The organism is Neisseria sp. HMSC058F07, from assembly GCF_001810035.1.
Classification (GTDB): Bacteria; Pseudomonadota; Gammaproteobacteria; order Burkholderiales; family Neisseriaceae; genus Neisseria; species Neisseria perflava.
Genome location: NZ_KV799663.1, coordinates 286,129 through 343,204, shown reverse-complemented (window position 1 = coordinate 343,204; position 57,076 = coordinate 286,129). Strand labels below are relative to the sequence as shown.

The 57,076-nt window shown below is 51.9% G+C and carries 51 protein-coding genes, 3 tRNA genes and 1 pseudogene (1 of these 55 cut by a window edge); 22 read left to right on the top strand and 33 right to left on the bottom strand.

The window, feature by feature from the left end:
- Together HMPREF2696_RS01900 and HMPREF2696_RS01895 are read right to left on the bottom strand one after the other, a co-directional pair.
- A protein-coding gene (locus tag HMPREF2696_RS01900) for an extracellular solute-binding protein (protein ID WP_070587600.1) crosses the window boundary here: on the bottom strand, positions 1-1,760 show its 5' portion. The gene continues 22 nt to the left of window position 1, outside the view; 1,760 of the gene's 1,782 nt are visible here — the first part of the coding sequence; its start codon is at positions 1,758-1,760; the stop codon falls past the left edge of the window.
- A 99-nt stretch (positions 1,761-1,859) separates the two neighbouring features.
- Positions 1,860-3,062, bottom strand: a complete 1,203-nt coding sequence (locus HMPREF2696_RS01895; RefSeq protein WP_070587597.1) for a YihY family inner membrane protein — start codon at positions 3,060-3,062, stop codon at positions 1,860-1,862.
- Between the two features lie 99 nt (positions 3,063-3,161).
- Between HMPREF2696_RS01895 and wrbA the strand changes: the two genes are divergently transcribed.
- Together wrbA and HMPREF2696_RS01885 are read left to right on the top strand one after the other, a co-directional pair.
- Positions 3,162-3,767, top strand: coding sequence for an NAD(P)H:quinone oxidoreductase (wrbA, locus tag HMPREF2696_RS01890; RefSeq protein ID WP_070587595.1), 606 nt, complete (start codon positions 3,162-3,164; stop codon positions 3,765-3,767).
- A gap of 210 nt (positions 3,768-3,977) precedes the next feature.
- On the top strand, positions 3,978-6,155 hold the full coding sequence (locus HMPREF2696_RS01885) for a TonB-dependent siderophore receptor (protein ID WP_070587591.1): 2,178 nt from the start codon (positions 3,978-3,980) through the stop codon (positions 6,153-6,155).
- 191 nt (positions 6,156-6,346) lie between these two features.
- On the opposite strand, the gene aroG is transcribed toward HMPREF2696_RS01885, so the two are convergent.
- The 12 genes and pseudogenes from aroG to folD all read right to left on the bottom strand — a co-directional run bounded on the left by aroG (position 6,347) and on the right by folD (position 18,603).
- Positions 6,347-7,390, bottom strand: coding sequence for a 3-deoxy-7-phosphoheptulonate synthase AroG (gene aroG, locus HMPREF2696_RS01880; protein WP_070587588.1), 1,044 nt, complete (start codon positions 7,388-7,390; stop codon positions 6,347-6,349).
- A gap of 277 nt (positions 7,391-7,667) precedes the next feature.
- Positions 7,668-8,345, bottom strand: coding sequence for a TIGR02117 family protein (locus HMPREF2696_RS01875; RefSeq protein ID WP_004520941.1), 678 nt, complete (start codon positions 8,343-8,345; stop codon positions 7,668-7,670).
- Positions 8,346-8,560: 215 nt separating this feature from the next.
- On the bottom strand, positions 8,561-10,057 hold the full coding sequence (locus HMPREF2696_RS01870) for a subtype B tannase (protein ID WP_192830390.1): 1,497 nt from the start codon (positions 10,055-10,057) through the stop codon (positions 8,561-8,563).
- A 289-nt stretch (positions 10,058-10,346) separates the two neighbouring features.
- Positions 10,347-11,821: pseudogene (locus HMPREF2696_RS01865) on the bottom strand (surface lipoprotein assembly modifier).
- Positions 11,822-11,977: 156 nt separating this feature from the next.
- Complete coding sequence (locus HMPREF2696_RS01860; RefSeq protein ID WP_004520945.1) at positions 11,978-12,349, bottom strand: hypothetical protein; 372 nt, start codon at positions 12,347-12,349, stop codon at positions 11,978-11,980.
- 172 nt (positions 12,350-12,521) lie between these two features.
- Positions 12,522-13,244 (bottom strand): M48 family metallopeptidase, encoded by a 723-nt coding sequence (locus HMPREF2696_RS01855; protein ID WP_004520946.1) that lies wholly within the window; start codon positions 13,242-13,244, stop codon positions 12,522-12,524.
- Between the two features lie 38 nt (positions 13,245-13,282).
- Positions 13,283-14,014 carry a lysophospholipid acyltransferase family protein gene (locus HMPREF2696_RS01850; protein ID WP_004520947.1) on the bottom strand — a complete coding sequence of 244 codons (732 nt, stop codon included), beginning with the start codon at positions 14,012-14,014 and terminating at the stop codon, positions 13,283-13,285.
- A 71-nt stretch (positions 14,015-14,085) separates the two neighbouring features.
- Positions 14,086-14,664 carry a D-glycero-beta-D-manno-heptose 1,7-bisphosphate 7-phosphatase gene (gmhB, locus tag HMPREF2696_RS01845; RefSeq protein ID WP_039862535.1) on the bottom strand — a complete coding sequence of 193 codons (579 nt, stop codon included), beginning with the start codon at positions 14,662-14,664 and terminating at the stop codon, positions 14,086-14,088.
- An 11-nt stretch (positions 14,665-14,675) separates the two neighbouring features.
- Positions 14,676-15,128 (bottom strand): DUF7832 domain-containing protein, encoded by a 453-nt coding sequence (locus tag HMPREF2696_RS01840; RefSeq protein ID WP_049336905.1) that lies wholly within the window; start codon positions 15,126-15,128, stop codon positions 14,676-14,678.
- A 94-nt stretch (positions 15,129-15,222) separates the two neighbouring features.
- Positions 15,223-16,464, bottom strand: coding sequence for an aromatic amino acid transporter (locus tag HMPREF2696_RS01835; RefSeq protein ID WP_004520950.1), 1,242 nt, complete (start codon positions 16,462-16,464; stop codon positions 15,223-15,225).
- 129 nt (positions 16,465-16,593) lie between these two features.
- A complete protein-coding gene (locus HMPREF2696_RS01830; RefSeq protein WP_039862536.1) occupies positions 16,594-17,667 on the bottom strand; it encodes an AI-2E family transporter in 1,074 nt (357 codons plus the stop codon).
- Positions 17,668-17,751: 84 nt separating this feature from the next.
- Positions 17,752-18,603 carry a bifunctional methylenetetrahydrofolate dehydrogenase/methenyltetrahydrofolate cyclohydrolase FolD gene (folD, locus tag HMPREF2696_RS01825; RefSeq protein WP_049336906.1) on the bottom strand — a complete coding sequence of 284 codons (852 nt, stop codon included), beginning with the start codon at positions 18,601-18,603 and terminating at the stop codon, positions 17,752-17,754.
- A 201-nt stretch (positions 18,604-18,804) separates the two neighbouring features.
- Here folD and HMPREF2696_RS01820 point away from each other — a divergent pair.
- The 9 genes from HMPREF2696_RS01820 (at position 18,805) to prmC (ending at position 25,771) form a co-directional block, all read left to right on the top strand.
- Positions 18,805-18,882, top strand: a tRNA-Pro gene (locus HMPREF2696_RS01820).
- A 27-nt stretch (positions 18,883-18,909) separates the two neighbouring features.
- A tRNA-Arg gene (locus tag HMPREF2696_RS01815) sits at positions 18,910-18,986 on the top strand.
- Positions 18,987-18,995: 9 nt separating this feature from the next.
- Positions 18,996-19,071 (top strand) — tRNA-His (locus HMPREF2696_RS01810).
- Positions 19,072-19,333: 262 nt separating this feature from the next.
- Positions 19,334-19,837 carry an adenylyltransferase/cytidyltransferase family protein gene (locus tag HMPREF2696_RS01805; protein ID WP_004520955.1) on the top strand — a complete coding sequence of 168 codons (504 nt, stop codon included), beginning with the start codon at positions 19,334-19,336 and terminating at the stop codon, positions 19,835-19,837.
- Positions 19,834-21,594 (top strand): bifunctional biotin--[acetyl-CoA-carboxylase] ligase/type III pantothenate kinase, encoded by a 1,761-nt coding sequence (locus HMPREF2696_RS01800; RefSeq protein WP_004520956.1) that lies wholly within the window; start codon positions 19,834-19,836, stop codon positions 21,592-21,594. Before HMPREF2696_RS01805 ends, HMPREF2696_RS01800 begins: the two co-directional genes overlap by 4 nt.
- Positions 21,595-21,609: 15 nt before the next feature.
- Positions 21,610-22,452, top strand: coding sequence for a hypothetical protein (locus HMPREF2696_RS01795; protein WP_004520957.1), 843 nt, complete (start codon positions 21,610-21,612; stop codon positions 22,450-22,452).
- Between the two features lie 559 nt (positions 22,453-23,011).
- The gene (gene tldD / locus HMPREF2696_RS01790) at positions 23,012-24,454 is read left to right on the top strand and encodes a metalloprotease TldD (protein WP_070587584.1); all 1,443 of its coding nucleotides are present in this window, start codon (positions 23,012-23,014) and stop codon (positions 24,452-24,454) included.
- A 53-nt stretch (positions 24,455-24,507) separates the two neighbouring features.
- On the top strand, positions 24,508-24,969 hold the full coding sequence (locus HMPREF2696_RS01785) for a hypothetical protein (protein ID WP_070587583.1): 462 nt from the start codon (positions 24,508-24,510) through the stop codon (positions 24,967-24,969).
- Positions 24,959-25,771 (top strand): peptide chain release factor N(5)-glutamine methyltransferase, encoded by an 813-nt coding sequence (prmC, locus tag HMPREF2696_RS01780; protein WP_070587580.1) that lies wholly within the window; start codon positions 24,959-24,961, stop codon positions 25,769-25,771. The genes HMPREF2696_RS01785 and prmC overlap by 11 nt, the downstream gene beginning before the upstream one ends.
- Before the next feature lie 89 nt (positions 25,772-25,860).
- Here the strand turns inward: prmC and HMPREF2696_RS01775 are convergent, their stop codons facing one another.
- The 4 genes from HMPREF2696_RS01775 to HMPREF2696_RS01760 form a co-directional block, all read right to left on the bottom strand.
- On the bottom strand, positions 25,861-26,655 hold the full coding sequence (locus HMPREF2696_RS01775; RefSeq protein ID WP_070587578.1) for a 3'-5' exonuclease: 795 nt from the start codon (positions 26,653-26,655) through the stop codon (positions 25,861-25,863).
- A 770-nt stretch (positions 26,656-27,425) separates the two neighbouring features.
- Positions 27,426-28,310, bottom strand: a complete 885-nt coding sequence (locus tag HMPREF2696_RS01770; protein ID WP_256388729.1) for a lipid A biosynthesis lauroyl acyltransferase — start codon at positions 28,308-28,310, stop codon at positions 27,426-27,428.
- Positions 28,311-28,391: 81 nt separating this feature from the next.
- Positions 28,392-28,934: a crossover junction endodeoxyribonuclease RuvC gene (ruvC, locus tag HMPREF2696_RS01765; RefSeq protein ID WP_070587573.1), complete on the bottom strand. Its 543-nt coding sequence runs from the start codon at positions 28,932-28,934 to the stop codon at positions 28,392-28,394.
- A 7-nt stretch (positions 28,935-28,941) separates the two neighbouring features.
- The gene (locus HMPREF2696_RS01760) at positions 28,942-29,772 is read right to left on the bottom strand and encodes a carbon-nitrogen hydrolase family protein (protein ID WP_070587570.1); all 831 of its coding nucleotides are present in this window, start codon (positions 29,770-29,772) and stop codon (positions 28,942-28,944) included.
- Between the two features lie 94 nt (positions 29,773-29,866).
- Between HMPREF2696_RS01760 and HMPREF2696_RS01755 the strand changes: the two genes are divergently transcribed.
- From HMPREF2696_RS01755 to HMPREF2696_RS01740, 4 genes are all read left to right on the top strand, one after another.
- Positions 29,867-30,166, top strand: a complete 300-nt coding sequence (locus HMPREF2696_RS01755; RefSeq protein WP_004520970.1) for a porin — start codon at positions 29,867-29,869, stop codon at positions 30,164-30,166.
- Between the two features lie 301 nt (positions 30,167-30,467).
- Positions 30,468-30,662, top strand: a complete 195-nt coding sequence (locus HMPREF2696_RS01750) for a CsbD family protein (RefSeq protein ID WP_004520971.1) — start codon at positions 30,468-30,470, stop codon at positions 30,660-30,662.
- A 71-nt stretch (positions 30,663-30,733) separates the two neighbouring features.
- On the top strand, positions 30,734-30,892 hold the full coding sequence (locus HMPREF2696_RS01745; RefSeq protein ID WP_039862543.1) for a DUF1328 domain-containing protein: 159 nt from the start codon (positions 30,734-30,736) through the stop codon (positions 30,890-30,892).
- A 143-nt stretch (positions 30,893-31,035) separates the two neighbouring features.
- Positions 31,036-32,328 carry a valine--pyruvate transaminase gene (locus tag HMPREF2696_RS01740; RefSeq protein WP_004520973.1) on the top strand — a complete coding sequence of 431 codons (1,293 nt, stop codon included), beginning with the start codon at positions 31,036-31,038 and terminating at the stop codon, positions 32,326-32,328.
- Positions 32,329-32,396: 68 nt separating this feature from the next.
- Here HMPREF2696_RS01740 and HMPREF2696_RS01735 read toward each other — a convergent pair whose 3' ends face one another.
- The 7 genes from HMPREF2696_RS01735 to HMPREF2696_RS01705 form a co-directional block, all read right to left on the bottom strand.
- Entirely contained in the window at positions 32,397-33,155 is a 759-nt protein-coding gene (locus HMPREF2696_RS01735; protein WP_039862545.1) for an iron ABC transporter ATP-binding protein, read from the bottom strand.
- An 81-nt stretch (positions 33,156-33,236) separates the two neighbouring features.
- A complete protein-coding gene (locus HMPREF2696_RS01730) occupies positions 33,237-33,863 on the bottom strand; it encodes an FmdE family protein (RefSeq protein ID WP_004520976.1) in 627 nt (208 codons plus the stop codon).
- A 140-nt stretch (positions 33,864-34,003) separates the two neighbouring features.
- Positions 34,004-35,869: an acyltransferase family protein gene (locus HMPREF2696_RS01725; RefSeq protein WP_049336907.1), complete on the bottom strand. Its 1,866-nt coding sequence runs from the start codon at positions 35,867-35,869 to the stop codon at positions 34,004-34,006.
- A 142-nt stretch (positions 35,870-36,011) separates the two neighbouring features.
- Entirely contained in the window at positions 36,012-36,983 is a 972-nt protein-coding gene (locus HMPREF2696_RS01720) for an iron chelate uptake ABC transporter family permease subunit (RefSeq protein WP_004520978.1), read from the bottom strand.
- Positions 36,973-37,941 (bottom strand): ABC transporter permease, encoded by a 969-nt coding sequence (locus HMPREF2696_RS01715; protein ID WP_004520979.1) that lies wholly within the window; start codon positions 37,939-37,941, stop codon positions 36,973-36,975. Before HMPREF2696_RS01715 ends, HMPREF2696_RS01720 begins: the two co-directional genes overlap by 11 nt.
- 181 nt (positions 37,942-38,122) lie before the next feature.
- Positions 38,123-39,085 carry a siderophore ABC transporter substrate-binding protein gene (locus HMPREF2696_RS01710; RefSeq protein ID WP_049336908.1) on the bottom strand — a complete coding sequence of 321 codons (963 nt, stop codon included), beginning with the start codon at positions 39,083-39,085 and terminating at the stop codon, positions 38,123-38,125.
- A 115-nt stretch (positions 39,086-39,200) separates the two neighbouring features.
- Positions 39,201-41,216, bottom strand: coding sequence for a TonB-dependent receptor domain-containing protein (locus HMPREF2696_RS01705; protein ID WP_049336909.1), 2,016 nt, complete (start codon positions 41,214-41,216; stop codon positions 39,201-39,203).
- Between the two features lie 418 nt (positions 41,217-41,634).
- On the opposite strand from HMPREF2696_RS01705, the gene groES reads away from it, so the two are divergent.
- From groES to groL, 3 genes are read left to right on the top strand one after another with little or no spacing between them, the layout of a single operon-like run.
- Entirely contained in the window at positions 41,635-41,922 is a 288-nt protein-coding gene (gene groES, locus HMPREF2696_RS01700) for a co-chaperone GroES (protein ID WP_003744509.1), read from the top strand.
- Between the two features lie 18 nt (positions 41,923-41,940).
- Positions 41,941-42,159 (top strand): hypothetical protein, encoded by a 219-nt coding sequence (locus tag HMPREF2696_RS01695; protein WP_049336910.1) that lies wholly within the window; start codon positions 41,941-41,943, stop codon positions 42,157-42,159.
- A 29-nt stretch (positions 42,160-42,188) separates the two neighbouring features.
- On the top strand, positions 42,189-43,823 hold the full coding sequence (groL, locus tag HMPREF2696_RS01690) for a chaperonin GroEL (RefSeq protein WP_049322649.1): 1,635 nt from the start codon (positions 42,189-42,191) through the stop codon (positions 43,821-43,823).
- Between the two features lie 303 nt (positions 43,824-44,126).
- Here groL and katA read toward each other — a convergent pair whose 3' ends face one another.
- The 4 genes from katA to accB form a co-directional block, all read right to left on the bottom strand.
- Complete coding sequence (katA, locus tag HMPREF2696_RS01685; protein WP_049344324.1) at positions 44,127-45,641, bottom strand: catalase KatA; 1,515 nt, start codon at positions 45,639-45,641, stop codon at positions 44,127-44,129.
- Between the two features lie 304 nt (positions 45,642-45,945).
- The gene (gene accC, locus HMPREF2696_RS01680) at positions 45,946-47,307 is read right to left on the bottom strand and encodes an acetyl-CoA carboxylase biotin carboxylase subunit (RefSeq protein WP_049344322.1); all 1,362 of its coding nucleotides are present in this window, start codon (positions 47,305-47,307) and stop codon (positions 45,946-45,948) included.
- A 29-nt stretch (positions 47,308-47,336) separates the two neighbouring features.
- Positions 47,337-47,528: a YqaE/Pmp3 family membrane protein gene (locus tag HMPREF2696_RS01675; RefSeq protein WP_003684175.1), complete on the bottom strand. Its 192-nt coding sequence runs from the start codon at positions 47,526-47,528 to the stop codon at positions 47,337-47,339.
- A 70-nt stretch (positions 47,529-47,598) separates the two neighbouring features.
- Positions 47,599-48,057: an acetyl-CoA carboxylase biotin carboxyl carrier protein gene (gene accB / locus HMPREF2696_RS01670; protein WP_070504010.1), complete on the bottom strand. Its 459-nt coding sequence runs from the start codon at positions 48,055-48,057 to the stop codon at positions 47,599-47,601.
- Positions 48,058-48,414: 357 nt separating this feature from the next.
- Between accB and queA the strand changes: the two genes are divergently transcribed.
- Positions 48,415-49,443: a tRNA preQ1(34) S-adenosylmethionine ribosyltransferase-isomerase QueA gene (gene queA, locus HMPREF2696_RS01665; RefSeq protein ID WP_004520993.1), complete on the top strand. Its 1,029-nt coding sequence runs from the start codon at positions 48,415-48,417 to the stop codon at positions 49,441-49,443.
- A gap of 205 nt (positions 49,444-49,648) precedes the next feature.
- Here queA and gyrB read toward each other — a convergent pair whose 3' ends face one another.
- From gyrB to HMPREF2696_RS01640, 4 genes are all read right to left on the bottom strand, one after another.
- A complete protein-coding gene (gene gyrB / locus HMPREF2696_RS01660; RefSeq protein ID WP_070587567.1) occupies positions 49,649-52,039 on the bottom strand; it encodes a DNA topoisomerase (ATP-hydrolyzing) subunit B in 2,391 nt (796 codons plus the stop codon).
- A 194-nt stretch (positions 52,040-52,233) separates the two neighbouring features.
- Positions 52,234-53,121: a 50S ribosomal protein L11 methyltransferase gene (gene prmA, locus HMPREF2696_RS01650; protein ID WP_004520996.1), complete on the bottom strand. Its 888-nt coding sequence runs from the start codon at positions 53,119-53,121 to the stop codon at positions 52,234-52,236.
- Between the two features lie 89 nt (positions 53,122-53,210).
- Entirely contained in the window at positions 53,211-54,020 is an 810-nt protein-coding gene (gene dapB, locus HMPREF2696_RS01645; protein ID WP_070587563.1) for a 4-hydroxy-tetrahydrodipicolinate reductase, read from the bottom strand.
- 9 nt (positions 54,021-54,029) lie between these two features.
- Positions 54,030-54,425 carry an outer membrane protein assembly factor BamE gene (locus HMPREF2696_RS01640; RefSeq protein ID WP_070587613.1) on the bottom strand — a complete coding sequence of 132 codons (396 nt, stop codon included), beginning with the start codon at positions 54,423-54,425 and terminating at the stop codon, positions 54,030-54,032.
- A 151-nt stretch (positions 54,426-54,576) separates the two neighbouring features.
- Between HMPREF2696_RS01640 and fur the strand changes: the two genes are divergently transcribed.
- The 3 genes from fur to dapD all read left to right on the top strand — a co-directional run bounded on the left by fur (position 54,577) and on the right by dapD (position 56,982).
- Positions 54,577-55,074 carry a ferric iron uptake transcriptional regulator gene (fur, locus tag HMPREF2696_RS01635; RefSeq protein ID WP_003682812.1) on the top strand — a complete coding sequence of 166 codons (498 nt, stop codon included), beginning with the start codon at positions 54,577-54,579 and terminating at the stop codon, positions 55,072-55,074.
- A 77-nt stretch (positions 55,075-55,151) separates the two neighbouring features.
- Complete coding sequence (gene aat, locus HMPREF2696_RS01630; protein ID WP_070587610.1) at positions 55,152-55,898, top strand: leucyl/phenylalanyl-tRNA--protein transferase; 747 nt, start codon at positions 55,152-55,154, stop codon at positions 55,896-55,898.
- 262 nt (positions 55,899-56,160) lie between these two features.
- Positions 56,161-56,982, top strand: a complete 822-nt coding sequence (gene dapD, locus HMPREF2696_RS01625; RefSeq protein WP_004520923.1) for a 2,3,4,5-tetrahydropyridine-2,6-dicarboxylate N-succinyltransferase — start codon at positions 56,161-56,163, stop codon at positions 56,980-56,982.
- Positions 56,983-57,076: the final 94 nt, after the last annotated feature.

The following is a 57,076-nucleotide window of genomic DNA, read 5'->3' as shown; positions in this document are numbered from 1 at the left end:
GTCATGGCGAAGGTGATGGGATCGTAGTATTTCGGCAGCTTGGACGGAATGCCTACATCGTTACGGTACACGACGCGGTAGCGGTCGGCGAACCAGTTTGGAACGATAGTGTATTGGTGGCGGATCAGTCGGTCGAGCGCGCGCGAGGTGGTTTGCAGCTCTTGGCGGTTGGTAAAGCTGTTGAAATGGGTCAGCAGTTTTTCGACCGCAGGATGACAGACGCCGGACAGGTTGCGGCTGCCTTCGGTTTTGGCGGCGGCGCAGCTGAAGTAGTCGTATTGCTCGTTGCCGGGGCTTTCACTGTTGCCGTAGTAGCCGGTGGTCACGTCAAAATCGAAGTCGTTCATGCGTTTTTGGTACACAGCGGAATCGGCGGTGCGCACGTTCATGGTAATGCCGATTTTGGCGAGGTCGCGCTGCCATTTGGCGGTAATGCGCTCGTAGTTTTTGCTTGGTGCGAGGAATTCAAAGGTCAGCGGTTTGCCTTGTTTGTCGACTGCTTTGCCGTTTTTGTATTGATAGCCGCCTTTTTCAAGCAGGGCGCGTGCTTTGAGCAGGTTCGGGCGCACGCCCAGCTTAGGGTCGGTAACCGGCGGCATAGGGACGTCTTGATCCAATACGCCGTCGGGCAGCTTGGTGCCCAATGATTTGAGCAATGCGGTTTCCGCGCTGTCAGGCTTGCCGGTTGCGGCCATGGTGCTGTTGGTGAAGAAGCTGTCGGTGCGGCGGTATGCGCCGTAGAAGATGCGGCTGTTGACGCTTTCGTAGTCGAAGCTTTCAATCAAGGCGCGGCGGACGTAAATATTGTCCAAGGGCTTGTGGCGCATATTGATGACGAAGCCTTGCATACCGGCGGTGCTGTTTTGCAGCCATTCGTGTTTGGACAGGTTGCGTTTTTTGAGGACTTCGTCTGAGTAGGCGCGCGCCCAGTTGCGGGCGACGTTTTCTTGTACGAAGTCATATTGGCCGCCTTTTAACCCTTCGATGCGGACAACTTCGTCTTTGACGTATTTGATGCGGATGTGGTCGTAGTTGTAGCGGCCTTTGCGTACGGGCAGGTTTTGCGCCCAGTAGTTTTTGTCGCGGACAAACTCGCTGATGCGGCCGTTTTCAGCTTTGGCAAAACGGTAGGGGCCGGAGCCGATGGGCAGGCTGTTGGGCGCGGCGGCCAGGCCTTTGGGATAGCTTTTATGCGAGAAGACGGGCAGGCTGCCGAGAATCATGTGCAATTCTGAGTTGCGCTGCTTGAAGCGGAACACGACGGTGCGGTCGTTGGGCGTTTCTACTTTGGCCACGTCGCTCCAGTAGAAGTGGTACATGGGGGCGGCGGCTTTGTCTTTGGTCAGGATGTTAAATGAAGCGGCAACGTCTTTGGCCAAAACGGGGTCGCCGTTGTGGAATTTGGCTTTGGGGTTGATTTTGAAGGTAACGGAAAGGCCGTCCGGCGCCAGGGCGATGTCTTCGGCAATCAGGCCGTAAACGGCATAAGGTTCGTCCATGCTTTGCTCGGTCAGGGTATCGAGCGTCAGCATACTGATGCCGTATTCGTGGTTGCCTTTGAGGGTAAAGGGGTTGAGCGTGTCAAAAGCACCGAGGAAAGGCGTGGTAAATGAGCCGCCTTTGGGAGCGTTGGGATTGACGTATTCGAAAGCGGTGAAGTTGGCCGGATATTTGGGTGGTTGGCCAAGGCCTACGCCGTGGGCGGCGAAGGCGGCAGATGGAATCAAACCGAGCAGAGAGAGTAGGGCTGGTGTTTTCATCTATTTTTCCTTGTAGGTCGAATGTAGTATTCAGTAGTGTGCCGATTATAGCAAAGGCCGTCTGAAACTTGATATTTTTGGTTTCAGACGGCGTCAGGTTTAAGAGGATTGTTTTTTTGTATGGGCGCCGAACTCGGCAAGCGTCATGTTCAAGGTTTCCAAGCAGGGCTGCATGATGTGGTCAACCGTTTGATTGACCTTGTCTTTATTAAGCGTTTGCGGACGGTAGACAAAGAGTTTGAACAGCTCCGCCAAGTCGATGGACTCCGCTCCCATTTTCAAGACCCAGCCTTGACGGCCGGAATAGACATAGCCGTGTCGCGCCAGTTTTTCCAAAAGCTCACCCAATTCGTCAAAGCCCATATTGATATGCCGTCTGAACTCCTGCACCGGCAATGCCTTGCCGTTTTGTTGGGCAGAATCCAGCAACAACAGGATTTTCAATACATCATCAAAGCGGCCGCGCGCATCCAGACTGCGGCGGAACGCTTCACCGCGCCAGTAGGATAGGGACGAAGTCAAAACCGCGCCGCCCAATACCAGCGTCCATAATAGGTTGAGCCACAACAGGAAAAACGGTACAGCGGCAAATGCGCCGTAAATTGATTTGTAGCCGTCAAAGTTGCCCATGTACCAAGCGAACAAAAAGCGTGCCGTTTCCAAGCAAAACGCCGTTACAGCCGCGCCGACCAAAGCATGGCTGGCAGGCACGAAACGATTGGGCACAAAGCGGTATAAACCCCACAGCAGCAGCGTAATAAATGAAACCGTAGTGATAGCCCTCAGCCATTCCGAGCCGCCCACTACTTGCACCTGACCGATTACGACCGACAAGCCCACGCCCAAAGACAAAGGCCCAAACGTCAGCAACGCCCAATACACCAAAAACTGCATCATCCAAGGCCGTTGCGAATTGACGCGCCAAATCCGGTTGAACGCATTGTCTATCGTCCGAATCAGCATCAGCGAGGTTACGACCAACATCACACTGCCGATCGCCGTCAGCTTGGTGGCCTTATCACGGAACGCATTGATGTAGTCAAACACCATATCCGCGCCCTGCGGCACAATGGTGCGGTTGATAAAAGAGACAAATTCCCCCGACCATTGGTCGAAAACGGGGAAGGCCGAAGCGATGACGACCATCACCGTCAACACGGGTACTAAAGCCAAAAGAGTCGTAAACGTCATGCTTGCCGCCACCTGCGGCACACGCTCCTCATCAAAACGGCGCACGACAAACCAAGCGAACGCCACGCCTTTACTCTTTAAAAAACCTTGCCACCATTGCGAAAACGGCATAACCTTTTCCCACTTTTAAATTGAAATTTCTTCTTTTCAGACGGCCCGAGTATTCAAAAGGCAGTCTGAAACCTGACAGCATTGTAACGGAAACCCCAAATGAACCCAAATCCTCTGAAAATCCTCGTTCTCTTTTATTCCCAAAACGGCAGCACGCGCAACCTTGCCCGTCAAATCGCGCGCGGTATCGAAAGCGTGGACGGTTGCGAAGCCGTATTGCGTACCGTTCCCAAAGTTTCCACCGTTTGCGAAGCCGTTGAAAAAGCCATTCCCGACGAAGGTGCGCCATATGCGACTGCCGACGACCTCAAAAACTGCGCCGGCCTCGCGCTCGGCAGCCCGACACGTTTCGGCAATATGGCCGCCGCGATGAAATACTTTATCGACGGAACCATTCCCCTTTGGCTCGGTGCAGAACTCGTCGGCAAGCCTGCCACCGTATTCACCAGCACATCTTCGCTGCACGGCGGCCAAGAAAGCACCTTGCTGACCATGATGCTGCCCCTGTTGCACCACGGCATGGTCATCAGCGGCATTCCATATACCGAATCCGCGCTCAGCAATACCCAAAGCGGCGGCACGCCTTACGGCGCAAGCCATGTTTCCGGCCACGACGGCAAGCCGGCATTGACTGCCGAAGAAAACGACATTGCCTTTGCACAAGGTAAACGTTTGGCAGAATTGGCACGAAAATTGGCAGACTGATTTTTTGCGATAAGAAGATTAAGGCCGTCTGAAAACCTGATGATGCGGGTTTTCAGACGGCCTTTTTAGTTAATTAGGACTAGATTAAAAATAAATATTTTGAATTAAACGAACTACTTAGAAAATAGGGGCTAGAGTATAGTTTCATCGGACTACATCTTTTTGATAGAATCTGCCACCAAATTAAAACATCAGCTAACTGGAGAAGCTATGTCACTACCCGTATTTCCCTATGGCAAATTAAGCTTTGCCGTCAGTCTGGCGCTGTGTTCGGCGTATTCTTTCGCAACCGAAGTAGAAAATACCCAGCCGCAAGAGCGTGTCGATTTACCGACAGTTACCGTCCAAGGCGTCGGAAAACAGACTACTTCCAACTACACCATTCCCGCTTCCTCTGCCGCGACAGGCATCCGCCTGACCCAGCGCGAAACGCCGCAGTCCTTGTCTGTCGTTACCGAAAAACAAATGGACGACCAAGGTTTGGATACCTTGCAGGACGTGTTGAAGCAAACACCGGGCGTGTTCCACAGCAAAATGGGCAACAACGTATCCGGCCACAGCCAATTTATTTCGCGCAGTCAGGCGATTGACAGCATTTCCGTAGACGGCGCGCCCAAATTCCTTTACGACGGTAAAGCCATCCGCCGCGGCACCAACAATCTGGACAGCACATTGTACGAACAAGTCGTCGTCGTGCGCGGCGCAAGCGGTTTGTCCAACGGCGGTATGGGCGAGCCGGGCGGTACGGTTGCTTTGGAACGCAAAAAACCGACTGCCAAGCCAGCCATCAGTGTGGAAGCCGGTGTCGGTTCGTGGAAACACTACCGCTTCGTCCTTGATGCCAATCAGCCTTTGAATGCAGACAATACCTTGCGCGGCCGCGCTATTTTGGTCAGCGACCATGGCGGCGATTACCTGCCGAGTACATCGCGCCATAATCACACTTTCTACGGTACTTTGTCTTACGATATCACGCCGCAAACCCAATGGCGCCTCGGTACGGAAATACACCGTTTCCGCAATACCGGCAGCTCGCGTTTCAGCTACCTGACCGCAGCAGGCAATCGTAAAGACGGATTCAAACCGTTTGAGTCTTCGCCACGCAGCAATTCGTCCGCACGCTGGGCATACGGCAAAGACACCAGTGCCGAAGTGTTCACTTCCCTCAGTCATGAGTTTGACAACGGCTGGAAACTGACAGGCGATTACAGCCATGTTTCGGGTAAAAACGACATCGTTTCAGGCATTGCCGGTACATTTGAAATCAATCCTGATTACTCTGCACTTTTCACTTCAGACCGCGACCGCAGCAAATACCGCGATCAGAATTTTGCGCTGGCCTTGGACGGCCATTATCCAGCGTTGGGCCGCTCGCACGAGTTTAATGTCGGTATCAGCTATCAGGACAACAAAGAAAACCTTTCTTTCTATGAAGAAGGCGAATCGACGATTCCTGATTTACGTAAATTTGACGGCAACATCGCCAAACCCGATATGCCGTATCTGCGCGATGGTTTTTCACGCATGAAAAACCTGTCGGTTTACGGCTCGACCCGTTTCAAACTGACCGACAAGCTCGCCTTTATCGGCGGTAGCCGTTTTGTGGATTGGCGTTACCGTTACAGCACCAGCCGTAACAAATTCGCACATAGCAGCCATAAACAAAACGTTTTCATTCCTTATTTGGGCGTAACCTACGACATCGGCGACAATCTGACTGCCTATGCGTCTTACACCACCATTTTCCGTCCGCAAGTGCGTTACCTGACCAAAGACGGCGCGGCGCTCAAACCGCAGCGCGGCAAAACTTACGAGACCGGTTTGAAAGCGTCATGGTTTGAAGGCCGTCTGAATGCTTCCGCTTCCGTCTTTATGAACAAACGCGACTATTTGGGCGTTGTCGCAGGCAAATTCGCGAATGGCGAGGAATACTACCGTGCAGCCGACAACACCACAACAAAAGGCGTGGAACTCTCTGTCGGCGGCCGCCTGAGTGATAAATGGCTGCTGAATGCGTCTTATGCACGTTCCAAAATCAAAGACAGCGAAGGGGTTCAACTGCATCCGTCTTATCCGGTTCATTTGTTCAAACTCTTTACCGCGTATGACGTAACCGACCGTTTGAACCTGGGTGCCAACGTCAACTGGCAAAGCCGCAGCCATACGCTGGATGAATACCCTGCAGACATCAATCCGGCTGCTGCCGCCGCATTGACCCAACGTCCGTACGCCACGCTGGATTTGACCGGTCATTACAAAATCGGCAAATCCACCCGCATCAGTTTGGACTTTAAAAACGTCTTTAACAAACGCTATCGCACCATGCCGGATATTCACGTTTACGGCACGCCGCGTAGCGTGACTGCAACGGTTAAACATACGTTTTAATTGAAAAGAAAAGTAGAGTAGGCCGTCTGAAAACCTGAGTGATCGGGTTTTTCAGACGGCCTGAATATTCTCTAACATACTGTTTTTATGTTGAACCTGACTAAAAATTGCTCGGGATCTTGAGCAAAGAAATCAAAATGACAGACGCAAAAAAGACCGGAACATATCCGGTCTTTTAAATGGTTTCACACTTACGCTTTGTAACCTTTCGCTTCGGCAAGCAGGGCCAGCAATTCTTCAGTCGTATCCCAACCGATGCAGGCATCCGTAATACTTTGACCGTAAACTTCAGGCTTGTCTTGGCGGCCTTCAACCAAGTGGCTTTCCACCATCACGCCCATGATGTTTTCTTCACCGGCTTTCAGCTGCTCCGCAACATCGCGCGCTACATCCATTTGTTTGCGGAAGTCTTTACGGCTGTTGGCATGGCTGCAGTCCACCATCAGTTTGCTGCTCACGCCGGCTTTTTGAAGCTGCGCAACCGCGTCTTTAACGTGTTCCGCGCTGTAATTAGGCTCTTTACCGCCACGCAAAATCGCATGGCAGTCAGGATTGCCGCTGGTGTGGACAATCGCGGAATGACCAGCTTTGGTTACAGACAGGAAGTGGTGCGGATGATTGGCGGCACCGATGGCGTCGATGGCGATTTTCAGATTGCCGTCCGTACCGTTTTTAAAACCGACAGGGCAGGAGAGGCCGCTGGCCAATTCGCGGTGTACCTGGCTTTCAGTCGTGCGTGCACCAATCGCGCCCCAAGAAATCAGGTCGGCATAGTATTGCGGCGTAATCATGTCCAAGAATTCAGTCGAAGCAGGCATGCCCATTTCGTTCAAAGTCAGCAACAACTGACGCGCTTGGCGCAGGCCGTAATTGATGTCAAACGTACCGTCCAAGTGCGGATCGTTAATCAGGCCTTTCCAGCCAACGGTTGTACGCGGTTTCTCAAAATACACGCGCATCACAATCAGCAACTCTTTCTCATATTTTTTGCGCAAGGGCAGCAATTTTTGCGCATATTCAACCGCCGCCTTAGTATCGTGAATCGAGCATGGGCCGATGATAACCAGCAAACGGTTGTCGCGGCCGTGAACCAAATCTGAAATCTCATGACGTGTTTTATAAACCAAATTGGCAACCTGAGGCGTAACAGGCAGCTCATACAAATGTGCAATTGGAGGGAGTAACTCTTTGACTTCTTTGATTTTAATATCGTCGGTAGGGTGATGTTGGGACATGATGGGCTCTCTTGTTTATTTCTGATACAGGTTACAGGTTTTAGCAGAATTAAACAAGGCTTAGTTTTTTGTTTTAGCAATTTTATTCTAAAATTTCTTTATTTTAATTATTTTATGGAATTTAAAATTAGTTTATTTATATAAATTAGAATTTAATTCTATTAAAAATTTCATTTATATAATAAAGGGCTTTGAGCTTTTATCAAAATACAGGCCGTCTGAAAAAGTTCAGACGGCCTGAAGTTTTACATAGACCAAAAATTGAGAAGCGTGGAGACTATCGGTATTGTTCCAGCAAGGGCGAAGAAAAAGGAGTCCAATACACGCCTTTCAGGCCGCTTTCAACCAATTTGTCATTCAACCAAGTGTTACAAGTATTGAATAAATGATAGCGTCCTTTGGCTTCGTAAAAAGCATCGTTAGACTGATGATGGATTCCTTTTAGCAAGATGGGTTGCCCATTTTCTTGTTGAAAACCGGCCAAGAGCGATTTTGTTAAATTCCTGTATTGCTCAGCCGTGACCAAAAATTTGACGACGTGGCTATTTTCTCGTGGTTCAAAAGGATAATAAGTAACATGAATCAGCGTACGGTTCAGCCCGCTTAATGCACCTAAAGCATTGGAGAAAGTCAAATCTTTCCACTCAGGCGTGTATAAATAAAAATTGCGCTCCCCCCAGCCTAAACCGATATGCGTTATCTGAGGATCAGCAGTGAGCGTGTCTTTTGGATTGACGACATCCGACCAATCAAAAATATCATTCTTCAGCGGCATGACTACATCAGTATGCACACCGTTACTGACTAAAAATAAAGTAATTTCCCCTTTAGGCTGCTCTTCATTAAGCGGCAACGAAGCCATCATCCAAGCAGATAAAAAATACAATAGGGCAAAAATAGGGATAATCAGCGCTATTTTGCCGATTTTCTTGAGGATGTGGAGAAAGGAGCGCATTCGTTTTTTTAAAGGCAATTAAGTTTGAAGGTGTGTATTTTCCATTAAATTTGTACTTTTTTCATTAGAAATGAGTGGGTGGTAGGTATCTTGCGATTAATGATAAAAATGGTTGTTTAATTTAAATAAAAGAAAGGCCGTCTGAAAAAGTTTAGACGGCCTTTCTTTAATTAAAACGGGATACTAAATCTCATCTCAATCTATGTTGCGAACGATTATTTTGTAGAGCTGCTGACTTGCTTCATCCAGGTAAACAGGTCGTCTAAGTCATAATCACCGCCGTGGCCGACATCCCAAGGCAGGGCGTAATCGACGGTTTGGCCGTTGTTTTGCAGTTTGGCGGCTAAGACGGCGGAGACTGCCAGTGAGGTGTCGCGGTCGTTGGTGCCGACGCGGATGCGCCAGTTTTGCGGCAGGTTCACGCCCGGTTTGCCGATGTAGTTGAGCGGGTTCATGATTTTGATGGTTTCTTCATCTGCGATTTCGGCGTTGGAGGCGGTGTTGTGTTGCATGGAGAACGCGGTGAAGTGGCGTTTATCGACGGTATTGGTGCCGAAGAGTTGGTTTTCGCCTGTGCTTAAATCTACGCCGTCAAAGGCCGGCGGTGTTTTTTGGCGGCCGGCGGCTTTGGCGTAAGCATCGAAATCGACGGAGATAACTTTGCCTTTGCGGATGGTCAGCCAAGTGCGGTCGCTCAGGTCTTTGCCTGCATCAAGTTGGGCTTGTGCGGATTTGGCAAGTAAACCGGCAATATGGTTTTTAAAGCTGCCGTTGCCTTGGGCGTCCAGTGTCAGGGGTTTGCCTTCGGGGGATTTCAGGTTCAGGCTGTTGAGGTATGCGGGGTATAGGGGTTTGAGGAGGTCGGACAGTTTTTTCTCGTCATCGGTCAGCGTGCCTGCGACCAGCTCGCGTTTGACGCGGTAGTCGAGCATGGAAATGTTCATTTTTCTGTAGTCATTGATACCGTTGAACTGCCATTCGTAAGCCATATCGGCATGGTCCAAATCGGTAATCGGGCAGTATGCGGATACGGCGAAAACTTTGTCGCTGCCGTCTGCCGCGCCTAAGGCTTTGAGGTGGTTTTCGTAATCTTTTTGGTCGGCTGTTGCGCCTAAGAGGGCGGACATCGCTCCGCCTGCGCTTGTGCCGTTGGAAATGATTTTTTCGGCATCGCCGGGCATGACTTTGTTGTTGGCTTTCAGGTAACGGACGGCGGCTTTCAAATCGACAATGGCGGCAGGTGCTTTGCCGGTGGGTTCTGTTCGGCCGCGTGCGCCAGGGGATGCGACGACGTAGCCTTTGGAGAGGGCAACCAGGGCGGCGTTGGGCAATTTTTGGCCGTCTTCAGGCTCGCCGCGTTTGCCTTCTAAAGCGGGTTTGCCCGGTTCGGCAGGCATATAGCCGCCGATTTGGTTGGGCAGGAAAATCGGTGCGGTTTCGGCATTGAAACCGTCTATCTCGCCGCCGTTGTAATAGGCTTCGGGTACATAAATATTGATGATTTCGTAACGGGTATCGACAGGATTGCGGACGTAAACCACGCCTTCGTAAGCGCGGAATTTGACCGCCTGACCGTTCACTTCGATGCTTTGTTCGGTGTATTTTTGTTTGGAGAAGTCTAGGTCGTAGGTGTCTGCGGTTTTGACGGAAGCGCAGGCGCTCAATCCCAGCGCGACAGAAACGGATAAGAGGGTTTTGTTTAGGGTGTTCATTATCATACTTTCTGAAGAGGTAAGCGGATATGATAACGAATACCAAGGCCGTCTGAAACGCCAAGTCGGGTTTTAGACGGCCTGATTTTTTTGTAGCGTTATGTAGTGTTGTACGTTACGTTGTAAAGTAATATGGGCTTAAATCTCATCTATTTGATAAATATGAATTTAATAAGACATTATGCCTTAAAAGATCTATTTATCCGGTATCTGTAAAAGTTTGAATCTGTCTTGTAAATCAGTATGCAGGACAGGCATTTTTGCTTTATCCACAGATTGGTTCTACTTGTCAGAACGTTTTGCTCAATTCGACAAACATTTTGGTTTTGCCGTATTCGTAGAACTTGTCGTTGCTCCATGTTTTGTTATGGGCAATGGTCAGGCGCGGGGTGATGCCTTTGAAATGGAGGGCGCGGTGCCATACGCTCAGGGAGGCAGAGGCTTCTTTGTCGCGGCGGTTTTGTTCGTTGCTGAAGAAGCCGGGGGCTTGGTAACGGCGTTGGGCGGTGCTGAGGCGTAGGACGGTGGAGAGGCCTTTGGGCCATTCTTGTCCCCATGTGGTGCGCAGGGCGTAGCGGTTGAAGCTGTCGCTTTTGTCGTCGCGGTTGCGTTCGCGGTAGAGGTCGATACCGGCTACCCAGTATTGGCGCGCGTTGCGGTAGTAAACGATGGAATTGCTGAGCAGTTGGCTGGTGTTGTCGGAATGCTCGCGGCGGCTGTTTTTCAGACGGCCTGCTTCAAATGCGCTGAGGGTTTGCAGCTTGGGTTGCCACCAATGGTTGTAGTGGAGGCGGGCGCCGTTGGTGTAGGTGTAGGGGTCGTTGCCGTAGAAGCGGCGTTCGTGGAACAGGGTAATGCCGATATCGCTGCGCTGGTCGGCATAGCCGATGCCTGCCGAGAAGCGTGTGGTGAGGTCGTTGTAGTTGGTGTGTTTGGGATAGATTTTGCCGTAATGGTCTGCGCCTGCCGTGGCATAGAAGCCACGTGGCAACGACCATTTTTTTTCTGCACCGATTTGGTAGTGGACGGCGGTGGCATCGATGGGCTCGGGGAAGGTCCAGCCTCGGAAGCAGTCGTCGTCGGGATAGACAAGGCGCACGGCGCGGCATTGTTCGTCGCTCAGGTGGTTGCCCAGACGGCGTTGGCTGGGGGCTTGGTTGATGTTTTGTTCGCGCGTGATGTTCAGGCCGGCGTTGAATTGCCATAAGTCGCGTTCGCGCAGGGCTTTGCGGTAGGTTTCGATGCGTTCTTGCAAGGCAGGCGGGAGGGATTCGGTTTGCAGTTTGTCGAACTGGTCGGCCGCGGCTTCGTTTTGTTTGTCTTCAAACAAGGCGGTTGCAAGCTGCCAGCGGACGGCGGAGGCATCGGGCTGCTCGGCGATAAAGCGGCGGTAATGGCCGACGGCTTCGGCGGCGCGCCCTTCGGATTGGGCAAGCAAACCTTTGGCATAGCGTGCCATGGCACGGTCGTGTTCGGGCCATTGTTCGTAAATGGGCAAAACGGCTTTGATGCCGGGATATTGTGGGCGACGACGGCGGAATACATGGCGCGTGCCAGTAATTCGGTGTTGGCAAGCAGGGTGTCGGCATCGACGTCGATGATTTTTTCAGACGGCCTGTTTGTCTGTTCGGCAGGGATATTGTGCGCTTCGGGCTGTTGGGGTTCGGCAGTGTTGACTTGAAGCTCGGGTTTTACGTTGGGCGGCACATCGGCGGCGTAAAGGGAAAGGGGCAGGATGGCGAGGAGGAGCAGACGTTTTTTCATGGCAATGTTGGGGATGTTATCGGTATAAGTGGGCAGATTGTACAATGTTTTGAGTCGGAAATTTTGCAAACCGAGTGCCATTTTATCTGATAAAGACGACAAAAGGCCGTCTGAAAACCGATGGGATTTCAGACGGCCTTTGTTTGCGAGTCGGATTTAGTTTTTGTCCAAATCTAAATCGGCTTTATATTCGATACGGCCTTGGCCTTTGTCTTCGATGGAAACGTCCAGCTCTTGTTTGCCGCGTTTGAATTTCAGATCGGCATCGTCGTGTTTGATTTCAGACTCAACCACATGGAAACCTTTGCTGCGCGCGTGGGCGATCACTTTTTTGGCCAAGGAAGGAATGGAATTGCGTTGGCCGGAAAGTTCGGCTTCGTATTCAAATTCGCCGTCGCCTTGATGATCGGCTTTGATGGTGTGCGCGCCATCCGGACGGTAGATTTCGGAAGGCAGTGGGGAGGCGAATGCCGTGGCGGAGAAAAGAGCCAAAATGCCGGTGGCCAGTAACGATTTTGCTTTGGTCATCGGTTTTCCTTTCTGAAAAGGGTTTTGAGAACGAAATCATCTTATCGGCATGCCTGAGGGGGCGGCAAGCGGATAAACCTGATTTTACGCGCGGCTACATGATTTGTTTGGAGGACGTTGATTCTTTGCTTTGGGCTGGTGTTTGCTTGCAGAAAAATGCTGCTGGAAAGACTTAGCCGAGGTGGAATAATTCGCCGCCGTGCGCCTTCAGCCATTGTTCGGCTTGGTCGACATGCGGCGTGAGCGAGTGGGTTAGAGCCCAAAATGCAGGGCTGTGGTTGGGATGGCGCAGGTGGGAGAGTTCGTGCAGGCAGACGTAGTCGGCGACATATTCGGGCGTGCCGATGAGCCGCCAGTTGAGGCGGATGCCGGTGGTGTGGCGGCAAACGCCCCAGAAGGTTTTGGCGTTGGAAAGGGAAATGGCGCTCGGGGTCAGGTGGGTGGTTCGGATATGGCCTTCGAGGCGCGGTAGCAGATATTCGTGCGCACGCTCGTGCAGGAAGCGGCGCAAATGGGTAAGTTGGGCGGCGGTTTCTTTTTCGGGCAACAGAATTTCAGACGGCCTGATTTGGATGTGGTTTGCTGCGTGGACGGACAAGGCCGTCTGAACGCCTTGATACCAAATCCATTCGGGAAGCGTGTCTGTAGGTGTTTGCCGAGCCGGTGTTTTGTTTAGGGTACGGCGCAGGATGGCTTCGTTGTCGTTCAGCCATTGGGTAAAGGTGCGCTGGGTAACAAACGGAGGGATATTGATGCTGACGGTATCGGCGGAAACGGGGCGCAAGATGAGGTTTTTCTTGGCACTGCGTTTGAGCTGGATATGAATGGTGAGGCCGTCTGAAAGGGTATGGGTATGGAGGTGGGGCATGATGTTGAGAAAAATATTGGACGGCATGGAAAGGGCGGGTATAGCGGCCCACCCGATGGAATGATTTATTTGGTTTTGGGCGCGAACGGGCCTTGTCCGGTAATCAGGGGCTGTTGGCTTTCGATCCATTGCTCGCATTGAGCCATGAGTTCGGCTTCATTGCCGTTGTTGTGGGCAATGGGTTTGCCGATGATGACGCTGACCGTGCCGGGGTATTTGAGGAAGGAATTGCGCGGCCAAAACTCGCCGCTGTTGAGCGCGACGGGGACGATGTCCATCTCAAACATTTTTGCCATGCGCGCGCCGCCGAGCTTATAGCGGCCTTTTTCGCCGGGCGGCAGGCGTGTGCCTTCGGGGAAAATGGTAATCCAATAGCCTTCGTTTTTACGCGCAAGGCCTTGTTCTAAGAGTTGTTTGTTGGCTTCGCGGCTGTTGCTGCGGTCGATGCCGATGGTTTTGACCAGCTTCAAGCCCCAGCCGAAGAAAGGGATTTTGAAGAGTTCGCGTTTGGCAACATAGACTTGCGGCGGAAAAATCTCTTGCAGGGCGAGGGTTTCCCAGCCGCTTTGGTGTTTGGCGCAAATAATGGCAGGGTGGTCGGGAATGTTTTCCGCGCCGCTTAAGGTGTAGTTCAAACCGATGATGTGCTTGAGTGACCAGTTGAGGATGCGCACCCAAACTTGCGCCATTTTGTGTGCACCGCCTTGGAAGGGCAGGGCAAGCAGCATAAAGGGGAACAGTAAAATAATGCTAGAGGAAAGGATGAACCAGTAAATCAGGTTGCGGATAATCAGCATATCGGGGAAAAGTCTGTCGTTTGAAGGCCGTCTGAACGCCGTTGTCGGCTGGTTTCAGACGGCCTTGTCGTTTATAGGATAGCTTGCGCGGCTTCTTCGATTTGTGTGTTTTCACGCATGATGTATTGCGAAAAAGCCAGCAGGTTGTCGAAGACTTGGGTGTGTTCGGGCAGGTCTTGCTCGTGTTTGGCCAGCGTTTTTTTGCCTTTGCCGGTCAGGACGAGCGCGGATTTGCCGCCTGCGGCATCAATGGCTTGCAGGTCGCGCAGGCTGTCTCCGACCAGCCAGGTTTCGGCGGCATTGGCCTTGAAGCGTTCGATGATGTCGATAATCATGCCGGGCTTGGGTTTGCGGCATTCGCAGTTGTCGGCGGCAGTGTGCGGGCAAAACCAAATGCCGTCGATGGTGCCGCCTGCTTGAACGGCAAGGCGGTGCATTTTTGCGTGCATTTCGGTCAGGTCTTGCACGGTAAAGTATTTGCGGCCGATACCGGATTGGTTGGTGGCCACGGCGATGGTGTAGCCTGCCTGCGTTAAGAAGGCGATGGCATCCATGCTGCCTTCGATGGGAATCCATTCGTCAACGGATTTGACGAAATCGTCGCGGTCTTGGTTGATGACGCCGTCGCGGTCGAGGATGATGAGTTTCATGGTTTGGGCTCTTATTTTTCTGCTTTCAAACTGCTTTTCCATTTTTCAAAGGCCGTCTGAAAAACGGGTGTCAGTTTGGCGAAGGTTTCCGGGGTGTTTTTGACGTGGTAGAAGCCGCCGAGCGAGGGCGTGTCGAGGGCGAGGACGTAGTCTTCCATAAATGCGCCGTAGCCGTCTTCTTCGTCGGTGTAGTAGAACTCGGTAAACCGTTGGCCGAGTTCGGTAAAGTCGTCCGCTGTCAATGCGCCGTCCATGTGTTTGAGCAGGAAGTGCCGTCCGCTGATTTTGCCCGAGGTCATGGCGGCGAAGTCGGCTGCGGTTTCGGGGGCGGTTTGCCAGACGGGGTTGACGAGGCCTGCCTGCGCCGCCCACTGCCAGTACATGCCGATGTGGGTGGCGGCGTTTTCGGGCGGGAGCTGGTCGGGATAGTCTTCGTCGAGATGGAAACGGATATTGTCGTACATGGACGGTGTTCGTTGGGGGGAAAGGGGATATTGTAGCGGAAAATAATGAATTAGGCCGTCTGAAAGAGGGTGTTTCAGACGGCCTTAAGGGAATTTAACCTTTAAATACGGGAACAAGCTCCATTTGGCTCAATATTTGGGCGGCAATGTTGATGATGCCGAAGAGGAAGACCCAAACCATCAGCCAGAATCCGCCGTAAACTTTGTAGTTTTTGCCGGCACCGAATTTATGGCGCGAGCGGTAGAGCAGCATGGCGGGGATGATGCCGGTCCAGATGGTGGCGGCCAGGCCGACGTAGCCGATGGCGGTAACGAAGCCGGTAGGGAAGAGCAGGCAGGAAATCAAAGGCGGCAGGAAGGTCAGTGCGGCGGTTTTGGTGCGGCCGGAGATGCTGTCGTTCCATTTGAAGATGTCGGCAATGTAGTCGAACAGGCCGAGCGTTACGCCGAGGAAGGAGGTTGCGATCGCCATGTAGGAGAACAGGGTCAACACTTTGTCCATATTGCCGGTTTGGGCGAACTTGGACAGCGTTTCGATCAGGACGGAAACTTGTCCTTCTGCGGCGATAACCGGTGCGAACTCGTTACGCGGCAGGTTGCCTTGGATGGCGATTTGCCAGAGGATGTAAATCACAAGCGCAATCAGCGTTCCTACCCATAGGGATTTGGCCACTTTGGGCGCGTCGCCTTTAAAGTATTTGAGCAGGCTGGAGACGTTACCGTGGAAACCGAATGAGGCAAGGCAAACGGGCAGGGCGGTAGCGACATAAATCCAGTAGCTGGTGCCGGCAGGGGCTTGGGTGTCAAACAGGACAGGCATTTTGGCATCGGCAATCAGGCCGCCGGTTGCCCAAATAAAGGTCAATACCATGCCGCCGATGAGGATGCTGGTGAAGCGGTCAACCAAGCGTGCGGATGCCCAAACGCAAAAGGCGAGAATGCCGAAAAAGACGAGTTGGCCGATGGTGAGCGAAATTTCGCCGCCTACCGCGCTGCCGATGCCTTTGGCGGTCAGGTCGCCGCCGACGAAGATGTAGGCGTAGGTGAGCAGGTATAAAACGAAAGCGACGGCAACGCCGTTGATGACGTTCCAAGCCGGGCCGAGCAGGTCTTTAACCATAGTGTCGAAGCTGGCGCCGTGCGGATAATGGGTGTTGACTTCCAAAATCATCAGGCCGCTGGAGAGCATGGAAAACCAGGTGTACAGCAACACGGCCAGCGAGCCGGTAAACCATACGCCGGAGGTGGCGGTCGGGTTGGCAAGCATGCCTGCGCCGATAACCGTACCGGCGATAATCATCGCTCCGCCGAATAGGGATGGGGTTTTGGTTGACATTGTTTATCTTTCTTCTAGAAATGCGTGGCTGCCATTATGCCGTAAAGTGTAAGAAAAGGTAAAGCAAAGGCCGTCTGAAAACCCGATTGTCGTTTTCAGACGGCCTTTGATGTGTATAAACGCAACTGATTAAATCAATTTTCGCAGTTTCAATTCGTTTTTCAGATACGCGTAATAAACCGGCGCGACGATGATGCCGCCGATGCCGAAAATGCGTTCAAAGACGACCATCGCCACCAGCAATTCCCATGCGCTGGATTCGATTTCCGAGCCGATGATTTTGGCGTTGAGGAAATATTCGAGCTTGTGGATGACAACGAGGAAAACCAGCGATGCGAGTGCGACGTAAAGCGATGCGCCGAGGCTCAAAATAATAATGATGGTGTTGGAAATCAGGTTGCCTGCCACCGGAATCAGGCCGACGATAAAGGCGATGATCAGGACGGTCATTTTAAACGGCAGGTCAACGCCGAACAGCGGCAAAACCAAGTAAAGGTACAGGCCGGTCAGGAAGGTGTCGATCAGCGAGATTTTGACTTGGGCGAGGAACACGCGCTCAAAGCTGGTTTCAAAATTGACGATGCGCCGCATCAATTCGGCTTTAAACAGCGGCATTTTATGGCGGTTTTTGCGCATTTCCAGGCGGTGGAAACTGAGCATGGCGCCGATGATGATGCCGATGAGGATGTACACGAAGGACGTGATGCTGTTTTTACTGATACGGGTCAGCGCGGCGCGGTATTCTTCAATCAGCTTGATTGCCGAGGCTTTGATTTCGGCCATATTGTTGGGCAGCATATTGAGAATGGCAGCAGGCAGGTCTTGGCTGTTTTTGGTGTCTTCCAAAATCGCCGCCAGCTTGGCCAGCATAAAGCCGACGTGGCCGCCATGTATCAGGTGGTAAATGCCCAAAGACATCATCGCAATGATGCTGAATACGATGGCCAGCGTCAGCGTGGTGGAAATTAGGTTGATATTGTGCGCATTGAGCGACTTATGCAGCCGCGTGTTGCGCGGTAAAACACGGCGGCGGAGTTTGAGGATGACGCCGTTGGTGCGCGTAATAAAGATATAGGTCAGGATAACCGACAGCAGCAGCGGCAGAAAATGGTAGTGCAAGACAATCAGCAAGGCCAAGCCCATCAGGATATAGGAAGCGTTGCGGAAAGTCGGGTTGTCGGCGTGGGAAGAGAGTAAGGACATGTGAAGCCAATAAGGTAAAAAGCAAAAAAACAGGTCAGGCCGTCTGAAAAATCATGTTCAGACGGCCTAACTTAATGACAGTGATTAGTCGTGTAATGAGGCCGCGTGTACCGTGTTTTCCAACAAAGTGGCAATCGTCATCGGGCCGACGCCGCCGGGAACAGGCGTAATCATGGATGCGCGTTCTTTAGCGACATCAAACTCCACGTCGCCGCACAGGCTGCCGTCGTCCAAGCGGTTGATGCCCACATCGATAACGACTGCGCCGGGTTTGACCCATTCGCCTTTAACGAAATTCGGAATGCCTACGCCGACCACCAAAATATCTGCGGCGGCAACTTCATCGGCAAGGTTTTGCGTGGCGCTGTGGCAAATGGTTACCGTCGCGCGGGACAGCAGCAATTCCAACGCCTGTGGGCGGCCGACAATATTGGACGCGCCGACGACGACCGCTTTTTTGCCTTTCGGGTCGATGCCGTAGGCTTCCAACAAAGTCATCACACCTTTGGGTGTGCAAGGGCGCATCAGCGGCATTTTGACGACCAGGCGGCCGACGTTGTAAGGGTGGAAGCCGTCCACATCTTTATGCGGCTCGATACGCTCCAAAACCGCTTGGCTGTCGATGTGTGCCGGCAGCGGCAGTTGCACCAAAATACCGTCGACGGCAGGGTCGCCGTTCAATTCGTCCACCAGTTTCAGCAAATCGTCTTGCGTGGTTTCAGACGGCAGCTCATAAGAGCGCGATTCGATGCCGCTTTTTTGGCAGGCCAGTTTTTTATTGCGTACATAAACCGCGCTAGCAGGGTCGTCGCCAACCAATACCACCGCCAAGCAAGGCGTGTGCAAACCTTTTTCCTGACGCGCTTTTACCGCCTGTGCGACCGCCTCGATGCGTTGCTGGGAGATTTTTTTTCCGTCTATAAGTTGTGCAGCCATGATTTTTCCTCCTCAATAGGGATAAATATTGCGTTTAAATTATCGCATTTTTCAGACGGCCTGACACAAAAGAGTAGCCCTGATTGTGAAACATAAAAATAAATAACGATTAAAAATAATAAGATAATCAAAAAATGAAAAAATAAAGCAAAGTAGATGTTGACCGGGTTAAAAAGGGTCTGTATAGTTCAGGTCTTCAGTCGGGGCGTAGCGCAGCCCGGTTAGCGCATCTGCTTTGGGAGCAGAGGGTCGTGAGTTCGAATCCCACCGCCCCGACCACAAAATTCTTAGCACGAATCGGCATGAGCGCCCGTAGCTCAACCGGATAGAGCACCGACCTTCTAAGTCGGGGGTTACAGGTTCGATTCCTGTCGGGCGTGCCAATTTTTACGGTGGCTGTAGCTCAGTTGGTAGAGCCCTGGATTGTGATTCCAGTTGTCGTGGGTTCGAGCCCCATCAGCCACCCCAGATGAAAGCCTGCATATTGTATGCAGGCTTTTTTCCATTTATACCCGAATTTTACTTCAGATTTAATTGGGTTTCAAAAAAGTATTTATCAAACCGTTTCATCATGGCATCGGCAAAAATAGCATTTGCTGTGTTATCAAATATCAATGAATACGCAGTCAAGCCCGAATATTGTACCGTTCGGTATCTTTTTATGGCGTTTCGCCGTTATCCTTTATAATACCCCGATTATTTTCTGTTTCATTCCCAAAGGAACCGCATCATGTCCGAATGGCCAGCTCCAGAATTTGAATCCAAAATCTGTCCGCCCGAAAAGCTGGCGGAGCGTTTGGCGGCATTGCCCCGTCCGCTGGTGTTTACCAACGGCTGTTTCGATATTCTCCATAGGGGCCATGTAACGTATCTGGCGCAGGCGCGATCGGCCGGTGCGGCTTTGGTGTTGGCATTGAATACCGATGCTTCGGTGCGCCGTCAGGGCAAAGGGGACGATCGTCCGATTAATCCTTTGGAAAACCGCGCGGCAGTGGCAGCGGCATTGGCGAGCGTGGATTTGGTCACATGGTTTGATGACGATACGCCGGCTGCGTTGATTGAAATGGTCAAACCTGATGTATTGATTAAAGGCGGCGACTGGCCTGTGGATAAGATTGTCGGTGCGGCTGAGACGTTTGCGCGTGGCGGCAAAGTATTTTCGATTCCGTTTTTACACCAGACTTCGACCACCAAAACGTTGGCGAAAATTCGCGAAGCCGGAGGAGGCGAATGACGGATTTGAACAGCCGCCATTGGGCCTTGCTCGCCGCACTTTCAGACGGCCTGCCGCAACACGTTTCTCAGTTGGCGCGCGTGGTCGGTATGAAGCCGCAACAATTAAACGGATTCTGGCAGCAGATGCCGGGCCATATCCGCGGTTTGCTGCGCCAGCACGACGGGCAATGGCGTTTGGTGCGCCCTTTGGCTGTGTTTGCCGAAGAATCTCTGCAACAAATGGCCGGAAAACAGGGTTTTCGTGCGCAGTTGAAACACGAATGTTCGTCCAGCAATGATGAAATCATGGCATTGGCGCGCCAGTCGGCAGATTTGGCGCATAAGGCCTTGTGCGTGGCGCATTTCCAAACCAAAGGACGCGGACGGCAAGGGCGAAGCTGGGTCAACCGACAGGGTGAATGTCTGATGTTCAGCTTGGGCTGGGCGTTTGACAAGCCGCAGTATGAGCTGGGTTCGCTGGCGTTGGTGGCGGCATTGGCTTGCCGACGCGCGCTTGCCGATATCGGTTTGGACGTAAATATCAAGTGGCCGAACGATTTGGTCGTGGCCAACGATAAATTGGCCGGTATTTTGATTGAAACGGCGCGGGTAGAGAATAGGACTGTCGCCGTCATCGGCATCGGTATCAATTTTGTATTGCCGAAAGAAGTTGAAAACGCCACTTCCATACAGGCATTGTTTCAGACGGCCTCTAAGCAGGGCGTAAGCGTCAAAACCTTATTGAATGCGGTATTGGCGCAACTCGATGCGCTGTTGAACGAATACGCGCAAAACGGATTCGCGTCATGTGTCGGCGAATACGATGCCGCCAACCGCGACACAGGCAGGCCGGTCTTGCTGCTTCAAGAAGGGCGCATTGTTCATGAAGGCGTAGTCAAAGGCGTGGATGCGCAAGGCGCGTTGCGTTTGTTGACCGACAATGGCGAGAAAACCATTGTCAGCGGCGAGATCAGCTTGCGTCCGGATAATCGTCCGGCGCAACCTGCCGCGACTAAGCCGGAACGCTTTTTGCTGCTGGACGGCGGCAACAGTCAGTTGAAATGGGCGTGGGTAGAGAACGGCACATTTTCCGAAGTCGGCCGCGCGCCGTATCGTGATTTGACCCAGCTGGGCGAAGAATGGCTGCAATTTGCCGATGATGATGTGAAGATTGTCGGTTGCGCCGTGTGCGGTTCGGTAAAAAAAGCGATGGTGGAAGAACAATTAACCCGTCCGGTCGAATGGCTGTCTTCCATGCCGCAGGCTTTGGGTATCCGCAACCATTACCGCCGTCCTGAAGAACATGGCTCCGACCGTTGGTTTAATGCGCTGGGCAGCCGTCGCTTTACGCAAAATGCCTGCGTCGTCGTCAGCTGCGGCACCGCCGTAACCACCGACGCGCTGACGGAAGACAATCATTATCTCGGCGGCACCATCATGCCCGGTTTCCACTTGATGAAAGAGGCGATGGCGCTCAAGACCGCCAACCTCAACCGCCCCATCGGCAAGGTATATCCGTTCCCAACCACAACGCCGAACGCCATTGCCAGCGGCATGATGGATGCCGTTTGCGGCGCGTTGATGATGATGCATGGCCGTCTGAAAGACAAAACGGGCGAAGGCAAACCGGTCGATATTATTATCACGGGCGGCGGCGCGGCCAGAGTCGTGCAGGCGCTGCCGGAGTCATTCGTTCATGACAATCAAGTGAAAATCGTCGATAATCTCGTGATTCACGGGCTCTTGCATTGGATTGCCCATCGCAACGGACAATAAAAAGGAAAACGCATCATGAAATGGCTGTTTGCGGTCTTGGTCGCACTCAACATCATTGTTTTTGGCAGCATGGTTGCCTATCGGACACAACATAAAACCGCGAAACCCGAATCTGCCTTGGAAGGCGGCACGCACGAATTATTGCGCCCGTCTTCTTTGGACGCGCCCAAAGCCGAGCCTCAGCAGGCATCGCAACCCGATTGGGTGGCGGATGAATCAGACGGCCTGATTATGGCAGAACCTGAATCCGAAGAAGCAGAAGCCTTGCGTAAAAAGCAAGAAGCGCAGCAGTTGAAAGAGAAAAAAGAAAAAATGCGCCGCGAGAAAGAAGCGCAAGAGCGTCGCGCAGCCGAAGAAGAGATGGACGCGGCCGGCGTGGAACGCTTGTGTACCAGCAGCGCCACCGTAGTGATGGATGAAGACGATTACCACCGCATCAAAGGCTTGTTGGGCAAATGGCCTCATGCGGCCAGCCGCAGTATCGAAAAACGTAACGGCGCATCCGGTGGCGAAACTTCTTCCAAAACCTTCCGCGTGGTCTTGCCTGCCGACGGCGACACTTCCGCCCAGCTTGATGCCTTGGGCAGCCGCGGCTTTAGCGGCAGTATTCACAACGGCGAAATCAGCATTGACGTAACACGCAGCCGCTCTTCCGCCCAAGTTTTGATTTCACGCTTGTCCAGCGCAGGTTTTGGCGGTGCGCGCATTGTCGAACAGGAAGACAGAAGCGCACCCGATACCGGTTTGAGCGTAGCACGCATGACCGTGGTCTTTATGGCGGTCGACGAGCGCGATGCCCAAGACATCAGAAACATTGTCGGCCGTTATGGCAAGTTGAACATGAAAACCTGCCGATAATCAGGCCTATTCGGTTTCAGACGGCCTGATAAGCAGCCGGCCAAGCCTGATAAACCGAACGCCAAAAAACACGAAACCCACTGTATCGGCAGTGGGTTTCATGTTTTTCGGTTTTGAGTATCTGATATAAAGGGGAACAGGTATGTTTCGTATATGCGCACTCCGAGTATCAAGAGATAATGGGAAAGAGGGGGATAAAATCTGTCGTTTAATGGCTCGGATTAGGACGTCTTCCGAGTGGTTTTGATTATACGCTAATAATAACTATTATCAATAGCAAAATTGAAAAAATAATGGTTTTTGTTGTAATGCTTTGTTTTGTATGGAAATTAAATTGTGGCATTGGCTTTGCCGTGATTGAAAAGGCCGTCTGAACGTCAAACGAACAGGCCGGTTGAAATAGGGTAAGGCAAACATTTCAACCCTATATTTCAGACGGCCTTTTGATTTGTTTCAATCACTCATAAATCCAAGCAATCAACATATCCAAAGCCATATAAAATACCGTATAATCAAGGCCAAATTAACTTTGCCTGCTCGTCGGGCCGTCTGAAAAATTATGCAACAAACCTACGCCGCGGTACAGCGAGATTTGCTCGAAGCCAACCACCTTTCCCCCGATTTGCTCGCCCAAAGCCTGAGTATTATCGGCGCCAACCATGTCGATTATGCCGACATCTATTGCCAGCGTACTGCCTATGAAAGTTGGCATTTGGAAGAAGGCATCGTCAAATCGGGCAGCTTCCAAATCGATCAGGGTGTGGGCGTGCGTGCCGTTTCGGGCGATAAGACTGCTTTTGCCTACGCCGACAGCCTGTGTATCGATTCGATCAACCGCTCTGCCAAAGCCGTGCGCGTGATTGGTGCGGCTGGCGGCGAAGCCAGCGTCAAAGTGCCGACACCTGCCTACGGCAAGCCTGTCCATATGGCGATTGACCCTATTGCCAGTCTTGATTCTGCTGCCAAAGTCGCGCTGTTGAACAAAGTTGAAACGCTGGCCAAAGCCGCCGATCCGCGTATCGTGCAAGTGATGGCCGGTTTGACCTGCGAATACGACATGGTGTACATCGCCCGTCTGGACGGCAAACACGCTGCCGATATCCGTCCGATGGTGCGCATGAACGTAACCGTCATTGCCAAGCAGGGCGAGCGTCGCGAGCAGGGCAGCGCAGGCGGTGGCGGGCGTTATGATTTGGCGTATTTCGATGAAAACTTGGTGCATCGGTTTGTCGATTCCGCCGTCAAACAAGCCCTGACCAATCTTGAATCCCGTCCTGCGCCTGCCGGCGAGATGACCGTTGTTTTGGGCAACGGCTGGCCGGGCGTGTTGTTGCACGAAGCGGTTGGACATGGTTTGGAAGGCGATTTCAACCGTAAAGAAACCAGCGTTTTCTCCGGCCGAATCGGCGAGCGCGTGGCTGCCAAAGGCGTTACCGTTGTGGATCAAGGCGATATTGCCGACAGACGCGGCTCGCTCAATATCGACGACGAAGGCAACGAAACCCGCCGTACTGTATTGATTGAAGACGGTATTTTGGTCGGCTATATGCAGGACGAAACCAACGCCCGCCTGATGGGTATGCAATCGACCGGCAACGGCCGCCGCGAAAGTTACGCTTCCGCTCCTATGCCGCGCATGACCAATACCTTTATGGAAAACGGCGGCTATGAGCCGGAAGAAATCATCGCGTCCATCGACAAGGGCATTTACGCCGTCAACTTTGGCGGCGGACAAGTGGACATTACCAGCGGCAAGTTCGTGTTCAGCGCATCCGAAGCGTGGTGGGTGGAAGGCGGCAAACTGCAATATCCTGTCAAAGGCGCGACCATCATCGGCAACGGCCCCGAAGTGCTGAAACACGTTTCCATGATAGGTAACGACTCCGCGCTCGACAGCGGTATCGGCGTCTGCGGCAAAGAAGGGCAGAGCGTGCCTGTCGGCGTCGGACAACCGACCCTGAGGATTGATGCCGGACTGACCGTGGGCGGTAGCGAAATTTAAACGGCAGGCCGTCTGAAAAGTTTTCAGACGGCCTTTTGCATTAGGATAAAACTATGCAGGAACAGAATCGGAAATCAAGTTTTCCCATAGTGATGTTGCTGGTGTCGGTTGCCCTGTGGATAGCATCTTTGTCCAATGTTGCATTTTATTTGGGCAATCATGAAAGCATGAAGGGTTTGACCGTTTTGATTTTGGGGTCGATATTTACTTCTTTGGATATCAGGTATTGTGCGGCCTATGCGAATTATGTTTGGTTGGCGGCCATTGTGTTGCTGGCGTTGCGGAAGAAGGTCGTGCCTGTCCATGCGGCGCTTTGGAGCTTGGCGCTGGTGGCTTTCAGTGTGAAAGCCGTACACGTTGATGAAGCAGGGAATACATCGGATATCGTACGCTACGGCGCGGGATTTTATTTGTGGTATGCCGCATTTGCGGTTGCCACCATCGGCACGTTTGCCGGAAAGAGTAAGGAAAGAAAAGCCACAACGCTGGCAGATGGGACGAAAAATGACGCTTGATGAATGGTTGCGCCAATCGGCACTGCCCAAAAATGAAGCGCGGATGTTGTTGCAATATGCGCTGGGTTATACGCGCGCGCAGCTGGTGACGCGCGGTACGGACGATTTGGCAGACTCTGCCCTGCAAACCTTGGAGGCTTTGGCTCAACGCCGTCTGAAAGGCGAGCCGATGGCCTATCTGTTGGGAGAACGCGAGTTCTACGGACGACACTTTGCCGTCAATCCCCATGTGCTGATTCCACGCCCTGAAACCGAGCATTTGGTGGAAGCCGTGCTCAAACGCTTGCCGCCGCAAGGCCACGTGTGGGATTTGGGAACGGGCAGCGGCGTCATTGCCGTAACCGTCGCGCTTGAACGCGTTGATGCCGATGTTCGCGCATCCGACATCAGCGTCGGTGCTTTGGATACCGCCCGTCAAAATGCGGCCAAATTGGGTACAAAAGTCGAATTTGCGCAGGGTTCGTGGTTTGATACCGACAGGCCGTCTGAAGGCCAATACGATGTGATTGTTTCCAATCCGCCGTACATTGAGGACGGCGATGTGCATTTGTCGCAAGGCGATTTGAGGTTTGAACCGCAAAACGCGCTGACCGACTTTTCAGACGGCCTCAGCCATATCCGCCACATTACCCAAGAAGCCCCTAAATACCTGAAAGCCAACGGCTGGCTGCTGTTTGAACACGGCTATGACCAGGGCGAAGCGGTGCGGAACATTATGCTGGAGAACGGGTTTGCCGAAGTGGCAACCGAACAGGATTTGGCAGGATTGGACAGAGTCACGCTGGGGCGTTTGCCTGCTTAGCGGGCATGGTTAGTCGGAATATAAAAAAGGGCGTGTCGATCACGCCCTTTTGGTTTTTTTTTTTGGTTTAGCTGTTCAGACAGCCTGGTTTAACGCCAAGCAGCGACGAACTCCGCCCAGTGTTGTTTTTCTTCGGCTTGTGCGGCCAGATAGTGTTTGATGCGTTTGATTTCGACTTCGTATTCGTCGGCATCGAGCGCGCCGCTCATCATGCGAAAGCGCATGTACATCAGGTAGGTATTGGCGGCATCGGTTTCGCAATAGTCGCGGATGTCTCTCAGACGGCCTGCGTGATAAGCGTCCCAAACCTTGCTGCCGTCCATGCCCAATTTGCCGGGGAAACCGCAGAGTTTGGCCATATCGTCCAAAGGCACGCTGGCACGCGGTTGGTAGAGGGCGAGCAAATCCATTAGGTCGCAATGGCGGGTGTGGTAGCGGCTGATGTAGTTGTTCCACTTAAAGTCGCGGCTGTCGCCAAAGTCGCCGTCGCCCATGTCCCAGTAGCGGGCGGCACTGATGCCGTGTATCAGGGCGCGGTAGTGGAGGACGGGCAGGTCGAAACCGCCGCCGTTCCAGCTGACGAGTTGCGGCGTATAGTTTTCGATAACCTCGAAGAATTTGGCAATCATGACTTCTTCGCTGTCTTCGGGATCGCCGATGGTGCTGACGCGGATTTTGTCCTGCCCCCAGCGCATACAGCAGGAGATGGCGACGACTTGGTGCAGATGGTGTTGCATAAAGTCGCTGCCGGTTTTGGCGCGGCGTTGCTGTTGGGCAAACAGGACGACTTCGTTGTCGGGCAAATCGGCAGGCAAATCGTAAAGCAGGCGGATGCCGTTTACGTCGGGTATGGTTTCGATGTCGAAGGCGAGTATCGGGGTCATGGCGTGTTCGGGTTGGATAAGGAATGATGCCATTGTGGCATGACGGCTCAGATAAAAAAAGAGGCAATCCCCCACAGGATTGCCCCAATACCTCAAATCAGAGATTTACGCTTCACAAACAATACAGGCTTTCACCTGCGGCTTTACAGATGCAGCTCAACTCTGCACCGGTAAACTTTCATTTCGGGTATTGCGCCGAAATCCTCTAAAAATACTGCAATTGCTTGCAATATCAGAAAACTGCTTACAAAAACATTTAAAACCGGCTGAGGCCGTCTGAATGTCTTGTAATTTGATGTAGTGAAATTTACGCGAAATTTTACAGTTTGCCAAGTGTTTTTTTCTGAAGGTTTGGTTCAGGGTAAATTGCGGTTATTGTCATAATTTTGCAATTAAATTTCATAATTAATTTAAAATTAGATGTTTATTTTGTATTTCTTGCTTTAAATTTAATTTAATTTCATATTTCGAATGATTAAAATTTGTTTTATTTTAAAGGTTATTTTATAACATTTTGTTTTTAAATGAAATTAAATTTAACATATAAATGAAAAGGGTATTGGCTGGGGCGTTTTTTATTTGAGAAAAAATATAAGGTTGTTTGAAAGTTTCAATTGCCTTGAAAAAAGTTGTTTTTAAAGCATTTAAAGTGGAATTTGATTTGATTGTTTGAAATTGAAGCTGAGCTTGAGTTTGATACAACTAAAATGAAAAAGCGGCAAAAGAAAGGTTTTACCGCTTTTTCATGCTTAAATTGTAATTTTATGTAGTCAGTAAAAGCTGCTTTCGCCTTCGGGACGGGTTTTGAAGCGTTTGTGCAGCCAGAAATATTGTTCGGGATGCTCGCGTACCCGCTCTTCGATGAAGTCGTTCATGCGCTGGGTGTCGGCTTCGACATTTTCGGTCGGGAAATTGTCCCAAGCCGGATAGAAGCGCAGGGTTACGGTATTGTCGGCTTCGCGCGTGGGGATGGCGGGAATGATTTTGGCTTTGGTCATGCCGGCGATACGGCTGAGACCGGTAATCGTGGCCGTCTGAATGCTGAAGAAATTGACGAAAATGGAATCGTTGCGGCCAAAGTCTTGGTCGGGCAGATAAAGAAAGGGCGCATTGCTTTTGCGCAGGTGCTTGATGATGGCGCGCAGGCCTTCTGTGCGGCCGATCAGGAAAACATTGTTGTAGCGGTGACGGCCTTTCAGGATTTGCTCGTCCAGGGCTTTGTTTTTTTGGTGCGAATACATGCTGGTCAGCGGCACATCCTGATTGAGCGTGTAAACCGCCATTTCAAATGCGGTAAAGTGCGGATAGAGGATGATGACTTTTTCGCCGGCGGCGAGGGCTTCGTCAAGATGGTGTTTGTCTTGATAGCGCACCAACGAGCGCAGTTTGTCCGCAGGCGCATACCAATAGAGGCCGTATTCGAGCATCAGCTTGGCCATGTGTTGGAAATGGCGTTTGAGCAGGGCGGTGCGCTGGCTGTCGTTCAGCTCGGGAAAGCATTTTCTGAGGTTGACCTCGCCGACTTTGCGGCGCGGTTTGACTGCGTAATAGGCGAGAATACCGATCGCGTCGGCAATTTTGTGCAACACGCAAAAAGGCAGCAGGCGGATGAGGTAGAGAAAAAGGAAGGCGGCTTTCATGCAGGCTCGCTGTATGTGGGCAAAGGGTTATTATAACCGAAAGGCCGTCTGAAAACGGGCTGGAACACGATTTCAGACGGCCTGAATGTCGGCTTACTATTGGAAACGGCCGCGTTTGACCTGCAGGCCTTCGGGATTGAGTTGCGAAGCTAATCCGTGATTGCGCAGGGCGTGGGTGAGGGCGACGGCGAGTCCGTCGGCGGCATCGGCTTGCGGCGTGCCTGAAAGCGCGAGCATTTGGACTACCATATGCTGCACCTGCTCTTTGGCGGCCTTGCCCTTGCCGACCACTGCCTGCTTGACTTGAAGCGCGGTGTATTCAAACACGGGCAAGTCGTGCATGACCAAAGCGGCAATCGCCGCACCGCGCGCCTGACCGAGCATCAAAGTCGCGGCCGGATTGACGTTGACAAACACTTGTTCGATGGCCGCCTGATGCGGCTGATAGTGGCGGATGATTTCGTCGATATGGCGGACAATTACGGCGATGCGTTCGGAAAGCGACGCGCCGGTCGGCGTTTTGATACAGCCGGAAGCAACATAATGATGCTCGCGGCCGTGGACATCGATAACGCCGAAGCCGGTCACGCGGCTGCCGGGGTCGATGCCGAGAATGCGTGTGGGTTGGGAGTGGGACATAGTGTGTTTAAAGTAGTCGGTGTTTCAGGGCAGGCAGGCGCGTGCGCACGCTTTGCAGTCGCGCGGTATCCAAATCGGCACAAATCACGCCTTCGCCTTCGGGCAACGTCGCCAACACATCGCCCCAAGGGTCGATAATCATACTGTGGCCGAATGTGCGGCGGCCGCTTTCATGCAGTCCGCCTTGTGCCGACGCGATGACGTAGCATTGGTTTTCCACTGCACGGGCGCGCAGCAGCAATTCCCAATGTGCCTTGCCGGTCGTATAGGTAAACGCGGCCGGCAACAGCAAAACATCAAACGGCTGCTGGGCGCGGAAAAACTCAGGAAAGCGCAAATCGTAGCAGACCCCGGCCGCCAGCGGAACATCGTCCACGCTTAACTTCGGCACATCGCTGCCCGCCAGTATCGTATCGGCTTCGGCGTAGCGTTCGCCCAAACCGGAAAAGCCGAAAAGGTGCATTTTGTGGTAAAGCCCGATTCGGTTGCCGTCGCGGTCATATACAAGCATTGTATTCATCACCTTGCCCGCGTCTGGGCTTTGCAGTGGAACCGTACCGCCAAACAACACCACGCCGCATTCCCTTGCCGTTTCGCTTAAGGCCGTCTGAAAACGGGTGTCGCAGGTTTCGCCGACGCGTCCATCGTCCAAAGGCTCGGCAAATGCCAGCTTGTCCGTATCGTTTTTGCCCATCAGCGGCCAATATTCGGGCAGCAACACCCAATCCGCCCCTTGTTCGGCCGCCTCGCGGACAAGGCGTTTCATGGTGGCAATATTGGTTTCGGGGTTGGTGGACGACACCATTTGCACCGCGGCAGCGCGTAAAGAGTGCATCATCAAAACTCCTGTCAGATTTTGCAAGAATTGTAACTTGTTTACGCACAAGGCCGATACAATCGCCTCACAATTCCTCTCCAAAAAAGGATAAACCATGAACTTGAAACTTCTCCTCACTGCCGCACTTTCCACCGCCGCACTGGCCGCACATGCCGACGTACAGCTTTACGGCAGCATCAAAAGCGGCATCGAAACCTCGCAAACCCGTTTTGGCGGCCAAACATACAGCCGAACTGCCGTTGCCGACCAAGGCAGCCACATCGGTTTACGCGGCTCGCATCCGATTGGCGGCGGAACGAATTTTATTTGGGAAGTCGAACAAGACACACCGGTCGGCAAAAGCGGCTCCATCCGCCAAGACTGGCGCGAACGCCGAGATAATTTTGGCCGTTAAAGGAAAGATTGGATAGTAAAGGCCGTCTGAAAGATTTTCAGACGGCCTGTTTTTTATAGTGAGGTCGATTGATTTAAAGAATACACGTAAAAGGCGGTAATCAATAATATCTTAATATTTTCAAAATTTAACAATTTTATATAACTTATTGATTATTTATAAAATTAATAAAATATTGGGTAGCTGATTAAAAAATCAGCATTGGCATTGCTTGCAAATTAAAAAATTATCAAGTAAGGTTAAATGCAAGCGGTTTTATCAGTGAATTAAATATTAATCAATAAGATAGGATTATATAACTATGAATGAAGATATTATCAAAGGAAAATGGGAGCAACTTAAAGGTAAAGCCAAAGAAAAATGGGGCGAGCTGACAAACGACGATTTGGACATCATCGAAGGCAAGCGCGATCAGTTGGCTGGTAAAATCCAAGAGCGTTACGGTCGCACTAAAGATGAAGCTGAAAAAGAAATTGATGATTGGTTGAACAGCTAAGACCGTTGAATTTCATAATAAACGGTCGTATCCCCCTCGACCGTTTTATATTAAACCGAAAGGAAAAAATCATGCTTCATTATTCGATCGTTTTCTTTATAATCGCTATTATTGCAGCTGTATTAGGTTTCGGTGGTATTGCAGGTAGTGCGGCAGGCATAGCCAAAATTTTATTTGCCGGTTTCTTGATCTTGTCGGTGATATCACTGATTTTTGGCAGGAAGAAATAATACCTGTAAACCAATAAGGTTGTATCAAGCCACCATTCCGTCAAATAGGCCGTCTGAACAATCAGGATAACTGGTTTTCAGACGGCCTTTGTTCTTATAATAGCGGTTTATTGTTTCCACACACACCTAGCAACGGAGTTTCCATGCAGTTTTCAGCATTCGGTGAAAAATTCACACAACACAGCGGTATTTTGCAGTTGATGGACGATTTGGGCGATGCGCTCAAAAGTGACAAGCCCGTCAACATGCTTGGCGGCGGCAATCCGGCGAAGATTGCTGAAGTCAATGCGGTGTTCGCCGATGTGTTTTCTAAACTGGCGGCGGAACACGCTGTTGAGAATATCGGCAATTATTCCAATCCGCAGGGCGATGCGGCGCTGATTGCGGCTTTGACTGAGTTTCTCAACCGCGAATACGGCTGGAACCTGACGGCGGACAATATCGCGCTGACCAATGGTTCGCAAAACGCGTTTTTCTATTTGTTCAACCTGTTTGGCGGCAAATTCAATCTTTCAGACGGCCAAACGGCTGAGAAAGCCATTTTGTTGCCGCTTGCGCCTGAATATATCGGTTATGCCGACGTGCATGTCGAAGGGCAGCATTTTATTTCGGTGAAGCCGAAAATCGAAAATGTCGAACACGAAGGCGAAGCAGGCTTTTTCAAATACCGCGTGGACTTTGACGCGCTGGAGAGCCTGCCTGAATTGAAAGAGGGCAAAATTGGTGCGATTTGCTGTTCGCGCCCGACCAACCCGACCGGCAATGTGTTGACCGACGGAGAGATGGCGCGTTTGGACGCTTTGGCGCAGGAGCATGGGATTCCGCTGATTATCGACAACGCTTACGGAATGCCGTTCCCGAATATTACTTACAGTGATGTGACGCTCAACTGGCACGAAAACATCATCCTCTGCTTCAGCCTTTCTAAAATCGGCCTGCCCGGCGTGCGTACCGGCATTATTGTCGCTGCGCCGGAAGTGGTCAAAGCCGTCAGCAGTTTGAATGCGATTGTGAACCTGTCGCCTACGCGTTTCGGCGCGGCGATTGCGGCTCCGCTGTTAAACGACGGCCGTCTGAAACAGCTGGCCGACCAAGTGATTCAGCCGTTTTACCGTCGGCAGGCGCAAACGGCGGTTTCCCTGCTCAAACGCGAATTGGGCGCGTATCCGTTGAAAATCCACAAGCCTGAAGGTGCGATTTTCTTGTGGCTTTGGTTTGAAAACCTGCCTGTTTCGTCGCAAACCTTGTACGAAATGCTTAAAGCCGAAGGCACGCTGATTATTCCGGGCGAGCATTTCTTCGTCGGCATCGACACGCAGGATTACCCGCACGCCCGCGAGTGCATCCGCATGAGCATTGCGCAGGACGCGGAAACGCTGGAAAAAGGCATTGCCGCGATCGGTCGCGTGGTGCGCGGTTTGTATGATAAAAAATAAATGCTTTGAATAGGCAAAGGCCGTCTGAAACGTGGGTAATCAGGTTTCAGACGGCCTTTTTGTCGGATTTAGATATGGTGGATAACCAGTTTTTTGCCTTCGTAATCGAGGACGTTGACGTCCATATCGAATAAGGTTTTGATGTTTTCGGCGGTGAAAATATCGTTGGGCTTGCCCTGCATGGCGACTTGGCCGTTTTTCATGGCGACGACGTAATCGGCGTAGGCGGCGGCCTGGTTGATGTCGTGTAGGACGACGACGGTGGTGCGTTTGTGTTCGTCGGTCAGTCGGCGCAGGATTTGCATGAGGGAGCGGGCATGATACATGTCGAGGTTGTTCAGCGGTTCGTCCAGCAAAACGTAGTCGGTGCGCTGGCAGAACACCATGGCAATCATGGCGCGTTGGCGTTGGCCGCCGGAAAGCTCGGTCAGGTAGCGGTCGGCAAAGTCTTGCAGGTGGAACTCGGTGAGCGCTTCTTCGACGATGGTTTTATCCGTTTCAGACGGCCTGCCTTGGTGGTAGGGATAGCGGCCGAACATGAGCAGGTCGCGCACGGTAATGCGGCTCATGATGCTGTTTTCTTGGGTGAGGATGGAAAGCGTGCGGGCGAGTTCGGCGGTGGGGGTGGTTTTGATGTCTTTGCCTGCGTAGCTGATGTCGCCGCGTACCAAGGGCTGCAGGCGCGCCATAAAAGAGAGGAGGGTGGACTTGCCTGCGCCGTTCGGGCCGATCAGCGCGGTAATGCCGCCTTCGGGGATGTCGAGGCTGACGTCGTTGAGGATGGGGTTGCTGCCGATGGTGTGGCTGACGTTGCGGATGGTAATCATAGGCGGGTCCGAAAATGGGAAATTGGGGTTTCAGATGGCCTTGAGTTTTAAGGCCGTCTGAAACTTATTGATTATGACGTTTTAGATTTCGCTGACGGTGACAAATTCGGGATTGTCGGCTTGGTCGATCAGGAAGGCGCGGACGCGTTCTTGCCAAAGCTCGCCGAATTGTTTGAGTTCGTCGGTACTTGCGCTGCCGCTGACGGCTTTGGGCATGATGTCGCGCATTTGCGGCGCAAAGGGTTGGAGCGCGGCGTTGAGGCTGACGGCAACGGTTTTGCCGGTATCGCGGCGGCGGAGCGCGAGTGTGCCGTTGATTTCGCCTGCACCAAAGGACAAGAGGTGGCGGCGGGCAAAGCGTCCGGCTGGGCCTACGCCGCCAAAGCCGGTTTCGGGTGCCGCGCCGGTAAGGAGTTGGACGACGGAAGCGGTTACGCCGGTCGTGCCTTCGTCACGCTCGCCCTGCATAAAGGCTTCGATGTCGCCGCGTTGCGGCAGCTCTTCGCCGTAAAGGGCTTTCAGGCCTTTGACCACCATCAGGTAGGCACCGGCGACGGTCGGGCAGGAGTGGCCGCACAGGCGCACGGCATCGGCGTAGCGGTAAGTGAGGATGCCGTTTTCGGCCGCGCCGAGGAAGTCGGCCAATGCGTCTTGGACGGTAATGGTCGGGGCGTCATCGAAGAATGAAGGGAGGCGTTCTTGTGTCATGAGGGTTATCCTTTATGGGTTTGCTTAGGCCGCCTGAAGGTTTCAGACGGCCTGAAACCTTTGCGGCATACTGTTTGCTGCGCTTTGAGCGGCATTTGCATTCAGTATTGCGGCAAAGGTTTCGGACTGAAACTGCGGTGTTATTTTAGGAGTATTTTTTTGTCCTGTATAAATTTTTCCGCCAGTTTTGTCGCGCCGTGGGTGTTGAGGTGGTTGGTGTCGAAATATATCGGCAGGCCGTCTATGGTTTTGTCTGCCGGAATAGGCTCCATGATGTTGACCCAATGCACGGCAGGCCGCTGTTTGACTATGTTTTCTATGGTTTTTTCCGCTTCGGCGGAGCGGGCAATTTCCGCTTTTTTATGCTCGGAAACGTATTGCATATCGATGCCGAGACGCTGTTTCAGGTAGTAATGGCGCAGGGGCAGTTGCGCGTTCATCGGCGTGTCGGCAAAGACGTAAACCTGCTTGCTCTGTTGGATCAGGGTATCGAGCATTTTGCCGAAATGCTCCGTAAAACCGGGCTTGTCGGTATGCAGGAACCAACGTTGCGAGATAAAGACCACCGGATAGTTTTCGACCTTTTGTGCAATAAAGCGGTTGTAAGGGTTGCAACGGTTGGCACGGCGGTCGCTTTGCGGCAACATAAAACCGAAGGCAACGCCGCAGCTGTTGGACGAGATAATGTCGGCGGCAAAGCTTTCCTGTTTACCCACCATATCGATAAAGGGCGTCAGGTGGGCGGCGTGGGAGTCGCCCATCAGCAGGACTTTGCTGCTTTGGTTTTCTGCGCCGACCGCGCAGTCGGTTTTAGTCAAGGTATCCGCGCAGATTTTACTTTCGTCAACCGTATATAGGTTTGTCTCGTATGCGGCCGGTTTGGCAGTCAGCAGGTAGCCGGCGGCAGGAATCAGCAGGGCGAAATAGGCGGCGATGACCCTGATGAATTTCTTGGTGGTGAAATTCTTTATCCGTCGCGCCGGTGTTTCGACGAAGTAATAGGACAAAACAGACAAGCCGGACATCAGCACCACTGCCAATACAATCGCGGACATCGGCAAAGCGTTGTCCATGTAAACATAGCGCATGACGGCCAAGACCACCCAATGCCAGAGATACAGTGAATAGGAAATCAAACCGATAAACACAACGGGCTTGAGGCTCAACAGTTTGGCGGTATTGAAGCCACTTTGCGTTTGCAGGGTTTTGCCTGAGTAAATCAAGCCGCCAACCGCCGTACAGCACAGCAATCGTTCGATATTGCCTTCGCCGGGCAACACGCCGTAAGGAAGCAGTAGCATGGCGGCAATAACCGCCATCATCGCCCAGCCGACCAGAGGCGTGCTGAAACGGTCGTTGGTTTGGGAGGGCGGAATAAAGGCAAAAAGTGCGCCGATCAGCAGCTCATATGCGCGCACATAAGGCAGGAAATAAGGATCCATGCCGAAGGTGGGCAAAAAGACGGACAACAGGCTCAATACAATCAGCAAAAGGATGAATTGGCGGATGTTGCGCCCTTTGCTGAATCGGAAAAAAGCAGTCAGCAAAACTGGAAAAACAAAGTAAAACTGCTCTTCCAGCGATAAAGACCAAATGTGTTGCAAAGGTTTTTCCGCCGCGTCGGCATCAAAATAACCGCCGCGCCGTGCAAAAAACAGGTTAGCCGAAAACAGCAACGCAAACACTGCGGATTTGACGTATTGGCGCAGGTCAAACGACAAGAAAAAGATTGCGGCGGCCAAGCTTGTACACAGCAATACGCAGGAAAAAACAGGCAAAATGCGCTTCGCGCGGCGTTTGTAAAACTCTAAAAACGAAAAACTGCCGTTTTGCATTTCGCGGCTGATGATGGTGGTGATCAGGTAGCCGGACAGGACGAAAAACATATCCACGCCGAGAAAGCCGCCGGGCAGCCAAGCGGCATCAATGTGGAAAATAATGACAGCCAAGACTGCCAACGCCCGGATGCCGTCCAAGTCGGGACGGTATTTTAATGTCGTGCTCATTTTTTGTAATTCTAGTAAATCCAGTAATGTTTACTATGAGTACATGTCAGAAATTTAGTTTCATTTCAAGGATTAAATATTTTTTAAACATGGATTTCAGACGACCTGAATTTATTTTTGCGAACGTTTGGGCACGTTTAATTTATTTCTTTTTCAACACCAAATATAAAAATACCAATCCACCTGCAAATTCGACGACCACGCTCAATACGGCCTGCATGCCGAGGAAGTGCTCGAAGATGGTTTGCCCGCCGACCAGCAGGATGCCGCCGACACAAAAAGTCATGGGCAGGCGGACAGAATGTTTGACCGACGGAGAAAAATGGTTGGCCAGCGCGGCAACCAGCAGGCCGAAAAAGCTTACCGGGCCGACAACGGCGGTCGCGGTCGCAACCAATGCAGCGATCCACAACAGCAGCCATAAGGTATTGCGCGTGTAGTTGATGCCCAAATTGATGGCTTGATTGCGGCCGAGCAGGTAAACATCGAGGCGGTGGCGTTCTCGCCAAATCACGGCGGCGCTGATGAGCAACACGACTGCGCCGATACCCAACAATTCCGAGTGGACGGTATTGAAAGTGGCAAACATATTCGCCTGTGCGGCGGTAAATTCTTCGGGGTCAATCATGCGCGAAAGCAGCGATGACAGGCTGCGGAACAAAATCCCGAAAATCACGCCGATTAAAATCATGCGCGACAAATCGCGTCCGCCCTGTTTGATGAGCGTGTAGAACAGCAGCAGCGAGCCGCCCATCATGACGACCAGTTCAAAGCCAAATTTGCCCGTCAACGGCAGGGAAGCATAGCCCACGCCGCCGAGCGTAAACACCAGCAAGGTCTGCAAAAACACATACAGCGAATCGAAACCCAAAATCGAAGGGGTCAGAATCGGATTGTTGGTCAGCGTTTGGAAGAGTTGCGTGGACACGCCGACCGCATAGGCAACCATCAGCAGCGCGGCAAGTTTGGTCAGACGCAGGTGTAAGACAAAGTCCCAATCGCCTTTGACGTTGAGCGTCATAAACAGGACGCAGGAAACCAGCAACAGCGCAAAGGCGACCCACAACGGACGGCTGCTTCCTGCCATAAAACCGATATTTTTTTCAGACGGCATGAGCAGGTTTCCTTAATAAAAGCCATAAAAACAAAGCCGTCCCCATTACGCCAAAAACCGTAGAGACCGGAATTTCAAACGGAAACACAATCACGCGTCCGACAATATCGCACAGCAACACCAAAGATGCGCCCAGCAAGGCCACCGCCGGCAGGCTTTGACGCAGTTTGTCGCCCATCAGGCGGCTGATGATGTTCGGCACGACCAAGCCGATAAACGGAATATTGCCGACTGTCACGACCACCAAAGACGTAATCAGCGCCACAATAATCAGCCCCGACCACAGAATCGCCGTCCGGTTCAGCCCCAAATTCACGCTTACTGTTTCGCCCAAACCCAAAATCGTCAGCTGGTCGGCAATCAAATAGGCAAACAAAGCCAAAATCCCCGTTGCCCACAGCAGCTCATACCGCCCGAGCAACACGCCGGAAAAATCACCCTGTTGCCACACGCCGAGCATTTGCAACATTTCGTTTTCATACGCAATAAAGGTGGCCACCGCCTCAATCACACCGCCAAAAATAATCCCGACCAAAGGCACCATCAGTTGCGCGGTCGGCGGCAGGCGGCGGATCAGCAGCATAAAGACCAACATCCCGATCAGCGCGGCAACGGCGGCAACCGACATTTTTGCCAGCAGCGGCGCGGCCGGAAGTAGCAGGGTCATCAACAGCAAACCCAAAGCCGCGCTTTGGCTTGCGCCCACCATCGACGGTTCGACAAAACGGTTGCGCATCAAAATCTGCATAATCATGCCGGCCACTGCCATCGACGCACCCGTCAGCACAATCGCAAACGTGCGCGGCAGGCGGCTGATGAACATGACCTGCTGGCTGTCGGATAGCGAAAACAGGGCGGACCATTTGAATTCGGCCACGCCGACCGACAGGCTGACGGCAAACAATATCAAAAGCGCGATGCCGTTGATAAGGTTTAAAGAAAAGGGCTTGTGAAACATAAACGATAAAGTCGTAAAAGAAACAAAGGCATTATTTTATAGTTGTATCGTTTTAAAATATAACGAAGCAAACGGGCAAGAATGCCCGTTTCAGACGACCTAATGACCAAAATACAGCTTGGGCAAAGGCCGTCTGGATGCCGTAAAACGGAAGGGTGGACATTGCCGCCCGCCGAAACAATTATTTCGCCGCGTTGAATGCGTCGGCAACCTGTTTGGAAGCATTCAGCAATTCTTGTGCGCCGCCGGCCGCCAGATAAGTTTCAGGAACAAGGTAAACCACCTGTCCTTTTTTCCAAGCGGTCGTTTCGGCAACCAGCGGATTGTTCAACACATCTTTCGCAGCCTGACCTTCTTCACCGATGGCCGCGCCGCGGTCCAAAACAAACAGCCAATCAGGGTTTTTCTCTTTCAGGTATTCAAAGCTGATAGGCTGGCCGTGGCTGCCTTCCTTAATCGATTCATCAACAGCGGGAACGCCAATATCTTTATGCAACCAACCGCCCAAACGTGAGGAAGGGCCGAAAGCCGACATCTTACCGCCGTTGACCAATACCACCAAACCCTTGCCTTTGCCTTGCGCAGCAGTTTTCGCTGCTTCAAACGAAGCATCGATTTCCGCTTTCAGCTTGTCCGCTTCGGCCTGTTTGCCGAAGATTTGACCCAGTGCGTCGATGCGCTCTTTTGAGCTTTCTTTCAGATTGGCGGTTTCGGCGGTCATCTCGATGGTCGGCGCAATCTCGTTCAACTTGTCAAATGCTTTAGCTGCACGGCTGCCAATAATGATGAGCTGCGGTTTGTAAGCGTTTAAGGCTTCGTAGTCAGGCTCAAACAGCGTGCCGGCAGGTTTCGTGGTTTTGAAATATTCGTCCAAGTAGGGCAGGCGGTTTTTGTCGACGGACAAACCGGTTTTCACGCCCAGTTTGTTTAAAGTGTCGAGCATGCCCAAATCGTAAACGGCGATACGCTCCGGATTTTGCGGCACTTTTGCTTCACCGCGCGCCGTTTTAACGGTCAGGCTTGCACCTTCGGTTTGGGCGGCAGAAGCGGAAGCAGTTTGGGCTTGGTTGGACGCAGAATCTTTCGGTGAACACGCACCCAAAGCGAGGGTGCAGCATACGGCTAAAGCGGTCAAACGTAACATAGGGTTTCTCCGTGGTCGGAAATAAAGTAAATAGAAATGATAACTTGTATCGGATTATAAAGCTAGATGCCGTCTGAAAACTTTTGTTTTCAGACGGCTTTTTCAAGCTGATTGCTTAGAAGCGGTAGTTCACGCTTAGGCGGACATCGCGGCCTGGTTCAGGCAGGGAATTGGCACCTGCGCGTTGGCTGTGCGGCTTGTAGTTTTTATCAAAGACATTGTTGACGGAGAAGTTGACGTTCAAGTCGTCTTTGCCTGTCGGTTTCCAGTTGGCGAAGATATCGTTGACGCCGTAGCCTGCACGGACGACATTCAGAGCCACATCAGAGCCGCGCGAGGTCGGGGCATAGCCTGCATTTTGGACATAACGTCCGCGCCAGCCGATTTCCAGATTCGGATTGTCGAATTGGTAAGAGAGACCGGTTGTCCATGTGCGTCCCATCGGGATGGCGGTCGTTACTTTGTCAGCGGTATCGCCATTCAGCTTCGGTTTGCTGTAGGCTACGCCTGCACGTGCGGTCAGACCTTTCCAGCGGTAGGCTGCATTCAGTTCGTAACCTGTGTTTTTCAGCTTGCCGCCGTTATACCAGACGTTGTTTCGTCCTTCTTGACGGATGGCCTGTACATCTTTGATTTGCTGATGGAAATAGCTGCCGGAGAGCGTCAGGGCAGAATTCCAGTGGTAGTTAAAGCCGATTTCTGCATTTCGCGAGCGTTCTGCTTTCAAGTCAGGTGATGAAATAATCGGCCTGTTGTTTGCTAAAGCTGCTTCGTACAGGCGGGGGCTGCGGGTTGCATAGTTCAGGCTGGTGTTGATGGAAAAATCAGGGGTAATGTCATAAACCAACCCGATGCTTGGATTGAGGTTGCCGTCTGAATTTTCTGTATTACTGCTGGTTTTCATTTTCCAGCGGTCATAGCGCAAACCTGTGGTCAGCGTAACCGGTGAGAAATCCCAAATGCCTTCTACATATACGCCGGCATCGCTTTTCTTCTCGCTGTTTTCTCCTTTTGAGCTGCTTTTTTGAGTGCGCCAGTTTACTCCGTATTTCAAGGTATGGCGGTCAAATAGACGGCTGTCGAGATTGAGGTTGGCTCCGTATGTCCGTACTTCGCCGTCCAATTCATAATCTGGACTGGGGGCTTCATCACGTTTGGTATTCAAACGGTAAACATTGGCTTTGATTTTGTCAATAAAGCCCAAGTTTCCGCCTTTGAATTCCAAGTTGGTGGTGTCTTGGGTCAGTGTGCGGTAACGCGGCGAGTTGGTGGCGACATTCGGAATACGGTTGCCGTTGGCATCCAAAACGTATTGACCCGTACGGCGGTCGGTTTGGAATACTTGCGAGAAATCGAACTCTTCGCGCAGGGCGCGTTCCCCATATTGCTTCTCTTGGCGGTGGCTTAATTCAATACGGTTGTCCTCGTTGAAACGATAGCCGATTTTGCCCAGCAAACCGCGTGAACCCAATCCACTGTTTAAAACCTTATCGCTTCCGAGCAGATTACGGTAGCCTTTGCCTGCCGTGTATTCTTTGTCGCGTACGAAATTGCCTGAAACCAAAGCGTCAAAACCGCCTGCCTGACCATAAACGCTTGCGCCGCGTGAATAGCCTTTATTGCTGCTGATGCCGGCATTGACTTTGAAACCGACGTTTTGACCCTCTCTCAGCAAATCTTTGGCTTCAACCGTTTCGGCAACAATCGCGCCGCTGGTTGCACCGATACCTGCGGAGGCCGAACCCGTACCTTTTTGCACGGCAACGACTTTTACCAATGCGGGGTCAAGCATAAAGCGGCCGTTGTGGTGGAAAATCTGGCTGTCGGTGTAAGTATCGTCAACTTTATAGTCTATTTGGTCTTGTCCCATACCGCGGATGGTTACCCACTGCGACTGACCGTTGCCGCCGCCGAAACTGATAGAGGGTTCGTTGAACAATACGTCTTTTAAATCAGTGGAAGTCGTTTCTTCCATACGTTTTGTCGTTACGCGATGTGTGGCGCTTGTGGCCTGACCTTTGACGGTAACGGTATCAAGCACAACATTGTCTTTGGCTTCATTTTCTGCATGGGCAAAACCGGCTGCCAGTGTCAGTGACAGCAGGCTCAGTCGGAACAGGGGCGTATTCATTGAGAAATGTCCTTAATAAAATGACAGTAATAAAAAAATAAAAGCAAATAAAGAGAAATTATCTTTAAAAATATGCAATTAAGAATAATCATCATTTATAATAATGCATATAAAAGAAACAGTTGTAAAGAGTTGTATTGAATTTGTTAAGGAAATGGGTTGTTTTTAAACGAACTTTGCAGTTGGTATATCAGGCCGTCTGAAAAATATGTGATCGGGCATTTTTGCGTATGAAAATATTTGGAAAGACTGCATAGAAATTTTTACTTTTTCCCTTGAATTTGTCGCAAACAACCCAAATCTACTCGCCATTACGGCAGGCTTTCTACTAAGTGTGCCGCTATTTCCAAGCAAACCGTGTCTGTCATGTCCGACAGACAATTGTTTTCAATCTATTTATTTATCGGAGCATTAAGACATGACCATCCGCCCTTTACACGACCGCGTAGTCGTCAAACGCTTAGAAGCTGAAGAAAAAACCGCCTCTGGCATCGTTTTGCCGGGTGCGGCTGCTGAAAAACCCGACATGGGCGAAGTAATCGCCGTAGGTGCGGGCAAAATCGGTAAAGACGGCGCGCGCCGTCCGCTGGATGTCAAAGTCGGCGACAAAGTGATCTTCGGCAAATACAGTGGCCAAACTGTAAAAGCCGACGGCGAAGAGCTGTTGGTAATGCGTGAAGAAGACATCTTCGGTATCGTTGAATAAACTAGTGAGATTTACGTTATGACCAAATGCAAAGAACTTGATTTACTGAAATCCTACTTAACTGACAAATTAAAAGCTGAGAAAAGTATCATTAAGGATGCTGAGCGGTTTACTTTTCCTGGTAGTGATTTGATCGTAGATGTTTTTCACACAGGTACTGTTCGTCCGCAAAATGAACATAAAGATGTGGAGCTTTGGAAAAAAATTCAAACACATATCGACAGCCTAAATTCTTAACTTATTATTAAAATTTCTGGAGATAAAATATGGCAGCAAAAGACGTACAGTTCGGCAATGAAGTTCGCCAAAAAATGGTAAACGGCGTCAACGTATTGGCAAACGCCGTACGCGTAACTTTGGGCCCTAAAGGCCGCAACGTGGTACTCGACCGCGCTTTCGGCGGCCCGCACATCACTAAAGACGGTGTGTCTGTTGCAAAAGAAATCGAATTAAAAGACAAATTCGAAAACATGGGCGCGCAAATGGTGAAAGAAGTGGCGTCTAAAACCAACGACGTAGCCGGCGACGGTACCACTACTGCAACCGTATTGGCGCAATCCATCGTTGCCGAAGGCATGAAATATGTGACCGCCGGTATGAATCCGACCGACCTGAAACGCGGTATCGACAAAGCCGTTGCCGCTTTGGTTGACGAGCTGAAAAACATCGCCAAACCTTGCGACACTTCTAAAGAAATCGCCCAAGTCGGCTCTATTTCCGCCAACTCTGACGAACAAGTCGGCGCGATTATCGCCGAAGCGATGGAAAAAGTCGGCAAAGAAGGCGTGATTACCGTTGAAGACGGCAAATCTTTGGAAAACGAGCTGGACGTGGTTGAAGGTATGCAATTCGACCGCGGCTATCTGTCTCCTTACTTCATCAACGACGCTGAAAAACAAATCGCTGCTTTGGACAATCCGTTTGTATTGTTGTTCGACAAAAAAATCAGCAACATCCGCGATTTGTTGCCTGTTTTGGAACAAGTGGCCAAAGCCAGCCGTCCGCTCTTGATTATCGCTGAAGACGTAGAAGGCGAAGCCTTGGCGACTTTGGTGGTGAACAACATCCGTGGCATCCTGAAAACCGTTGCCGTTAAAGCCCCTGGCTTCGGCGACCGCCGCAAAGCCATGTTGCAAGACATCGCTATCCTGACCGGCGGCGTGGTGATTTCTGAAGAAGTCGGCCTGTCTCTGGAAAAAGCGACTTTGGACGATTTGGGTCAAGCCAAACGCATCGAAATCGGTAAAGAAAACACCACCATCATCGATGGCTTCGGCGACGCAGCCCAAATCGAAGCGCGTGTTGCCGAAATCCGCCAACAAATCGAAACCGCAACCAGCGAATACGACAAAGAAAAACTGCAAGAGCGCGTGGCTAAATTGGCCGGCGGTGTGGCAGTAATCAAAGTCGGTGCCGCTACTGAAGTGGAAATGAAAGAGAAAAAAGACCGCGTGGAAGACGCGCTGCACGCTACCCGCGCCGCCGTTGAAGAAGGCGTGGTTGCAGGCGGTGGCGTAGCCCTGTTGCGCGCACGTGCTGCTTTGGAAAACCTGCACACCGGCAATGCTGACCAAGACGCAGGCGTACAAATCGTCTTGCGCGCCGTTGAGTCTCCACTGCGTCAAATCGTTGCCAACGCAGGCGGCGAACCTAGCGTGGTTGTAAACAAAGTGTTGGAAGGCAAAGGCAACTACGGTTACAACGCAGGCTCCGGCGAATACGGCGACATGATCGAAATGGGCGTACTCGACCCTGCTAAAGTAACCCGTTCTGCGCTGCAACACGCCGCATCCATCGCCGGCCTGATGCTGACCACAGACTGCATGATCGCTGAAATCCCTGAAGAAAAACCAGCTATGCCTGATATGGGTGGCATGGGTGGTATGGGCGGCATGATGTAAGGCCGTCTGAAACCTTCAGACAAAAAGCAAAACCGCACGGCAAGCAGCCGTGCGGTTTTTTATTTGCAGTAGAGGCATGAGATGGTGAGGAGAATGCCATGATTTACAGAGAAATAAGGGTAGCCAGTTCCATTGAATTAGAAGCAATCAAATAAACTTCATTATCAAAAAAAGGCCGTCTGAAACTTTATTTTGCGTTTCAGACGGCCTGCTTAATGATTTAAACCGTTACTTTTTGTCCGAACGGCTGTATCGGACAGCTTGAGACAAGATTTCTTCAATTTCTATCCACATAATGCCTCCTTACAGTAAACCAGGTTGACCTAAAGCCGGGTCGTTGGCTCGTGCTGCTTGGGCATCTTCGACATTCAGTCCAAGGGCTTTGGCTACGCCTTCACCGTATGCCGGATCGCAACGGTAGCAGTTGCGGATGTGGCGGTATTTGATGAAGTCTGGTGCATTGCCCATGGCTGCGGCGGTGTTGTCGAACAAAGCCTGTTTCTGTGCGTCGCTCATCAGATTGAACAAGGCGCGCGGTTGGCTGAAATAGTCGTCATCGTCTTGGCGGTAGTCCCAGTGCGCCGCATCGCCGCTGATTTTCAAAGGCGGTTCGGCGAAGTCGGGCTGTTGCTGCCATTGGCCGAAGCTGTTGGGTTCGTAGTGCGGCAGGCTGCCGTAGTTGCCGTCGGCGCGGCCTTGTCCGTCGCGCTGGTTGCTGTGAACAGGGCAACGTGGGCGGTTGACGGGGATTTGGCGGAAGTTTACGCCCAGACGGTAGCGTTGCGCATCGGCGTAATTGAACAAACGGGCTTGCAGCATTTTGTCGGGGCTGGCGCCGATACCGGGAACCAGGTTACTCGGTGCGAAGGCGGATTGTTCCACATCGGCGAAGAAGTTTTCGGGATTGCGGTTTAACTCAAATTCGCCCACTTCAATCAGCGGATAGTCTTTTTTCGGCCAAACTTTGGTCAGGTCGAAAGGATGGTACGGCACTTTTTCCGCATCGGCTTCAGGCATGACTTGGATGTACATCGTCCATTTCGGAAACTCGCCGCGCTCGATGGCTTCGTACAGGTCGCGCTGATGACTTTCGCGGTCGTCGGCGATGATTTTTGCGGCTTCTTCGTTGGTCAGGTTTTTAATCCCTTGCTGGCTGCGGAAATGGAATTTCACCCAAAAACGCTCGCCCACTTCGTTCCAGAAGCTGTAAGTATGCGAACCGAAGCCGTGCATATGGCGGTAGCTGGCTGGGATGCCGCGGTCGCTCATGACGATGGTGACTTGGTGCAGGGCTTCGGGCAGCAGCGTCCAGAAGTCCCAGTTGTTCGTAGCGGAGCGCATATTGGTGCGCGGGTCGCGTTTGACCGCCTTGTTCAGGTCGGGGAATTTGCGCGGGTCGCGCAGGAAGAATACGGGCGTGTTGTTGCCGACCATATCCCAGTTGCCTTCTTCGGTATAGAACTTCAACGCAAAGCCGCGGATGTCGCGTTCCGCATCGGCTGCGCCGCGCTCGCCTGCCACGGTGGTGAAACGGGCGAACATCTCGGTTTGCTTGCCGACTTCGCTGAAGATCTTGGCTCGGGTGTATTTCGTGATGTCGTGCGTTACGGTAAACGTACCGAATGCACCCGAACCTTTGGCGTGCATACGGCGTTCAGGGATGACTTCGCGCACGAAGTCGGCGAGTTTTTCATTCAACCACAAATCTTGCGCCAGCAACGGGCCGCGTGGGCCGGCAGTCAGGCTGTTTTGATTGTCGGCAACAGGCGCGCCGTTGTTCATGGTCAGGTGGATTACGGGGCATTTAGAGGCAGTCATGATGATTTCCTTTGTGAAATGGTCAGTGGTTTATAAAACAATTTGCCGGAAGGCATATTCGTAGCCGGTTTCTTGGCATTCATAAATTTCTTGTATCGACATTTTATTTCCTTTTGCTGTTAACTATTAAAAGAACTATACAGAAAGGTTTTAACTATTGGAACTATGAAACCGATTTAGAATAGATATAATAAATCAATTATTAAATATCATTAGTTTTAATAAATAATTTAATTGTGAAAAAAGGGCGTCTGAAACTTTATTTTGCGTTTCAGACGGCCTTATTTTTAGTCAAAACAAGGGATTATTTATCCAGTTTGGCTTTGCGTTCTTCCAACCAATGTTCCAAGTAGTGGATGCTGACACCGCCTTTTTGGAAGCCTGGGTCGCTGAACAAGTCGCGGTGCAGCGGCGTATTGGTTTTGATGCCGGTAATCGCCAGCTCGGCAAGGGCAACGCGCATTTTTGCCATGGCTTGGTCGCGGTCTTTACCGACGACGCAGATTTTGCCGATCAGGCTGTCGTAGTAAGGAGGGATGCGATAGCCTTGGTAGATGTGGCTGTCGACGCGGATGCCGAAGCCGCCAGGCAGGTGGCAGCTTTCAATCAGGCCCGGGCTTGGAATGAAGTTGTACGGGTCTTCGGCATTGATACGGCACTCAAACGCGTGGCCTTCGACTTGAATGTCTTCCTGTTTGTATTGCAAAGGCAGGCCGGATGCGATGCGTAATTGCTCTTGGACGATGTCCACGCCGGTGATGAGCTCGGTAACCGGATGCTCAACCTGAACGCGAGTGTTCATCTCGATAAAGAAGAATTCGCCGTCTTCGTACAGGAATTCAAACGTACCTGCGCCACGATAGCCGATGCGTTTGCAAGCGTCTGCACAGGCTTTGCCGATTTTGGCGCGCTCTTCTTCAGTGATGAACGGAGCCGGTGCTTCTTCGATGACTTTTTGGTGGCGGCGCTGCATGGAGCAGTCGCGCTCGGCGAGGTAGATGGCGTTGCCGTGTTCGTCGGCAATCACTTGGATTTCGACGTGGCGCGGACGTTGCAGGTAGCGCTCCATGTAAACCATCGGGTTGCCGAATGCCGCGCCTGCTTCGGCTTTGGTCATTTCGACAGACTGGAGGAGGTCTTCTTTTTTCTCGACGACGCGCATACCGCGACCGCCGCCACCGCCGGAGGCTTTGATAATGACGGGATAACCGACTTTATCGGCGATTTTAAGGATTTCTTCGCCGTCGTCTGGCAATGCGCCGTCAGAACCGGGAACGCAAGGCACGCCGGCTTCGATCATGGCGTGTTTGGCGGATACTTTGTCGCCCATCAGACGGATGGTGTCGGCTTTAGGGCCGATGAAGACAAAGCCGGATTGTTCGACTTGTTCGGCAAAATTGGCGTTTTCGGCGAGGAAACCGTAGCCCGGGTGGATGCCGTCGGCTTCGGTTACTTCGGCAGCAGCAATGAGGGCAGGAATGTTGAGGTAGCTTTGTGCGGATGCGGCAGGGCCGATGCACACGGATTCGTCGGCGAGTTTGACGTGCAGGCTGTCTTTGTCGGCTTCGGAATGGACGGCGACGGTGGCGATGCCCATTTCACGGCAGGCTCGCAGGACGCGCAGGGCGATTTCGCCCCGGTTGGCGATCAATACTTTTTTCAGCATGATAATCTTTCCGGATGGTTCAGACGGCCTCAGCGGCCGCCTAATGCGTTGCGGATTTTTTGGTCGGTTTTGTATTGGCTCAAGGCGTAAACCGACCACATGGCTGCCGGTATCCAGCCAACCAGCGTACATTGCAGAATCAGACAGATGATGCCTGCAATCGGACGGCCGATGGTGAAAAACTGCAACCAAGGCAAGAAAATAGCCAAAATCAGACGCATGGTTTGTCCTTAATGAACAGAAAAGGAATTTCAGACGGCCTTAAAGCTAAAGGCCGTCTGAAAAAGCGGATTATTCAATGATGAAGAGCGGCTCGCCGTATTCGACCGGAGTACCGTTTTCAACCAGAATTTCTTTAACGACACCGGATTTCTCGGCTTCGATTTCGTTCATCAGCTTCATGGCTTCGATGATGCACAAAGTATCGCCGGCTTTGACTTGTTGGCCGACTTCGACGAAAGCGGCGGCGTTCGGGCCGGGGGCGCGGTAGAACGTACCGACCATAGGCGATTTTTGCGCGTTGGACAAATCGCGAGCGGCAGGGGCGGCGGCCGGAGCGGCTGCAGCCGGAGCAGCTGCAGGGGCGGCAACCGGAGCGGCTGCGGCAGGTGCCGGAGCAGCATAAATAGGAGCTGCGGCGGCAGTGGTACGCGTAATGCGGACTTTTTCTTCGCCTTCGGTAACTTCAATTTCTGCAATGCCTGATTCTTCGACCAAATCAATCAGTTTTTTTAATTTACGCAAATCCATTGCTTTTCCTTTTTTGCGCGGCATATAAAGTGCATATTAGGTATGCGCCGCAGTGGTTTTAGATGATTTCCTGATACGTCGGAAGGCTGGTTTGCCATCCGGCGTTTAAATAATGTCGGAACAGGGCGGAGCCTGAAAAATGAATCCGGCTATTTTCCCGAACTTGTCGGTAAATGTCCAGTAAAAGATAGAAAAAAGGCGTTTTTCGGCGAAAAAAGAAAGGAACGCTGATTTTCGTTAAAAAGTGATTTCCCCAAGAGCGTTTATTCTAATTTATTGGTTTTTCGACAAAACATGCCGTCTGAAAACCCACTTTGCGCGTATAATGGCGCCTGTTTTTTTAAATTATGCACGACAATGGATATTTCCGATTTTGATTTTGAATTGCCCGAAAAACTGATTGCCCAGCATCCGCCGGAAGTACGCGGCAGCAGCAGGCTTCTGGTTGCCTTGCCTACATTGCCGATTGAAGACAAACATTTCGGCGATTTACCCGATTATGTCGCACCGGGCGATGTGCTGGTGTTTAACAATACCAAAGTGATGAAGGCACGCCTGTTCGGCCAAAAAGCCAGCGGCGGCAAAATCGAAGCCCTAATTGAACGGGTATTGGACGCGCATACCGCATTGGCGCATATCCGCTCGTCCAAATCGCCGAAACCGGGTACAGAATTGATTTTTGAAGGCGATATCCGTGCCGTCATGATGGAGCGTGCGGAAGAATTGTTTTGCCTGAAATTTGAAGGCGAGCAAACCGTTTACGAACTTTTAGAGCAAAACGGCCATCTGCCCTTGCCACCTTATATCGAACGCGTGGCCGATGATGAAGACGACAGCCGCTATCAGACCGTGTACGCCAAGTACCAAGGCGCAGTGGCCGCACCGACGGCAGGCTTGCACTTTACCGATGAATTATTGGGCCGTCTGAAAGCCAAAGGTGTAGAAACCGCGGAAGTAACCCTGCACGTCGGTGCCGGCACATTCCAACCCGTGCGCGTCGATAAAATTGAGGAACACAAAATGCACAGCGAGTGGTTTGACGTACCGGCCGAGACTGTTGCCGCCATTGAAGCCGCCAAAGCGCGCGGCAATAAAGTGTGGGCGGTGGGCACAACCTCCATGCGCGCCTTGGAATCTGCCGCACGCGAGACAGGCCGTCTGAAAGCCGGTCGCGGCGATACCGATATTTTCATTACGCCGGGCTACCGCTTCAATGTTGCCGATCGATTGATTACCAACTTCCACCTGCCCAAATCAACCTTGCTGATGCTCGTCAGCGCGTTTTCGGGCATGGAGCATATCCGCAGCGTTTACCGTCATGCGGTGGAACAGGAATACCGCTTTTTCAGCTATGGCGATGCGATGATTTTGGGGAAAGCGGAATAAATTTGAAGCGGATTGGAGCATTTCAAACTGGTTATTTGGGTTGTCCCGAATCCGAATCAGTTGGAACGCTCTAAAATACGCGAATTAAAATAAATTATTGAAGTAAACACGCGAAGTTATTGGAATTTGAGTTGTAAGAAATAAAGCACAAAACAAAAAGGCCGTCTGAAAATCGTTTTTCAGACGGCCTTTTATCTTTCCATGCTTAGGCGTCGATGTTTTGCGCCAGCAGGGCGTTGTTTTCGATGAAGGCGCGGCGCGGTTCAACTTCGTCGCCCATCAGGGTAACGAACACTTCGTCGGCGGCGATGGCGTCTTCGATGCGGACTTTCAGGAGGCGGCGGACGGTAGGATCCATCGTGGTTTCCCAAAGTTGTTCCGGGTTCATCTCGCCCAAGCCTTTGTATCGTTGGATGGACATGCCTTTTTGAGCAACGCTCATCAAGATGTCCAAAGCGCCTTCAAAGCTGTCGATATCGTATTCGTTGTCGCCTTTGTAGAGCTTCGCCTCTTTTCCGACTATGCCTTTGAGTGCGGCGGCGGTTTGGGTAAGGGTTTGGTAGGCTTTGCTGTTGAGGAACTTAGGCTCAAGGTAGCTCACCATCACATTGCCGTGCAACTTGCGTGTGATTTTGATGAACTGGTGTCCTTCGTGGCCTTCGATACGTTCGAGCGCGACTTCTTTTTCGTCCAAGAGGCCGCTCAATTCGGCAACGGCCCGGTCTGCGCTTTCTGCGGTGCTGAGATCGACTGGCGAAGCGTGCAGCATGGCATGCAGGACGAGTTCGTCAATGATGCGGCTTTCTTGCTCGATGACGGTTTTTGCCAACAGGAATTGTTTGGCGGTATTGGCAAGCTCTTCGCCTTCGATGGTGCGGCCGTCTGAAACGATTTTGGCTTTTTCCAAGGCCAAGCCGAGCAGCCATTGGTCTTTTTCCAATTCGTCTTTGAGATAGCGCTCTTGTTTGCCGTATTTGGCTTTGTACAAAGGCGGCTGGGCAATGTAGATGTAGCCGCGTTCGACCAGCTCGGGCATTTGGCGGTAGAAGAAGGTCAGGAGCAGGGTGCGGATGTGCGCGCCGTCCACGTCGGCATCGGTCATGATGATGATGCGGTGGTAGCGCAGTTTTTCGGCATTGAATTCTTCTTTGCCGATGCCCGCGCCCAAAGCGGTAATCAGCGTGGCGACTTCTTGGCTGGCCAGCATTTTTTCAAAACGTGCTTTTTCGACGTTCAAAATTTTACCTTTGAGCGGCAAAATCGCTTGGAATTTGCGGTCGCGGCCTTGCATGGCGGAGCCGCCTGCGGAGTCGCCCTCGACGAGGTAGAGTTCGGACAGGGCAGGGTCTTTTTCTTGGCAGTCGGCAAGTTTGCCCGGCAGGCCCAAACCGTCCATCACGCCTTTGCGGCGGGTAATTTCACGTGCTTTGCGGGCGGCTTCGCGCGCGCGCGCGGCATCGACGATTTTGCTGGTGATGATTTTGGCTTCGGTCGGGTTTTCTTCAAGGAAGTCGGTCAAGGCTTGGTTGATGACTTCGTTGACGACAGGGCCGATTTCGCTGGAAACCAGTTTATCTTTGGTTTGCGATGAGAATTTCGGATCGGGCAGTTTGACGGACAAAACGCAGGTCAGGCCTTCACGCATATCGTCGCCGGCGGTTTCCACTTTGGCTTTTTTAGCCACTTCGTTGGCTTCGATGTAGCTGTTGATGGTACGCGTCATGACTTGGCGCAACGCGGTCAAGTGCGTACCGCCGTCGCGTTGCGGAATGTTGTTGGTAAAACATTGCACGCTTTCTTGGTAGCTGTCGTTCCATTGCATCGCGCATTCGACGCTCATGCCGTCTTTTTCGCCGAACGCGTAGAAGATTTTTTCGTGCAACGGCGTTTTTTTGCGGTTCATGTATTGCACGAAGCCGGCCACGCCGCCGGAAAGGGCGAAGCTTTCGTGTTTACCGTCACGTTCGTCAATCAATTCTATGTCCACGCCGTTGTTCAGGAAGGAAAGTTCGCGGATACGCTTGGCGAGGATGTCGAAGCTGTATTCGACGTTGCCGAAGGTTTCCGCGCTGGCGAGGAAACGCACGGTCGTGCCTTTTTTGTCGGAATCGCCGACCACTCGCAACGGCTCTTCGGTTTCGCCGCGCACGAAGCGGACGAAGTGTTCTTTGCCGTCGCGGTAGATGGTCAGCGTTACCCAGTCGGACAGCGCGTTGACGACGGATACGCCCACGCCGTGCAGACCGCCGGAGATTTTGTAGCTGTTGTTGTCGAATTTGCCGCCTGCGTGCAAGACGGTCATGATGACTTCGGCGGCGGAGCGGCCTTCTTTCGGGTGGATACCGGTCGGCATGCCGCGGCCGTTGTCGGCCACGCTGACGGAATTGTCGGCATGGATGGTTACGGTGATTTTGTCGCAATGTCCGGCGAGCGCTTCGTCAATGGCGTTGTCGAGCACCTCGAACACCATGTGATGCAGGCCGCTGCCGTCCTGCGTGTCGCCGATATACATACCGGGGCGTTTGCGTACCGCTTCCAAGCCTTCCAGCACTTGTATGCTGTCGGCGCCGTATTCTTCGTGTTTTTGGTCAGTCATGGTCTTTTCTTGCTGAATTTCAAGGAATTTTTCCGTGCGCGCAATGAAATGTCAAACGGGCGCGGCGGATGTGTTCCGAAAGGTCAAAATAATAGGCAATTATACCTGATTTTGCTGGAATATTCAGCGTTTTAAGTGCAAAAAGGCCGTCTGAAAGATTAAATTTCAGACGGCCTTTGTATCGGAAAACAGGTTTAGCGTTTGACACCGCTCAATCGCGCCCAGCCTTCTTCGATTTCGGCAGGCTCAATGTCAAACCATTGGCTGTAAATGCCGCTGAGTTCTTCGACTTGTTCGTCCAAAAGGCCGGACAAGACAATGCGGCCGCCTTGTTTGGTACGCGCGGCAAGCATTTCGCCGAGCATACGCAGCGGGTTGGCCAGAATGTTGGCGACAACGACATCAAATTGGCCTTGCGGCAGGCCGTCCGGCAGGTAGAACTGCGCGTCAACGTTGTTTTGCGCGGCATTGTCTTTGCTGGCGCGGATGGCTTGTTCGTCAATATCTACGCCGATGGCGGAGCCTGCGCCGAGTTTGAGGGCGGCAATGGCCAAAATGCCTGAGCCGCAGCCGTAGTCCAATACGCTTTCGCCGCCTTTGAGCTGTGTGTCGAGCCATTTGAGGCAGAGGCGGGTGGTCGGATGGCTGCCTGTGCCGAAGGCAAGACCCGGGTCAAGTTGCAGGTTGACGGCGTTGCCGTCGGGCGCTTCGTGCCAAGACGGGGTAATCCATAGGCGGTCGGAAATTTGAATCGGGTCGAATTGCGCTTGGGTCAGGCGTACCCAGTCTTGATCTTCAAGGATTTCGCCGGTGTATTTCAAATCGTTCAAACCGCATTCCTGCGCGGCGGCTTCGATAATGGAAGCGGCATCGTCGCTTTCGCCGAAAAGGGCGATGACTTTGCTTTGTTGCCAGATTTGTTCGGTCGGCATGCCCGGCTCGCCGAAAATGGCCTGCTCGTTTTCTGTACCGGCGTAGGCATCTTCAATGGCGGCGGACAATGCGCCGTGTTCCATCAGCGCGTCGGCAAGGCGTTCGGCGACGGCATCGTTGACGTTGATGGTGATTTGTTGATAGGACATGGTGGGGCTTTCTTTTTAATAAGGCCGTCTGAAAATCGATGTTGTGCTTTCAGACGGCCTTGTAAGGTATGAAACCTGATGATGCGGGTTTATCGGTTTTTCAAACCCAATACGTCTTGCATATCGTACAGGCCTTTTTTGCCGTTTGCCCAAACTGCGGCGCGTACGGCACCGGCGGCAAAGGTCATGCGGCTGCTGGCCTTGTGGGTGATTTCCACGCGCTCGCCGTCGGTGGCGAAGAGGGCGGTGTGGTCGCCGACGATGTCGCCTGCGCGGACGGTGGCAAAACCGATGGTGGATGGATCGCGCGGGCCGGTGTGGCCTTCGCGGCCGTAAACGGCGCATTCTTTGAGGTCGCGGCCGAGGGCGTCGGCAATGACTTCACCCATGCGCAACGCGGTACCGCTTGGGGCATCGACTTTGTGGCGGTGGTGGCCTTCGATAATTTCGATGTCGTAGCCTTCGTTTAACACGCGGGCAACAGTGTCGAGGATATGGAAGGTCAGGTTGACGCCGACGCTGAAGTTGGCTGCAAAGACAACGCCTATTTTTTCGCCTGCGGCTTGGATGGCGGCTTTGCCTGCATCGTCAAAACCGGTCGTGCCGATGATGATGTTGACGCCTTTTTCCACGCATTTTTGCAGGTGTTTCAGGGTTGGCTCGGGACGGGTAAAGTCGATAAGGACATCGCTTTGAGCCAGTACGGCATCCACGTCGTCTGAAATGGTAACGCCGGTTTTGAGGCCGGAGGCGAAGCCTGCATCCAAACCCAATACTTCCGAACCAGAATGCTCGAGTGCGCCGGAGAGGACGGCATCGGGATGGTTGTTGACCGCTTCAACCAAAACGCGGCCCATGCGACCGTTGACGCCGGCAATGGCGATTTTCAATGCGCTCATGGGATTTCCTTATTTCGCGTTGGTTTCGGTAGTCGGAACGATGTTTTGTCCGGCTTGAACGGCTTCGATGGATTTTTGGATGGCATCGCCTTCGGCGCGTGCGAGGACGTCGTTTTCAAAGTACAGAGTCAGGTTGCTTTGTTCTTTGATGATGCCGTTGCGGCTGGTGTTGAAAGTGTAATCCCAGCGGTCGGCATGGAAGGCATCGCGCAGGAGTGGCGTACCGAGCAGCAGTTGGACTTGGTCGCGGGTCATACCTTGGCGCAGGGAAACCACGGAGCGGGGATTGAGCTCGTTACCTTGAATGATTTTGAGTTTGTAGGATGGAAAGTTGGATACGCGCTCGGCACTGCATGAGGCCAGACCTAAAATAGCGGCGATGGCAAGGCATAAGGCTTTATTCACGGGCTTACCTTTCTGTGTCATTTCGGGAAAGATGTTTATCATCGCTTGAATATTTTTAAAAAGCAAACGATAATCATCTTCTTAATTTTTCTTTTCGCCGATTTTCAATTGCAAGACCGGCGGCAGATTGCCGCCCTTTAACGGCCCAATAGTGGGCAAACGGGCGGAAAGTGCGTATTATAACGGTTATTACCTTACAGGGATATTGAATATTATGGAAAAATTCAGCAACATTGCGCAATTGAAAGACAGCGGTTTGAAAGTTACGGGTCCGCGTTTGAAAATTTTGGACTTGTTCGAGACTCATGCCGAGGAGCATTTGAGTGCAGAAGATGTGTACCGTATCCTGTTGGAAGAGGGTGTGGAAATCGGCGTGGCGACGATTTACCGTGTGCTGACCCAGTTTGAACAGGCCGGCATTTTGCAACGCCACCATTTTGAAACCGGCAAAGCGGTTTATGAATTGGACAAAGGCGATCACCACGACCACATCGTCTGCGTGAAATGCGGCGAAGTAACCGAATTCCACAATCCGGAAATCGAAGCGCTGCAAGACAAAATCGCCGAAGAAAACGGCTACCGTATCGTTGACCACGCGCTGTATATGTACGGCGTATGCGGCGAATGCCAAACCAAAACCAAACGTTAATCAGTTTGTATGTTGATTTTTCAGACGGCCTTGGGCATTTTCAGCCTGAGGCCGTCTGAAACTTTATGGGCTTTACGATGAAGATTCCTTTTCTTGCGCCACGGGATTATCGTTTCCCCGACCCGTCTTACGCTTTGGCGGAATGCGACGGCTTGGTCGGCGTCAGCGGCGATTTGGATACGGGGCGGCTGTTGTCGGCGTATGTGCAGGGGATTTTTCCGTGGTTTAGCCGCGACGGTTGGTTTTTCTGGTATGCGGTTGCGCCGCGAGCCGTGATTGTGCCGGAAAACCTGCATATCGGCCGTTCGCTTGCCAAAACTTTGCGTCACAAGCCGTATCGGGTAACGGTCAACCGCTGTTTTGAAAAAGTGATTGCCCATTGCGCCAATGTACCGCGTCCGGAACAGGACGGAACGTGGATAGAACCTGCGTTTCAGACGGCCTATTTGAAGCTGCACCATCAGGGGCATGCGCATTCGTTTGAATGCTGGCTACCGGATGAGCAAGGTGAAATGCAATTGGCAGGCGGGTTTTACGGCGTGCAAATCGGCTGCGTGTTTTATGGCGAGTCGATGTTTGCCTTGCTTCCCGATGCGTCCAAGATTGCGTTTGCCCGCGCCGTACCGTTTTTGGCGGATTTGGGCGTTGCGCTGATAGACTGTCAGCAGGATACCGAACATATGCGCCGTTTCAGTTCGCGGTTGATGGATTTTGCCGACTTTCAGACGGCCTTGAAGGATTTGAACGCGAAACCGTTAAAGCGGAATATCGAATGCGGCGTGGTGGCTGAAAATCTTCTGCAAAAGATTGGCGGCAAAGATTGATTTATCGGCACGGCGTGTCGGCAGAATCGACAGTTTGCATATTGCGGCTGGGAAACCGGTTGGAAAATAAATGCGATTCCATTCACTTGAACAGGCCGTCTGAAAATCTTGGCTTAGCCGAAATCCAGCCGTGTAACGCTCGGCGATAATCATGTTAATAGCTGACGAAATCGCTTTTACATGGCAAAATAACAAGTTAAATATTTGTAATAGGGTGGCCTGAATAGATTTCAGACGGCCCTGATCTCTTGAAGGAATCAACATGTCTTTGCAAAACATCATTGAAACGGCTTTTGAAAACCGTGCCGAAATCAATCCGAATACCGTTACCCCAGAAGTGCGTGAAGCGGTTTTGGAAACCATTCATCAACTCGACTCCGGCAAACTGCGCGTTGCCGAGCGTCTGGGCGTGGGCGAGTGGAAAGTCAACGAATGGGCGAAAAAAGCCGTATTGCTGTCTTTCCGCATTCAGGACAATGAAATCCTCAACGACGGTGTGAACAAATACTTCGACAAAGTGCCGACTAAATTTGCCGATTGGTCGGAAGACGAATTCCGCAGCGCAGGTTTCCGCGCAGTTCCGGGTGCGGTTGCCCGCCGCGGCAGCTTTGTGGCGAAAAATGTCGTATTGATGCCTTCTTATGTCAATATCGGCGCATACGTTGACGAAGGTGCGATGGTTGATACTTGGGCGACTGTCGGCTCTTGCGCACAAATCGGTAAAAACGTGCACTTGAGCGGCGGCGTCGGCATCGGCGGCGTACTCGAGCCTCTGCAAGCCAGCCCGACCATTATTGAAGACAACTGCTTCATCGGCGCGCGTTCTGAAATCGTCGAAGGCGTGATTGTCGAAGAAGGCAGCGTGATTTCTATGGGCGTATTCATCGGTCAATCCACCAAAATCTTTGACCGTACTACCGGCGAAATCTATCAAGGCCGCGTACCGGCAGGTTCGGTTGTCGTATCCGGCAGCATGCCTTCCAAAGACGGCAGCCACAGCCTCTACTGCGCGGTTATCGTCAAACGCGTGGACGCGCAAACCCGTGCGAAAACCAGCGTGAACGAATTGTTGCGCGGTATCTAATCGGATAACGATAACGTTGATTGAGGGTGGTATGCTCACTCTATGGTTAGTTTTGAACAAAAAAACAGGCAGAATGTTCTGCCTGTTTTTTTTT

Bases quoted from the DNA above. Each gene is read 5' to 3' on its own strand.
- HMPREF2696_RS01895 (WP_070587597.1), bottom strand. From the start codon at position 3,062: ATGCCGTTTTCGCAATGGTGGCAAGGTTTTTTAAAGAGTAAAGGCGTG.
- wrbA (WP_070587595.1), top strand. From the start codon at position 3,162: ATGAACCCAAATCCTCTGAAAATCCTCGTTCTCTTTTATTCCCAAAAC.
- HMPREF2696_RS01885 (WP_070587591.1), top strand. From the start codon at position 3,978: ATGTCACTACCCGTATTTCCCTATGGCAAATTAAGCTTTGCCGTCAGT.
- aroG (WP_070587588.1), bottom strand. From the start codon at position 7,390: ATGTCCCAACATCACCCTACCGACGATATTAAAATCAAAGAAGTCAAA.
- HMPREF2696_RS01875 (WP_004520941.1), bottom strand. From the start codon at position 8,345: ATGCGCTCCTTTCTCCACATCCTCAAGAAAATCGGCAAAATAGCGCTG.
- HMPREF2696_RS01870 (WP_192830390.1), bottom strand. From the start codon at position 10,057: ATGAACACCCTAAACAAAACCCTCTTATCCGTTTCTGTCGCGCTGGGA.
- HMPREF2696_RS01860 (WP_004520945.1), bottom strand. From the start codon at position 12,349: ATGACCAAAGCAAAATCGTTACTGGCCACCGGCATTTTGGCTCTTTTC.
- HMPREF2696_RS01855 (WP_004520946.1), bottom strand. From the start codon at position 13,244: ATGCCGTCCAATATTTTTCTCAACATCATGCCCCACCTCCATACCCAT.
- HMPREF2696_RS01850 (WP_004520947.1), bottom strand. From the start codon at position 14,014: ATGCTGATTATCCGCAACCTGATTTACTGGTTCATCCTTTCCTCTAGC.
- gmhB (WP_039862535.1), bottom strand. From the start codon at position 14,664: ATGAAACTCATCATCCTCGACCGCGACGGCGTCATCAACCAAGACCGC.
- HMPREF2696_RS01840 (WP_049336905.1), bottom strand. From the start codon at position 15,128: ATGTACGACAATATCCGTTTCCATCTCGACGAAGACTATCCCGACCAG.
- HMPREF2696_RS01835 (WP_004520950.1), bottom strand. From the start codon at position 16,464: ATGTCAACCAAAACCCCATCCCTATTCGGCGGAGCGATGATTATCGCC.
- HMPREF2696_RS01830 (WP_039862536.1), bottom strand. From the start codon at position 17,667: ATGTCCTTACTCTCTTCCCACGCCGACAACCCGACTTTCCGCAACGCT.
- folD (WP_049336906.1), bottom strand. From the start codon at position 18,603: ATGGCTGCACAACTTATAGACGGAAAAAAAATCTCCCAGCAACGCATC.
- HMPREF2696_RS01805 (WP_004520955.1), top strand. From the start codon at position 19,334: ATGTCCGAATGGCCAGCTCCAGAATTTGAATCCAAAATCTGTCCGCCC.
- HMPREF2696_RS01800 (WP_004520956.1), top strand. From the start codon at position 19,834: ATGACGGATTTGAACAGCCGCCATTGGGCCTTGCTCGCCGCACTTTCA.
- HMPREF2696_RS01795 (WP_004520957.1), top strand. From the start codon at position 21,610: ATGAAATGGCTGTTTGCGGTCTTGGTCGCACTCAACATCATTGTTTTT.
- tldD (WP_070587584.1), top strand. From the start codon at position 23,012: ATGCAACAAACCTACGCCGCGGTACAGCGAGATTTGCTCGAAGCCAAC.
- HMPREF2696_RS01785 (WP_070587583.1), top strand. From the start codon at position 24,508: ATGCAGGAACAGAATCGGAAATCAAGTTTTCCCATAGTGATGTTGCTG.
- prmC (WP_070587580.1), top strand. From the start codon at position 24,959: ATGACGCTTGATGAATGGTTGCGCCAATCGGCACTGCCCAAAAATGAA.
- HMPREF2696_RS01775 (WP_070587578.1), bottom strand. From the start codon at position 26,655: ATGACCCCGATACTCGCCTTCGACATCGAAACCATACCCGACGTAAAC.
- ruvC (WP_070587573.1), bottom strand. From the start codon at position 28,934: ATGTCCCACTCCCAACCCACACGCATTCTCGGCATCGACCCCGGCAGC.
- HMPREF2696_RS01760 (WP_070587570.1), bottom strand. From the start codon at position 29,772: ATGATGCACTCTTTACGCGCTGCCGCGGTGCAAATGGTGTCGTCCACC.
- HMPREF2696_RS01755 (WP_004520970.1), top strand. From the start codon at position 29,867: ATGAACTTGAAACTTCTCCTCACTGCCGCACTTTCCACCGCCGCACTG.
- HMPREF2696_RS01750 (WP_004520971.1), top strand. From the start codon at position 30,468: ATGAATGAAGATATTATCAAAGGAAAATGGGAGCAACTTAAAGGTAAA.
- HMPREF2696_RS01745 (WP_039862543.1), top strand. From the start codon at position 30,734: ATGCTTCATTATTCGATCGTTTTCTTTATAATCGCTATTATTGCAGCT.
- HMPREF2696_RS01740 (WP_004520973.1), top strand. From the start codon at position 31,036: ATGCAGTTTTCAGCATTCGGTGAAAAATTCACACAACACAGCGGTATT.
- HMPREF2696_RS01735 (WP_039862545.1), bottom strand. From the start codon at position 33,155: ATGATTACCATCCGCAACGTCAGCCACACCATCGGCAGCAACCCCATC.
- HMPREF2696_RS01730 (WP_004520976.1), bottom strand. From the start codon at position 33,863: ATGACACAAGAACGCCTCCCTTCATTCTTCGATGACGCCCCGACCATT.
- HMPREF2696_RS01725 (WP_049336907.1), bottom strand. From the start codon at position 35,869: ATGAGCACGACATTAAAATACCGTCCCGACTTGGACGGCATCCGGGCG.
- HMPREF2696_RS01720 (WP_004520978.1), bottom strand. From the start codon at position 36,983: ATGCCGTCTGAAAAAAATATCGGTTTTATGGCAGGAAGCAGCCGTCCG.
- HMPREF2696_RS01715 (WP_004520979.1), bottom strand. From the start codon at position 37,941: ATGTTTCACAAGCCCTTTTCTTTAAACCTTATCAACGGCATCGCGCTT.
- HMPREF2696_RS01710 (WP_049336908.1), bottom strand. From the start codon at position 39,085: ATGTTACGTTTGACCGCTTTAGCCGTATGCTGCACCCTCGCTTTGGGT.
- HMPREF2696_RS01705 (WP_049336909.1), bottom strand. From the start codon at position 41,216: ATGAATACGCCCCTGTTCCGACTGAGCCTGCTGTCACTGACACTGGCA.
- groES (WP_003744509.1), top strand. From the start codon at position 41,635: ATGACCATCCGCCCTTTACACGACCGCGTAGTCGTCAAACGCTTAGAA.
- HMPREF2696_RS01695 (WP_049336910.1), top strand. From the start codon at position 41,941: ATGACCAAATGCAAAGAACTTGATTTACTGAAATCCTACTTAACTGAC.
- groL (WP_049322649.1), top strand. From the start codon at position 42,189: ATGGCAGCAAAAGACGTACAGTTCGGCAATGAAGTTCGCCAAAAAATG.
- katA (WP_049344324.1), bottom strand. From the start codon at position 45,641: ATGACTGCCTCTAAATGCCCCGTAATCCACCTGACCATGAACAACGGC.
- accC (WP_049344322.1), bottom strand. From the start codon at position 47,307: ATGCTGAAAAAAGTATTGATCGCCAACCGGGGCGAAATCGCCCTGCGC.
- HMPREF2696_RS01675 (WP_003684175.1), bottom strand. From the start codon at position 47,528: ATGCGTCTGATTTTGGCTATTTTCTTGCCTTGGTTGCAGTTTTTCACC.
- accB (WP_070504010.1), bottom strand. From the start codon at position 48,057: ATGGATTTGCGTAAATTAAAAAAACTGATTGATTTGGTCGAAGAATCA.
- queA (WP_004520993.1), top strand. From the start codon at position 48,415: ATGGATATTTCCGATTTTGATTTTGAATTGCCCGAAAAACTGATTGCC.
- gyrB (WP_070587567.1), bottom strand. From the start codon at position 52,039: ATGACTGACCAAAAACACGAAGAATACGGCGCCGACAGCATACAAGTG.
- prmA (WP_004520996.1), bottom strand. From the start codon at position 53,121: ATGTCCTATCAACAAATCACCATCAACGTCAACGATGCCGTCGCCGAA.
- dapB (WP_070587563.1), bottom strand. From the start codon at position 54,020: ATGAGCGCATTGAAAATCGCCATTGCCGGCGTCAACGGTCGCATGGGC.
- aat (WP_070587610.1), top strand. From the start codon at position 55,152: ATGAAGATTCCTTTTCTTGCGCCACGGGATTATCGTTTCCCCGACCCG.
- dapD (WP_004520923.1), top strand. From the start codon at position 56,161: ATGTCTTTGCAAAACATCATTGAAACGGCTTTTGAAAACCGTGCCGAA.